The following is a 57,671-nucleotide window of genomic DNA, read 5'->3' as shown; positions in this document are numbered from 1 at the left end:
GGCTCCGCCAGTCGGCAGGGTGGTCCAGTGCCGAGGCCGTGGGCTGGTCGGGGGCCGCCTCCGTGCGTACCGCAGGGGAGGGCTCGGGGGCGGTGCTCTCCCACCCCGAGACGATCTGCTGCCACGCCTGTGTGTCGTGCAGCCGGGACGCCTGGGCGTCGAGCTGGTCGGGGGTGAGGACAGTGATCGCCATAAGTGCGTCATCTCCGTACATTTCGACCTCGGTATGAGGCGAATGTCGGTCGCGCACGGCGATGGCTCTACTGGAATGCGGCGTTCGGGTGTGTCCCGTTCAGAAATGGACCTCAGAAACGGAGCTCGGAAACGGAGCTCGGAAACGGAGCTCGGAAACGAGCGAGCGAGGGGGTGGCCACGTCACGCCCGTGGTCGCCCCCTCCCTCACAAGCCCGGCATCAGTCGTCGGCCTCGGTGGCTTCGTCGGCCGGGAGCACCGGGAGTCCTGCCGAGCGCCAGGCCTGGAAGCCACCGATCAGATCGGTGGACCGGTGCAGCCCGAGCCGGCGGAGCGATGCCACCGCGAGGCTGGAGGCGTACCCCTCGTTGCAGATGACGACCACCGGGAGATCGTGGCTCACCGCCTCGGCGGCCCGGTGGCTGCCCTGCGGATCGAGCCGCCACTCCAGCTCGTTGCGCTCCACGACCAGCGCGCCGGGGATGAGCCCGTCCCGGTCCCGGAGGGCCGCGTACCGGATGTCCACCAGCAGCGCCCCGTCCGTCGCCGCCGCGGCGGCCTCGTCCGGCCCGATCCGCTCGTAACCGGCCCGGACCCGCTCCAGCAGCTCGTCGATCCCGACCCGTTCCGTGGCGCCCACGCCCTCGGCCCCGCCCCGGTCGCCGCCGCTCACTGCCAGTCCTCCGGGCGCTCCGTCTGCTCCAGGCGGAGCACCGCCCCGGTGCGGCTGAACCGGCGGATCAGCGGCAGCGGCGGGTAGTACGCGTGGACGGAGACGGCGTGCACGCTGTCGGACTCGTTGAGCACCTCGTGCACATGGTTCTGTCCGAAGGCCCGCCCCTGACCGGCCGCCAGCTCCCGGGACCGGTCCACCCCGTCGTTCAGCTCCAGGGTCTTCCAGCCGTCGGTGGGCAGCCGCACCGCCAGCGAGTGCTCCTTGAGGGTGCCGGCCGCGGTGGTGAAGGCGCCGACCGAGTCCGCGTGGTCGTGCCAGCCCGTCCCGGACCCCGGCGGCCAGCCGATCAGCCAGGCCTCGCTGCCACCGGGGCCGTCGAGCCGGACCCAGGTGCGGCCCTCCGGATCGAGCGGGAGGGAGGCGATGAGCTCGATGTTCTCCGCCGTGCGGCGTACGAAGTCGAGCAGCTCCGCGACCGACGGACCGGAGGCGGCGGTCCGGGCGGAGCCGACCCGCGCGGAGACAGGCGGACGCGCGGAGTCAGAGGGACCGGAGCCAGCGGGATCGGAGACGGCCGGGGCGTCGGACACGGCCGGAGCGGTGGGGGAAGGTACGGAAGCAGCCGTCGGTACGGCAGGGGAGGGGGAAGACACAGGGACCGTCCTGAGAGTTCGCGCGAGATCCCGGCCGTGCGAAGAGCGGCACGGACCGGCAGAAGAGGGCGATTCAGCAGGACGGACGACACACGCAGCCCGCGTAACGGACGAGGTCCATATGGACCCTCCGCCACAGGCGCACATCGGTGTCGGTCATGATCTGGAGTACACCATGCGCGCCCGTGACGGTCAATTGATCCCGGCGGTCCGGTCGGCGTGGACCCGGTCGTGCGGCTCGCGCACGCGCGCCGCACCCCGCTCCTTCCCGCCCCTCTTCCTGTCTCCGCTCTCCCCGTTGCCGCTTTCCCTGTTGCCGCTCTTCCCGTCCCCGCTCTCCGCCTCCCCGTGCTCCGTGGAGCCGGTTCCGGACTCGGATCCGGCCCGGGGTGCGCTGCCGAGGGCCGCCCGCGCCGCCGCGAGCAGCTCGGCGGGCCGTACGCCGGTGAAGGCGGCCACCAGGTGCCCGTCGGGCCGCACCAGCAGGACGGTGTGGGCCGACGCGCCCGGGTAGCTCTCCGTGACCAGCAGCTCCGCCGCGACCGGCAGCGCCTCCACGGCGTCCACGAGGCGCGGCATGATCCCGGCGGTCAGCCAGTGCCGCCGGTCCCACACCCCGGTCCCGGGCGCCACCAGGATCACCAGCGGATGCCCCTGCCCGAGCCGCTCCCGGAGCCGTACCGCCGTCCCGTCCGGTGCCGTCACCCGTACATCGGTGACCGGCGCACCGGGGGGCGTACCCACCGTCGTGTGCGCCTCGGCGTGCGGTGGTGCGAGGGGTGAGTGCGAGTACGAAGGGGGCGCACCCAGGGCTCCGCGGCCCAGGTGGCCGTCGGCGAGCAGGGTGTCGTGGCCCCGGGCCGCGCCCGGTACCAGCGTCCGCAGCCCCCCGCCGCCCCGCAGTATCGGCAGGGACTGGTCGGCGGCGCGCAGCCGGGCGGCCACCGCGGCCCGGCGTTCGGCCTGGTAGCTGTCGAGCAGCAGGTCGGCGCCGCCGTGGTGCCAGGCGTGGGCGAGCTTCCAGGCCAGGTTCTCGGCGTCCCTGATCCCCTCGTCCAGGCCCTGGGTGCCGAGCGCCCCCAGCAGATGGGCCGCGTCGCCCGCCAGGAAGGCCCGCCGCACCCGTCGGCGCCGGGCGAGGCGGTGGTGCAGCGTGTGGACGCCGGTGTCGAGGAGCTCGTACGGCGGGGTCTCGCCGCACCAGCCGGCCAGGGTGTCCCGGATGCGGGTGATCAGGGCGTCCGGGGTGACCAGCTCGCCGCGCGGCGGCAGCAGCCAGTCCAGCCGCCAGACCCCGTCCGGCAGCGGCCGCGCACAGACCTCTGCGCCCCCGGTGCGCCACGGCGGCTGCCGGTGCAGCACGGCCTCACCCGGCCAGGGCAGTTCGGCCCGCAGCGCGGCGACGGCGTGCCGTTCCACCGCCGTACGGCCGGGGAACCTGATGTCCAGCAGCTTGCGCACGGTCGACCGGGCGCCGTCGCAGCCGACCAGATAGCTGCCGCGCCACCAGGTCGAACCGGGCTCCTTGGTGTGGACCGTGACGCCGTCGGGGTCCTGCTCCAGGGTGTCGACGCGGCTGAGCGGGACCAGCTTCACCAGGGGCGCCGCCGCGACCGCCGCGCGCAGGGCCTCCGCCAGCGCGTGCTGCGGGATGTGAAGGGGCGCCGGGTGGAGCGGGGCGTCCTCGCCACCGAAGCCGCCGAAGCCGCCGGAGTCACCGAAGCGACCGGCGTCACCGAAGCCGCTGGAGTCAGCGAAGCGACCGAAGTCACCGGCGTCACCGGAACCGTCACCGACGCCACCGGAGCCCGTACCCAACGGCACGTCACGGACCAGCTGCTTCCTGCGCATCGAGCGCCACCCGCTCCACCGCAGCCCGTCCTTCTCCAGGTGGGCGGCGCCCAGGCGCTCCACCAGGTCGGCGGTGTCCTCACGCAGCACGACCGTGCGGGCGAGACGTACTTCCTCCGTCCCGGGCCCCTCGTCGAGGAGCACGCTCGGGACGCCCTGGGCGGCGAGGGCCAGCGACAGCGTCAGACCGACGGGTCCGGCGCCGACGACGATCACCGGGTCCACGGCGCGTGTCCTCCGGCCCGTACGGTCATGCGGAACGTGGCAGTGGAAGCCGGGTGCGTGATCACAGAACGTATGCAACCCATTGGGGGTGCTTGCGTCAAGTGACCGAGGCAGCGACGCGTGCGCCGCTGCCTCGAATGCTTCCGCCGGGAAAGACCCGTGGAGGTCAGTCCTTCGTCACTCCGGCCCCACCGGCACCGTCGATCCCGGTGCCTGCGCCCCCTGCGCCCCCCACGCCCGGGCCGAAGGTGCCGGCCGTCGCGTCGATGGTTCCGGGGGCCTGGACGGCCGGCGCCACCGCGATGCCGGTCTTGGCGCGGCGGCCGCGCTTCTCGATCCAGGTCGCCAGCGACGAGAGCAGCAGACACAGCACGATGTAGATCGTGCCGATGACGGCGATCGTCGAGACGTACGGGTACTGCTCGTTCACCAGCGTGTTGGAGGCGATCAGACGCGCGGTCTGGAGCAGCTCCGGGTACAGGATGATGAAGCCGAGCGAGGTGTCCTTGAGGGTCACCACGAGCTGGCTGATGATCGTCGGCAGCATGGACCGGACGGCCTGCGGCATCAGGACGGTGACCATGACCTGGGTCTTGCGCATGCCGAGCGCGTACGCGGCCTCGCTCTGCCCCCGGGGGACGGCGTTGACACCGGCCCGCAGCACCTCGGCCTGGACACAGCCGTTGTAGATCGACAGGCCCGCCGCCAGCGCCCACATCGAGTGGTCGGTGAGGAAGCCGACCCAGATGGCGTAGATCGTGATCAGCAGCGGGAGCGAGCGGAACAGCTCGATGAAGGTGGTCGCCGCCCAGCGGACCGGTTTGTGGTCGGAGAGGCGTCCCACCGCGAGCAGCACACCGAGGACGAGCGAGCCGATCGCGGCCAGACCGAACGCCTTGAGCGTGGCGACGAGCGCGTCGGCGATGTTCTGCCGGATGCCCGCGTAGTTGAAGATGTCCCACATCTCGGGGGCCAGATGGCCCTTGTCGGCCAGCCGCAGCAGGCTGATGCCGATCAGCGCCGCGATGGCGAGGGTGCCGATGACGGCGTAGATCCGGTTGCGGACGAGAGCCTTGGGGCCCGGGGCGTCGTAGAGAACGCTGGCGCTCATCGGGCGACCTCCATGCGACGCTCCAGCAGCCGGAAGAGGCCGCTGATGGTAAACGTGACGACCAGGTAGCCGAGGGCCACCCAGATGAAGACGGGGACGATCGCGTAACCCTTGTCGCTCATCAGCTTCTGCCAGCCGAAGAGCTCGGCGACGCTGAAGGCACCGGCGATCGCGGAGTTCTTGGTGAGCGCGATGAAGATGCTGCTCAGCGGGGCGATGACGGTCCTCGTGGCCTGGGGGAGCACCACGATGCGCAGGGTCTGGGCGAACGTCATGCCGATCGAACGCGCGGCCTCGGCCTGTCCCAGTGGCACGGTGTTGATGCCGGAGCGGACCGCCTCGCAGACGAACGCGGAGGTGTAGAAGCCGAGGGCCAGCGAGCCGAGCACGAAGGGGCTCATCCCCGGGAAGAGGATCTCCGGGACGACGAAGAAGAAGATCAGGAAGAGCAGCGTCAGCGGGGTGTTGCGCATCAGCGTCACCCAGGCGGTGCCGAAGTACCGCAGCGGCGGCACCGGCGAGACCCGGAATCCGGCGATGATCACACCGAGGACCAGGGCGATAACCGAGCTGACGGCGGTGATCGACACGGTTCCTATGAAGCCGTCGCGGAACTCTGGGAAATTGTCGAGCAGTACGTTCATGAGGTCTCCGCGTCGGCGGTCAGCGGCATCAGGGCAGGGGAAGGGGCGCCCCGTACGCCCGCCGCGCCCCTGAGGAGCGGCGGCGGCGTACGGGACGCCTGAGTCACACGCGGTGCGTCAGTGACGGGATGTCGGCCGTGGGACGGCCGACGGCGTCAGTAGCGCTCGAGCGCCGGCGGCTCGACGAAGTCCGAGCCGGACAGGCCCAGCGTCGCCTCGTAGATCTTCTTGTACGTGCCGTCCTTGATCCGGTTCTCCAGCGAGGTGGTGATGGCCTCGCGCAGCACCTTGTCGTCCTTGTCCAGGCCGACACCGTAGGGCTCTTCGGTGAACGGCTTGCCGACGACCTTGAGCTTGCCGGAGTTGGCGGCGGCGTAACCCTTGAGGATCGAGTCGTCCGTGGTGACGGCGTCGACCTGCTTGGTCAGCAACTGCTGCACGCAGTCGGAGTACTTGGCCAGCTCGACGACGCTCGCGCCGTACTCGGGCTTCTTGATCTCCTGGAGCGGCGTGGAACCGACGATCGAGCAGACCTTCTTGCCCTTCACCGAGTCCTTGCCGGTGATCGAGTCGTCGTCCTTGCGCACCAGGAGGTCCGCGCCGGCCTTGTAGTACGGACCGGCGAAGCCGACCTGCTTCTTGCGCTCGTCGTTGATCGTGTACGTGCCGACGTAGTAGTCGACCTGGGCCTTGGAGATGGCCGTCTCGCGGACGCCGGAGTCGACGGTCTTCCACTCGATCTGCTGCTCCGAGAAGCCGAGGTCCGCCGCGATCATCTTGGCGATCTCGATGTCGAAGCCGGAGCGCTCCCTGGTCGACTGGTCCTCGAAGCCGAGGTAGGGCTGGTCGGCCTTGGCACCGATGATCAGCTTGCCGCGCTGCTTCGCGTTCTTGAAGACCGGCGAGTCCAGAGCGACATCCTTGGCGGGGGCGTACTTGGGCAGCGCGGGGGCCTCGGCGCCGTCCTTGGCGCCGCCCGGTTTGTCACCGGCGGAACCCTCCTTGCCGCCACACGCGGTCGCGGTCAGGGCGAGGACGGCGATGGCCGCGACAGCGGCCGACTTGCGGAGCTTCATGTGAGTTTCCTTATGCCGTAGGGCGTTGTCGTCAGTCGTCGGTCGTCGGACGTCAGTGGTGAAGGACCGACGTCAGTGGTGAAGGATCTTCGACAGGAAGTCCTTGGCCCGGTCGCTGCGCGGATTGCTGAAGAACTGCTCGGGCGTGGCCTCTTCGACGATCTTTCCGTCCGCCATGAACACCACGCGGTTGGCGGCCGAACGGGCAAAGCCCATCTCGTGGGTGACGACGATCATCGTCATCCCGTCCCGGGCCAGCTGCTGCATGACTTCGAGAACCTCGTTGATCATCTCCGGGTCGAGAGCCGACGTGGGCTCGTCGAAGAGCATGACCTTCGGGTCCATCGCCAACGCCCGCGCGATCGCGACGCGTTGCTGCTGGCCACCGGAGAGCTGTGCCGGGTACTTGTCGGCCTGCACGCCGACGCCGACCCGGTCGAGCAGGGCCCGGGCCTTCTTCTCGGCGTCCTTCCGGTCGGCCTTGCGGACCTTGGTCTGGCCCAGCACGACGTTCTCCAGCACCGTCTTGTGTGCGAAGAGATTGAACGACTGGAAGACCATGCCCACGTCGGCGCGCAACCGGGCCAGCTCCTTGCCCTCCTGGGGCAGGGGCTTGCCGTCGATCGAGATCGCGCCCGAATCGATCGTCTCCAAGCGGTTGATCGTGCGGCACAGCGTGGACTTCCCGGACCCGGAGGGCCCGATGACGACCACGACCTCGCCACGGGCGATGGTCAGGTCGATGTCCTGGAGCACATGCAGCGCGCCGAAGTGCTTGTTGACGTTGCTCAGTACGACAAGGTCGTCTTCCGCGGGCGCGGCGTCCTCGGCGGCCTTGGTCACTGAAACTCCGCTCATCGGCTTTTTGCTCCGTCCTCCTCGGGTTCCAAGGACACTAATGACGCAGTGCGACCAGCGTCATTACATCTGAGCGGAAATTGAGCATAACGATCCGGCGGCAACCGGACACTCCGCGTGAAGGGGACGCCACGAGGGGTGCTGGGGCGTACCGGGTGCATAACGGAAACCCCGCTGTAACCGGCAGCCTCTTGACTGGCCCACCGGTCATCGGCGTGGATGCCCTGTGCGGGGAAAGAACATGAAGCACCGCTGAACGGAACGTTTCCCCGAGGATCTTCCGTATGAAGCGGGATGAAACACCAGGTATCGCCCCGTGACGCTGTGCAACGGTGGATTGAACGAGATCGGTTACGTGAACGAGTCCGGGAAGCCCGACGGCCCGGGGAGACCCCCACGGCCCGGGGAGACGGAGAGGAGGGCCATGAGACTGCTGCTCGTCGAGGACGACGACCATGTCGCGGCGGCCCTGTCCGCCGTGCTCGCCCGGCACGGGTTCCAGGTCGTGCACGCCCGCAACGGCGAGGAGGCCCTGCGCGCGCTGCTGCCCGCCGAGAAGGAGCCCTTCGGGGTGATCCTCCTCGACCTGGGCCTGCCCGACCAGGACGGCTACGAGGTCTGCGGCAAGATCCGCAAGCGCACCGCGACCCCGGTGATCATGGTGACCGCCCGCGCCGACGTGCGCTCGCGCATCCACGGACTCAACCTCGGCGCCGACGACTACGTCGTGAAGCCCTACGACACCGGCGAACTGCTCGCCCGCATCCACGCGGTGGCCCGGCGCACCACCAGCGGTGAGGACACCGCCCCGACCCCCGTCGCCGGGCTGCGCCTGGGCCCCGTCCACATAGAGCTGCCCACCCGGCGCGTCAGCGTCGACGGCTCCGAAGTCCAGCTCACCCGCAAGGAGTTCGACCTCCTGGCGCTCCTCGCACAGCGCCCCGGCGTGGTCTTCCGCCGCGAACAGATCATCAGCGAGGTCTGGCGCACCAGCTGGGAGGGGACCGGGCGCACGCTGGAGGTGCACGTCGCCTCCCTGCGCTCCAAGCTGCGGCTGCCCGCCCTCATCGAGACCGTGCGGGGCGTCGGCTACCGGCTCGTCCCGCCGTCCGCGTAACGGGCGGGTACGTCCCCGGTGCGCACCCGTCTCCTTCCGCTGCTCATCACCCTGATGGCGGCCGTCCTGCTCACCCTCGGCCTCCCGCTCGCGGTGAGCGTGGCCGCCGCCGAGCAGCAGCGCCTGGTCATCGACCGGATCGACGACACCGCCCGCTTCGCGGCCCTGGCCCAGTCCATCACCGACACCGTCCCGGCCGACGACGAGCGCCGTCAGACGCTCGCCACCGACCTGGAGGTCTACGCCTCCGTGTACGGCATCCGGGCCGGTGTCTTCCACCGCAACGACGATGCCCTGGCCAAGGCTCCGGAGAGCTGGACGCTGCCCGACGCGGGGGAGGGGCGCACGGCCTTCAACGAGGCGCTGCTCGGCCGCCGTTCGCACGATCCCCCGCAGGTCTGGCCCTGGCAGCGGGGCCGTGTCGTCGTCGCCTCGCCCGTCGTGCGCGACGGTGACGTCGTCGCCGTGGTCGTCATCGACTCGCCCACCGACGAGATGCGCTCCCGGATCCTGCGGACCTGGCTGCTGATCGGGCTCGGCGAGGCTCTCGCCATGCTGGTCGCGGTCGGCGCCGCCGTCCGGCTCACCGGCTGGGTGCTGCTGCCGGTACGGGTCCTGGACGCGGCCACCCACGACATCGCCGTCGGCCGGATGCGCTCGCGGGTCGCCGCCGCCGGCGGTCCGCCCGAACTGCGGCGGCTGGCCCGGTCCTTCAACGAGATGGCCGACAACGTCGAGGACGTACTGGAACAGCAGCGCGCCTTCGTCGCCGACGCCTCGCACCAGCTGCGCAACCCGCTCGCCGCGCTGCTGCTGCGCATCGAGCTCCTCGCCCTGGAGCTGCCCGAGGGCAACGAGGAGATCGCCGCCGTACGCACCGAGGGCAAGCGGCTGGCCCGGGTGCTGGACGACCTCCTCGACCTGGCGCTGGCCGAGCACGCCGAGGCGGACCTCCAGCTGATCGACATCGTCCCGCTCACCGCCGAGCGCGTCGCCTCCTGGCGCCCGATGGCGGACGGCAAGGGCGTGCGTCTGATCCACGACGGGGCCCCGGCCGCCACCGCCTGGGCCGACCCCGTCGCGCTCTCCAGCGCGCTGGACGCGGTCATCGACAACGCCCTGAAGTTCACGCCGGCCGGAGAGGACGTACGGGTCACGGTCACCCCGGGAGTCACCGCGACGACCGTGGTGGTCGCCGACCGGGGGCCCGGCCTCACCGAACAGGAGCTGGAACGCGTCGGGGACCGTTTCTGGCGCTCCACCCGCCATCAGAACGTGAGCGGATCGGGCCTGGGGCTCTCCATCTCGCGCGTGCTGCTCGCGGCGGGCGGCGGCTCGATCACGTACGAGAGCCACGAGCCGCACGGCCTGCGGGTCACGGTCTCGGTGCCGCGCGAACTGCGGCACACTCCCTGAGCGTCGCGGCCGCCGTCCTCATGAGGGGACCGGATCAGGGCTAGGCCGAACGGTGGCAGAGCCTGGTCAGGGCTTGACCGAGCGGTAGTAGCGCTTGGCGCCGTCGTGCACGGCCAGCGGGTCCGTGTAGATCGCCGTCCGCAGGTCCACCAGCTGCGCCGCGTGCACCTCGCGGCCGATCCGGTCCCGGCTGTTGATCACGGTCCGGGTGAAGGCCTCGGTCATGGCCGGATCCGTACGGTCCGTGGTGATGAGCAGATTGGCGACGGCGACCGTGGCGACCGACTCGCCCTGCTGGGCGTGGCGATAGGCGTCGGCGGGCATCAGGGCCGACCGGTAGTAGCGGGCGGAACCGCCCTCCGCCTGGAGCTTCTTGATCAGGGAGGCCTCCAGCGGGATCAGCCGGACCGGGTACCGCTCCGACAGCTTCTGCACCGCCCCCGTCGGCAGCCCGCCGGACCAGAAGAAGGCGTCGAGCTCCCTGTCGACCAGCCGGTCCGGCATGGTGTCGATGCCCGCCGACACCGCCGTCACGTCCTGCGAGGGGTCGATGCCCGCGGCCTTCATGAGGCGGTCCGCGACCAGCCGCACCCCGGAGCCTTCCTGGCCGACGCCGACCCGCTTGCCCCGCAGATCGGCCACCTTGCCGATGTCGGAGCCGCGCGGGACGACCAGCTGGACGTAGTCGTCGTACAGCCGCACCATGCCCCGCAGCCGGTGCGCGCCGGGCCTGCCGTCCCGCAGGTAGGTGGCCACGGCGTCGGCGGTGGCGATGGTGAAGTCCGCCTCTCCCGCCGCCACCCGCGCGAGGTTCTGTTGGGACCCCTCGCTGTTGCGGAGCCTTATGGAGACCTCCGGCATGTCCTTGGCAAGGGCGCCTTCCAGCCGTTCCCCGTACCGCTGGTAGACACCGCTCGGCACCCCCGTGGAGAAGGTCAGCGTCCCGCTCGGGGTCCGTTCGCCCAGGGGAAGGAGCCACCACGCGAGCAGCCCGAGCGCGACCGCGAGCACGGCGCCCGTCTGCAGGGCGCGGCGTCGGCCGAATCGGGACGGAGCGTGGCGCATGCGCGCGATCCTGCCAGCTCACCGCGGTCCTGACCAGGCCCGGCCGCGAGGGCGGACCGGGCACGCGAAGGGTGTGTCCGGCAACCGCCTACCCTGGTCACATGAGCAGCGGCAACCGGAGCGAAGAAGCAGTGGACGTCCAGAAGAGCTACGAGGTGCGCACCTACGGGTGCCAGATGAACGTCCACGACTCCGAACGGTTGTCGGGTCTCCTGGAGGACGCCGGTTACGTACGCGCCCCCGAAGGCGCCGACGGCGACGCCGACGTCGTCGTCTTCAACACCTGCGCGGTGCGCGAGAACGCCGACAACAAGCTCTACGGCAACCTCGGCCGGCTCGCCCCGATGAAGACCAAGCGCCCCGGGATGCAGATCGCCGTCGGCGGCTGCCTCGCCCAGAAGGACCGCGACACCATCGTCAAACGTGCCCCCTGGGTGGACGTCGTCTTCGGTACGCACAACATCGGCAAGCTGCCGGTCCTCCTGGAGCGCGCCCGCATCCAGGAGGAGGCGCAGATCGAGATCGCCGAATCCCTGGAGGCCTTCCCCTCCACGCTCCCCACCCGCCGCGAGTCCGCCTACGCCGCGTGGGTCTCCATCTCCGTGGGCTGCAACAACACCTGTACCTTCTGCATCGTCCCGGCGCTGCGCGGCAAGGAGAAGGACCGCCGCACCGGCGACATCCTGGCCGAGATCGAGGCCCTGGTCGGTGAGGGCGTGTCCGAGATCACCCTGCTCGGCCAGAACGTCAACGCGTACGGCTCCGACATCGGCGACCGCGAGGCCTTCTCCAAGCTGCTGCGCGCCTGCGGGAAGATCGAGGGCCTGGAGCGCGTCCGCTTCACCTCGCCGCACCCCCGCGACTTCACCGACGACGTCATCGCCGCCATGGCCGAGACGCCCAACGTGATGCCTCAGCTCCACATGCCGATGCAGTCCGGCTCCGACCGCGTACTGAAGGCGATGCGTCGCTCCTACCGTCAGGAGCGCTTCCTCGGCATCATCGAGAAGGTGCGCGCCGCGATGCCGGACGCCGCCATCTCCACCGACATCATCGTGGGCTTCCCCGGCGAGACCGAGGAGGACTTCGAACAGACGATGCACGCGGTCCGCGAGGCCCGTTTCGCCAACGCGTTCACCTTCCAGTACTCCAAGCGCCCCGGGACCCCGGCCGCCGACATGGACGGGCAGATCCCCAAGGAGGTCGTGCAGGAGCGGTACATGCGGCTGTCCGCCCTCCAGGAGCAGATCTCCTGGGACGAGAACAAGAAGCAGGTCGGCCGCACCCTGGAGGTCATGGTCGCCGAGGGCGAGGGCCGCAAGGACGGCGCCACCCACCGCCTCTCCGGCCGCGCCCCCGACAACCGGCTCGTCCACTTCACCAAGCCCGGCCAGGACGTGCGCCCCGGTGACGTGGTGACCGTGGAGATCACCTACGCCGCCCCGCACCACCTGCTCGCCGAGGGCACCCCGCTCGCGGTACGGGCCACCCGCTCGGGCGACGCCTGGGAGAAGCGCACGACGGCCGCCGCCGCCAAGCCGGCCGGAGTGATGCTCGGCCTCCCCACGATCGGCGCCCCGGCCCCGCTCCCGGCCGCTGCGGCACCGGCCTGCGGGATCGGCTGACCGGTACGTACGGCGGCCGGACAAAGCCCGTACGGTGGTCGGCGCCTCGCGGCGGTCGGACGGCCCGTAGGGGCGGGGGACACCCCCGTACGCCGTTGAAGACCGGCCCGTACGGCGGCGGATCGGCCCGTACGGGGTCGACGCGGCCCGTACGACGGTCGCACCGGCCCGTACGACGGTCGCACCGGCCCGTACGACGGCCGCACCGGCCCGCACGGCGGGCGGCGGCTTCGGCGCCCGGGCGGCCCCGGGCAGCCTCCCTCGGGAACGGCCGCACCGCCCCCGCCCAGTACGCTGACCGGCATGCTTGTCGCCGCCGCCGTGTGCCCCTGTCCGCCGCTCCTGGTGCCCGAGGTCGCCGCCGGGGCCGCGCCCGAACTCGACGCCGCACGGGCCGCGTGCCTCGACGCGGTCGGTGTGCTCGCCGCCTCGCGCCCCGATCTGCTCGTGGTCGTGGGCCCGGCGGACGGCCGGTCCGCGGGGAGCTACCCGGCGGGCGCGCACGGCTCCTTCCGGGGCTTCGGCGTCGGCCTCGACGTCACCCTGGGCCCGGTGGGCCGAGCCGCCCCGGGACCGGCCCTGCCGGACTCCCTCGCCGTCGGAGCGTGGCTGCTGGACCGGGCCCGCTGGGCGGGCGCCCCGGGCGCCCAGGTCGAGGGGCTGGCGGTCGACGAACGCCGTCCCGCCGCCGCGTGCGCACGGGCCGGAGAGGAGCTTGCCGCCCGCGTCGGCCGCGTCGCCCTCCTGGTCATGGGCGACGGCAGCGCCTGCCGCACCCTCAAGGCGCCCGGCTACCTGGACGAGCGCGCCGAGCCCTTCGACGCGCGGGCGACCCGGGCACTGGGCTCGGCGGACCTCGACGCGCTCGACGCACTGGACGAGACCCTCGCGTACGACCTGAAGGCGGCCGGCCGGGCCCCCTGGCAGCTGCTCGGCGGCGCCGCGAGGGGAGCGGGCCTCGGCGGCCGGCTCCTGTACGAGGACGCGCCCTACGGGGTCGGCTACACCGTCGCCACCTGGTCCTGAACGGGCCGACGGCGGCACCGGAGCGTTCCGGTTGCCGCCGTCGGGGCCTGCCGCTGTGACGTGAGGTGAGGTCAGGAAGCGGGCGGGGGCGGCGGAGGCGTGGTGCCGGGCGTGCCCCCGTCCTTCTGCCCCAGCTTGTCCACGGCTTCCTTCGCCTTGCGCGTACCGGAATCGATCTTGTCGCTGTACTTGCCCTTGGTCTTCTCGTCGACCGTGCGCGCGGCCTTGTCGAGACCCTGCTCGATCTTGTCCCCGTGCTGCTGCGCGAGGTCGCCGACCTTTGCCTTGGCCGGTCCCAGCTTGGCCTTCAGGTTGTCCAGGAACCCCATTGGGTCACCTTCCGTGCAGTGAGGACGGTCTGCGGGAGCGTTCTCCCGCCCCCATTGTCCGTCACCTGTCCCGTCCCGCCGACTTCACGCGCCGTACGGTGTTCACGCGGGGCCCTCCTCGGCGCCCCCGCGCGTTCGGGAAGGGCCCGGAGGTTTGAAAGACTGTCCCGGTGACCCCTCCCGCTTCAGCCCCCCGCGTCATCACCGTCGTCGGCCCCACCGCGGCCGGCAAATCCGATCTGGGGGTCTTCCTCGCCCGGAGACTCGGCGGTGAGGTGGTCAACGCCGACTCCATGCAGCTTTACCGGGGGATGGACATCGGAACGGCGAAGATGACCCCCGCCGAGCGCGCGGGCGTCCCGCACCATCTGCTGGACATCTGGGACGTCACCGAGGCCGCCAGCGTCGCCGAGTACCAGCGCCTGGCCCGGCTGGAGATCGACCGGCTGCTGGCCCAGGGCCGTACGCCGATCCTGGTCGGCGGCTCCGGGCTGTACGTCAAGGGCGCCATCGACGCCCTGGAGTTCCCCGGTACGGACCCCGAGGTGCGCGCCCGGCTCGAACAGGAGCTGGCCGAGAGGGGCTCCGGCTTCCTGCACCGGCGCCTCGCCGACGCCGACCCCGACGCCGCCCGCTCCATCCTCGCGAGCAACGGCCGCCGTATCGTCCGCGCCCTCGAAGTCATCGAGATCACCGGCAAGCCCTTCACCGCCAACCTCCCCGGCGACGAGCCGGTCTACGACGCCGTGCAGATCGGCGTCGACGTGGACCGCCCCGAGCTGGACGAACGCATCGCCCTGCGCGTCGACCGGATGTGGGAGGCGGGCCTCGTGGCCGAGGTGCGCGAGCTGGAGGCCGTCGGGCTGCGCGACGGCCTGACCGCCTCCCGGGCCCTCGGCTACCAGCAGATCCTCGCGGCGCTCGCGGGGGAGTGCACCGAGGAGGAGGCGCGCGCCGAGACCGTACGCGCCACCAAGCGCTTCGCGCGCCGGCAGGACTCCTGGTTCCGCCGCGACCCGCGCGTCCGGTGGCTGGGCGGCGGACACCGTGACCGGGAGGAACTCCCGCACCGGGCGCTGACGTTGATCGAACGAGCGGTCACAGCCTGATCACGTGATGGCATCGGGACGCTCCGCCCGTCAATTCGGCGCCCGTGGTCGTGCCATCATCGAGCATCGATCCACCAGTGCAGTCCGAGTTGGGAGGGCGCGTGGCGATGGAGGCCGGCCCTCGCGACACGGAGCAGCACGACGTACCGCCACCGCGGCAGACCGCGGGGCGGCTGAGCCCCGACGGGCCCGACGAGCAGGACGTGGCCCCCGAGGTCGAGGTCGAGCTCAGGCCCGCCCGCAGGATGCGGATCTGGCAGCTCGCGCCCATCGTCATGCTGGCCGCCGTCGGTTCCCTGATGTTCGCCTTCCCGCTCGCCTTCGAGTTCGGTGACGGCGGTGCCGTCGTCGCCATGCTCGGGCTCCTGATCAGCTGCTGCGCGGCCGGCTGGGGCATGATGGCCGCCCGCCGCGTCGGCCACACCTGGCCCGGCCTGCCCGCCCGGGGCTCGGGCGACCGCCTCGACTGGCGCGTGATCGCGCTGTACGTCGCCGTGGGCGTCGGACTCGTCGCCCTCGCCGTCTGGCGCGTGGCCCGCCTGCGCTGACGCCCTCGCCCCGGGCGCGGCGCCCCGTGTCCCGGTCCGGTTTCGCGGGGTGTCGGTGGCGGCTCGTACAGTTGGCCTGTGAGCACTTCGCAGATCGCCTTCCTCAAGGGTCACGGCACCGAGAACGACTTCGTGATCGTCCCCGACCCGGACAACGCCCTCGCGCTGCCCGCCTCCGCCGTCGCCCGGATCTGCGACCGCCGGGCCGGTATCGGAGCGGACGGTCTGCTGCACGTCGTGCGCTCCGCCGCCCACCCCGAGGCCCGGGACATGGCCGCCGAGGCCGAGTGGTTCATGGACTACCGCAACGCGGACGGCTCGATCGCCGAGATGTGCGGCAACGGCGTGCGCGTCTTCGCCCACCACCTCCAGCGCGCGGGCCTCGTCGAGCAGGGCGGTCTCGCCGTCGCCACCCGGGGCGGCGTCAAGCAGGTGCACATCGCCAAGGACGGCGACATCACCGTCTCCATGGGGCGCGCGGTGCTGCCCGGGGAGAGCGCCACGGTCGCCGTCGGGGAGCGCAGCTGGCCCGCCCGCAACGTCAACATGGGCAACCCGCACGCCGTCGCCTTCGTCGAGGACCTGGCCCACGCCGGCGACCTCCTCTCCGCCCCTCCGGTCAGCCCCGTGACGGTCTACCCCGACGGCGTCAACGTCGAGTTCGTCGTCGACCGGGGCCCGCGCCACGTCGCCATGCGCGTCCACGAGCGCGGCTCCGGCGAGACCCGCTCCTGTGGGACCGGTGCCTGTGCGGTGGCCGTCGCCACCGCCCGCCGGGACGGCGCGGACCCGGCGGTGACCGGCCTCCCCGCGACGTACCGGGTGGACCTCCCCGGCGGCACCCTCACCATCACCGAGCACCCGGACGGCGCGGTCGACATGACCGGCCCCGCCGTGATCGTCGCGGAGGGCACCATCGACCCGGCCTGGCTCGAAGCGGCGACCGGCTGACGGCCGCCCGCTGCCCGCCGCCCGCAGAACGGTGACCGGCCGCACGCCGCCCGCCGAACGGCCGATCGACCACCTGCCGACCGCCGCCCGCCGAGCCGTGGGACCGGTCACCCGCCGAGGGGTCACCGGCTCACCGCCGACCGGCTCCCGGTTCGAAACCGTGGTCGGTCCGAGCTTCGCTCGAATGGGTGATCCGTTTTACGCTGGGCGAGAGGCGGACTGCGCCACGTGGTGGGGTCGATAGCATCAACCACCGGCCCGGAGAGGCGTCCGCCTCTCCCCACCGCCGGTCGACGTCGCCGGAGGTGCCCCATGAGTGCAGAGGCCGCCGATCCCGCCGCTGTGCCCCGCAGGCGGAGCCGGCCCAGGATCGATCTGCGCAGACTGGGCCGGGTGGCGCTGCTCGGCCCCGTATCCCGCGACCGGCTGCCCGACGCCATCGGCCATGTCGCCGAGGCGCACCGGGCCCACCATCCCGACGCCGACCTGGGCATCCTCCACCGGGCCTACGTCCTCGCGGAGTCCTCGCACCGGGGCCAGATGCGCAAGAGCGGCGAGCCGTACATCACGCACCCGCTGGCCGTCACCCTGATCCTCGCCGAGCTCGGCGCCGAGACCACCACCCTGACCGCCTCCCTCCTCCACGACACCGTCGAGGACACCGAGGTGACGCTCGATCAGGTGCGGGAGCAGTTCGGCGAAGAGGTCTGCTATCTCGTCGACGGCGTCACCAAACTCGAAAAGGTCGACTACGGCGCCGCCGCCGAACCGGAGACCTTCCGCAAGATGCTCGTCGCCACCGGCAACGACGTCCGGGTCATGTCGATCAAACTGGCCGACCGGCTGCACAACATGCGCACCCTCACCGTGATGCGCCCCGAGAAGCAGGCCCGGATCGCCAAGGTCACCCGGGACGTCCTCATCCCGCTGGCCGAACGGCTCGGCGTCCAGGCGCTCAAGACCGAGCTCGAAGACCTGGTCTTCGCGATCCTCGACCCCGAGGAGTACGAGGACACCCGCGCGCTCATCACCGCCGTCACGGGCGGGAGCGACCCCCTGTCCCCCATCGCCGACAGCGTCCGCGCCACCCTGCGGGAGGCGGGCATCGGCGCCGAAGTCCTCATCAGACCGCGCCACTTCGTCTCCGTGCACCGGGTCCGCAGGAAACGCGGCGAGCTGCGCCCCACCGACTTCGGACGGCTGCTCGTCCTGGTCGGCGAGGACGCCGACTGCTACGCCGTCCTCGGTGAGCTGCACACCTGCTTCACTCCGGTGATCTCCGAGTTCAAGGACTTCATCGCCGCCCCCAAGTTCAACCTGTACCAGTCGCTGCACACCGCCGTCGTCGGCCCAGAGGGCGCCGTCGCCGAAGTCCTCATCCGTACGCACCGGATGCACAAGGTCGCCGAGGCGGGCGTGGTCGCCCTGGGCAACCCGTACGCGCACGACGCCACCGCCCCCGCCCACGACGGGACCACCGCTCAACAGACCACCGAACCCTCCGACGAGCGCGCCGACCCGACCCGGCCCGGCTGGCTTTCCCGGCTGCTGGACTGGCAGGAGTCCGCCACCGACCCGGACACCTTCTGGACCACCCTGCGCGCCGACCTCGCCCAGGACCGCGAGATCACCGTCTTCCGCACCGACGGCCGGACCCTCGGCCTGCCCGCCGGGGCGAGCTGCGTCGACGCCGCCTACGCCCAGCACGGGGAGCGGGCGCACGCCTGCATCGGCGCCCGGGTCAACGGCCGCCTCGCCACCCTCTCCACCGTCCTCAGCGACGGCGACACCGTGCAGCTCCTGCTCGCCCAGGACACCGCGTCCGGCCCGTCCCCCGAGTGGCTGGACCACGCCCGCACCCCTGCCGCCCGGATCGCCATCACCGGCTGGCTCTCCGCCCACCCCGACGACCCGGGACCGGAGGCCGGGGGAGCGGACGGCGGCGACGCCCGTACGGAACCGGCCGCCGAGGGCCCGCACTCCACCGCGCCCGCCCGCACCAGGTCCGGGGGCCGCGCCGCCAACGTCGTCGTCGACGGCCCCCAGAGCCCCGCCCGCCTGGCCGGCTGCTGTACGCCGGTGCCCCCGGACGAGGTCGTCGGCTTCGTCGTCCGGGGCGGCGCCGTCACCGTGCACCGTCAGGAGTGTCCCGCCGTCGCCCGGATGCAGGAGATCGGCCGCGCCCCCGTCGCGGCCCGCTGGCGCGACGAGGACGGCTGGAGCGACACCGCCGCCTGCCGCGTCACCCTCGTCGCCGAGTCCTTCGGACGGCCCCGGCTCCTCGCCGATCTCACCGAGGCGATCGCCACGGCCGACGCGGCCATCGTCTCCGCCACCGTGGAGCCGCCCAGCGAGCAGCGCGTCCGGCACACCTACACCCTCCAGCTCCCCGACGCCGCCGGGCTGCCCGCCCTGATGCGGGCCATGCGCGAGGTCGCCGGGGTCTACGACGTCAGCCGCGCCCAGCATCCGGCCGCCACCGGCTGAGCCCGCCCGGGGAGGCCGCCTCGTTCGGGTGGTGCGGCGCGCGGCACCCCCGGGAGAGGGCCCGGCGCTGATAGCGGTAGTCCATGCCGCTCCTCTCCCGCCGCCTGCGGGCCGCCCTCCTGGCCACCGCGTCGCTCTCCCTCGTCGCCGCCGCTGCCCTGCCCGACCCCGAGCCCCTCGGCATCGGTGACCGGCTCTTCCCCGAGCTGGGCAACCCCGGCTACGACGTCCTCACGTACGACATCGCCTTCACGTACCACGGCAGCAACACCAAGCCCCTGGACGCCGTCACCAAGATCACGGCCCGCACCACCGCCCCGCTGGACCGGATCAACCTCGACTTCGCGCGGGGCACCGTCCAGGCCGTCGAGGTCAACGGACAGGCCGCCGACTTCGGCAGCAAGAACGAGGACCTGATCATCCAGTCGCCCCGCCGCCTCCCCGAAGGCGTACCGCTGAACATCACCGTCCGGCACACCAGCGACCCGGCCGGCACCGCGGGCAACGGCGGCTGGATCCGTACCGCCGACGGCCTCGCCATGGCCAACCAGGCCGACGCCGCTCACCGGGTCTTCCCGAGCAACGACCACCCCTCGGACAAGGCCCACTTCACGTTCCGCATCACCGCCCCGAAGGAGCTGACGGCCGTCGCGAACGGGCTGCCCGCCGGCCACACCCGTAACGGCGCCACGACCACCTGGACGTACCGCACCGAACACCCCATGGCCACCGAGCTCGCCCAGGTCTCCATCGGCCGCTCCGCCGTCCACCACCACACCGGCACCAACGGCCTGCCCCTGCGCGACGTCGTCCCGGCCGCCGACCGCGAGAAGCTGGAGCCCTGGCTGAAGAAGACCCCCGCCCAGCTGGAGTGGATGGAGCGGCGGGTCGGCCGCTACCCCTTCGAGACGTACGGAGTCCTCATCGCCGACAGCCCCATCGGCTTCGCGCTGGAGACCCAGACGATCTCGCTGTTCGGCAAGTACCTCTTCACCGAGCCCGCCTACCCCGAGTGGTACGTCGACTCCGTCATGATCCACGAGCTGGCCCACCAGTGGTTCGGCAACAGCGTCTCGCCCGCATCCTGGTCCGACCTGTGGCTCAACGAGGGGCATGCCAGCTGGTACGAGGCCCTGTACGCCGAGGAGAACGGCGGGGGGACGCTGGAACAGCGGATGCGGAACGCCTACACCCGCTCCGACGAGTGGCGGGCCAACGGCGGCCCGCCGGCGCACCCGGACGGGCCGGAGGAGGGGCAGAAGCTCTCCCTGTTCCGGCCCGTCGTCTACGACGGCAGCGCCCTGGTCCTCTACGCCCTGCGGCAGGAGATCGGCGCGGCCGCCTTCGACCGGCTGCAGCGCGCCTGGGTCCGGATCCACCGGGACGGTACGGCGACGACGGCGGACTTCACCCGGCTGGCGTCCGGCATCTCCGGACGGGACCTGACCACCTTCTTCGAGGGCTGGCTGTACGGGAAGAAGACCCCGGCGATGCCCGGGCACTCCGACTGGCGTACGGCCGAGCCCGCTGCCACCCCCTGAGGGCGGGGGAAAACCCCAGTGACGGGCCCGGCGGGGCCGTGCCACTATCGACACGTCGGCACGGCGAACCGCACCGGATTCCCCGGCGAAAGCCATCGGGAATCATCCGGACAGATCACACGTTGTGACTGACGTAAAGACTTCTATCGACGTAAGGATCCAATGACCTCCTCTTCTTCCCTTCCCCAGGACGCGCAGGACGCGCAGAGCGCCACGGAGAACACCCCCGAGAGCCTCACCGAGAGCCTTCGGGCCGACGCCCTGATGGAAGAGGACGTCGCCTGGAGCCAGGAGATCGACGGAGCGCGCGACGGCGATCAGCTGGACCGCTCCGAGCGGGCCGCCCTGCGGCGCGTCGCCGGTCTCTCCACGGAGCTCGAAGACGTCACCGAGGTCGAGTACCGACAGCTGCGCCTGGAGCGCGTCGTGCTGGTCGGTGTCTGGACCTCGGGGACGGTGCGTGACGCGGAGATCTCCCTCGCGGAGCTCGCCGCACTCGCCGAGACGGCGGGTGCACAGGTGCTGGACGCGGTGTACCAGCGGCGCGACAAGCCCGACCCGGCGACCTACATCGGCTCCGGCAAGGCGCTGGAGCTGCGTGACATCGTCCTCGAATCCGGCGCCGACACCGTCGTCTGCGACGGTGAGCTCAGCCCCGGCCAGCTGATCCACCTGGAAGACGTCGTCAAGGTGAAGGTGGTCGACCGGACCGCCCTCATCCTCGACATCTTCGCCCAGCACGCCAAGTCCCGGGAGGGCAAGGCGCAGGTCTCGCTCGCGCAGATGCAGTACATGCTGCCGAGGCTGCGCGGCTGGGGTCAGTCGCTCTCCCGTCAGATGGGCGGCGGCGGTTCCAGCGGCGGTGGCGGCATGGCCACCCGTGGTCCCGGTGAGACCAAGATCGAGACGGACCGGCGGCGGATCCGCGAGAAGATGGCGAAGATGCGCCGGGAGATCGCGGAGATGAAGACCGGCCGCGAGATCAAGCGGCAGGAGCGCAAGCGCAACAAGGTGCCCTCCGTCGCCATCGCCGGATACACCAACGCGGGCAAGTCCTCACTGCTCAACCGCCTCACCGGAGCCGGTGTCCTGGTGGAGAACGCTCTGTTCGCCACCCTGGACCCGACCGTGCGCCGGGCCGAGACGCCGAGCGGCCGTATCTACACCCTCGCCGACACCGTCGGGTTCGTACGGCATCTGCCGCACCACCTCGTCGAGGCGTTCCGCTCCACCATGGAGGAGGTCGGCGAGTCCGATCTCATCCTGCACGTGGTGGACGGCTCCCACCCGGTGCCGGAGGAGCAGCTCGCCGCGGTGCGCGAGGTGATCCGGGACGTCGGCGCGGTGAACGTGCGCGAGATCGTCGTGATCAACAAGGCGGACGCGGCGGACCCGCTGGTCCTCCAGCGGCTGCTGCGCAACGAGAAGCACGCGATCGCGGTCTCGGCCCGGACCGGCGCCGGAATCGACGAGCTGCTCGCGCTCATCGACGCCGAGCTGCCGCGCCCGTCCGTCGAGATCGAGGTGCTCGTGCCGTACATCCAGGGGGCCCTGGTCTCCCGGGTGCATGCCGAGGGTGAGGTCCTCTCCGAGGAGCACACCGCCGAGGGCACCCTGCTCAAGGCCCAGGTCCATGAGGAGCTGGCGGCGGAGCTGGGGACGTTCGTCCCCGCCACGCACTGATCACCGTACGGCGCAGGCCGTGACCAAGACGCCCGACCGGGTCCGCCCGGCCGGGCGTCACCTGTCTCCAGGGTCTCCGGTGTCTCAGGTGTTTCCGGTGTCTCCGGGCTCCTGACGTCCCGAGGCACCGGAGTCCTCGTACCCCGGCGGTACGAAGCACGCGGTCACGGTCTTGCCGTCCCGCTGCGGATGGTGGTGCCAGCTGTCGGCCAGCGCGTCGACGATGGCCATGCCCCGGCCGCCGAGCGCGCCGGGTCCTGCGTCACGCGGCGCGGGCGGCTGCGGACTGGAGTCGTGGACACTGACGTGCAGGCACGCGCTGTCCCAGGTCAGTATGAGCTGGGCGTCGCTGCGGGCGTGCTTGTGCGCGTTGGTGATGAGCTCGGAGACGGCGATGAGCACCGAGTCCACGGTGTCGGGCGCCTCCTGGGCCCACTCCAGGGATTCGAGGTGCTCGCGCGCCCAGACGCGTCCCGCCCGCACTCCCCGGGAGACGGGGAAGGACCGCGCCCACCCCACCGCCCTCATGGTGGAATCGGTCATCGCCCTGCCTCTCGGTCGTGTCCGCACGGGAATCCGGCGCTCGCTCGCCCTCCGTGTACCCGCCGGAACGCCGAACACCGTCCCGCCAAGGGGCGGAACGGTGTTCGCAGCGGCCGGGCGTGGACGGAAGGGGCTACTGGCCCGCGTACTTCTCGCTGACCGCGCGGTAGACGCCCTCGGCCTCCTTGCCGAGCCGGGGACCGGCCAGCCAGCCCGCCGAGACCGGACCGATCGAGGTGTTCGAGACCAGGGCGGGCTTGCCGTCCCGGCCCGCCGCGACCCAGCCGCCGCCGGAGGAGCCACCGGTCATGGTGCAGCCGATGCGGTACATCGTCGGCTCGTCCTGGCGGACCGACAGACGGCCCGGCCTGTCCTGGCACTGGAGCAGCTTCTGGCCGTCGAACGGCGGCGCGGCCGGGTAACCGGTGGCCGTCAGGGACGCGATCTCCGCTACGGCCGGAGCGTTGAAGTCGACCGGCAGCGCCGAACCGACCGTCTCCTCCAGCGACTTGCCCGTCGAGCCCTTCTCCGGCGTCACATGCAGCACCGCGAAGTCGTACGGGGCACCCTGCCCGCCGGTCGCCGCGCCTTCGGCGATCCACTGCTCCGAGGTCTGGGCCCACTGGCCCCACCACACCCCGTACGGAGCGATCTTCTCCTTGGACGCGGTCTCCAGCTGCGCCGGCGACAGGCCGTCGTTGTTGTACGAGGGGACGAAGGCGATGTTGCGGTACCAGCCGCCCGCCTTGCCCGCGTGCACACAGTGCCCGGCGGTCCACACCATGTTGGACTTGCCGGGGTTGGCCGGGTCCTTCACCACGGTCGCGGAACAGACCATCTTGCCCTGGGGGCCGTCGAAGAGCAGCTTTCCGGACTCCGGCGCGCTGTCGTGGTACGGCGCCGCGACCCCGGCGGCCCGGACCGGGGTCGGCGTCGGGTCCGTCACGCCGTCGTCACCGGAGATGTCGTTGTCGACCGGGTTCTCCGGGGGCTTGTCGGCCTCCCGCATCCGGTCCGGGTCCCAGAGCCCGTCGATGATCGGGTTGACGAAGTCCTTGGCCTCCCGCAGCCACTTGTCCTTGTCCCAGTCCTTCCACTCACCGTCCCGCCACTTCTCCAGGTCGATCCCGCGCTCCTTGAGCCGGTTCTTGAGATCGTCCGGAATCGTGATCTTGCCGTCGGAGGACTGGTCGGCCGAGGCGGTGGGCGTCGCACCGCCCGCGTTGTCCTCCTCCGGACCGCAGGCGGTGGCGGTGAGAGCCAGGACGGCGACGGCCGCCGTCGCGGCGAGCACGCCGGAGGGCATGCGCCGTACGCGCCTGCCGCGGCGTGCGGTGTCGGTCGGGCGAATGGGTCGCATCTGGTGATCCCCCTGGGACTTCGTCACTCGGTACTCCGTGCTGCTTCTCGGACACTTCGGGGCGCGGAGCAGGATCTCCGGCCCTCGGTGCGGCCCCCACTATGCCGGTGCCGAAGGGGACGGTACGCGGCAGGTCCGCGGTTCCGTCGCCGCAAGGATGTTCCGATTTACCCGTGATCCCTTGCGGTCGGCGTCGTTGGTACGTACGGGGGACACCCGGACAGCGTTCACCCCCGCACTCCGTCCGCGCGAAAACGTACCGACGTGCAACGCAACTGTTACCGCTGTTACCGCAGGAGGATCAAGAGCCGTGTCCGTGACCGAACCCGCTCCGGTGGCACCGCCTCCCGCGCACGAGGGCATCCTCCGCCGTCAGTCGCTGCGCGAGTCGGCCGCCCGCACCTATGCGCGGTCCCTGCCGATCGTCCCGGTCAGGGCGCGCGGGCTCACCATCGAGGGCGCGGACGGACGGCGCTATCTGGACTGTCTGTCCGGCGCGGGCACCCTGGCGCTGGGCCACAACCACCCGGTCGTGCTCGAAGCGATCCGGAAGGTCATCGACTCCGGCGCCCCCCTGCACGTGCTCGACCTCGCCACCCCGGTCAAGGACGCCTTCACCACGGAGCTGTTCGCCACCCTGCCGCGCGAGTTCGCGGAGAACGCCCGTATCCAGTTCTGCGGCCCCGCCGGTACGGACGCGGTCGAGGCCGCCTTCAAGCTCGTTCGCGCCGCGACCGGGCGGGACGGCCTGCTGACCTTCACCGGCGCCTACCACGGCATGACCGCCGGAGCGCTGGAGGCCTCCGGCGGTGCCCGGGACGTCCGGGTGACCCGGCTGCCCTTCCCGCAGGACTACCGCTGCCCGTTCGGGATCGGCGGCGAGAGCGGAGCCGCCCTCGCCGCGCGCTGGACGGAACATCTGCTGGACGACGACAAGGGCGGGGTCCCGGCCCCGGCGGGGATGATCCTGGAGCCGGTCCAGGGCGAGGGCGGCGTCAACCCGGCCCCGGACGGCTGGCTGCGCAGGATGCGCGAGATCACCCGTGCCAGGGGCATTCCGCTGATCGCCGACGAGGTGCAGACCGGGGTCGGCAGGACCGGCGCCTTCTGGGCGGTCGAGCACAGCGGCATCGTGCCGGACGTCATGGTCCTCTCCAAGGCGATCGGCGGCTCCCTCCCGCTCGCCGTCATCGTCTACCGCTCTGAGCTGGACCTCTGGCAGCCGGGCGCGCACGCGGGTACGTTTCGTGGCAACCAGCTCGCCATGGCGGCGGGCGCGGCCACCCTCGCGTACGTCCGGGAGAACGGGCTGGCGGAGCGGGCGGCGGCCTTGGGCTCCCGAATGCTCGACAGCCTGCGGAAGTTGCGGGCGGACCATCCGGGGATCGGCGACGTACGGGGGCGCGGACTGATGATCGGCCTGGAGCTGGTGGATCCCGAAGCCGCGCCCCGGCAGGCCGAGGCCGACGACCGTGCCCCGGCCCCGCCGCCGGATCCGGCCCTCGCCCGCGCCGTCCAACAGGAGTGCCTGGACCGCGGCCTCATCGTCGAACTGGGCGGTCGGCACAGCGCCGTGGTCCGCCTGTTGCCCCCTCTCACCCTCACCGACGAGCAGGCGAGCGCCGTCATCGACCGGCTGGCCGACGCGCTGGCGGCCGCGGAGCGTTCGCCGCTCCGTCGCGGCACCGCCGGGCTGACCACCTGATCCCCTGAACCACGCAAGGAAGACCGCCGTGAACCCCACCCCCGCGTCCGAGGCCGACGGCCCCGGCACCCCCCAGCACCGAGGGCAGGACGGACCGGCCGCCCCCGGCACGGTCGAGGCGACGACGACCGTGCCCCGTCAGAAAGCGGTGTACGAAGGCGACTTGAGCACCCCGGCGTACGCCCCCACGGGCCAGGACCCGGCGTACGCCCCCGCCTCCGCGACCACGGCCCGTGCGGACGGGCCCGGCGCTCAGGAGGCCCCGGACGCCCAGGACCCCCTCGCCCAGGACCCGCTCGACCACCCGGACCCGCTGAGGGTCGCCGACGCCGCGGGCACCGAGAGCCTCCTGCGGTGCTGGACCCGGGAGAACGACCTGCCCCGCCCCGACGGCGACACCCTGCGCCTGCCCTTCCCCGCCACCGGCACCGCCCTGCTCGTCCCCGTGCACTACTGGTCCGCCACCGGAGCCCACCGCTTCGGCGCCCCCGTCCTGGAAGGCGCCCCCGAGAAGGCCCCGCCCGCCGACGCCGTCACGGTCGCCGTCCTCATCGGCCGCGAGGCCGACCGCAACGGCTCCGCCGACCTGGTCGCCCGGGTCGCCGACTCCGTACGCCACACCGCGGGCTTCGTCGAACAGCGGCGGCGCAGCCCGGCCGACCCCGTCGACGCCGACCTCTTCCTCAACGCCGAACAGTCCCTCCTGCTCGGCCACCCCCTCCACCCCACCCCCAAGAGCCGCGAAGGGCTCTCCGAGGCGGAGTCCCGGCGCTACTCCCCGGAGCTCCACGGCTCCTTCCCGCTCCACTGGTTCGCCGTGGACCGTACGCTGATCGCCACCGACTCCGCCTGGACCGAGGGCGGCGCCGCGTCGGCGGAGGAGCTCCTCGCCCCGCACCGTGAGGGGCTGAGCCTGCCGCCCGGCACCGCCGCCGTCCCGCTGCACCCCTGGCAGGCCGCCGACCTCCTGAGCCGCCCGCAGATCGCGGCCCTCCGGGCGACCGGCCTGCTGCACGACCTCGGTCCGTACGGCGAGCACTGGCACCCCACCTCGTCCATCCGCACCGTGCACCGCCCCGGCGCCCGCGTGATGCTCAAGCTCTCCCTCGGCGTACGCATCACCAACTCCCGCCGCGAGAACCTCCGCAAGGAACTGCACCGGGGTGTCGAGGTCCACCGCCTCCTGACCACCGGACTGGCCGAGCGCTGGCAGCGGGAGCACCCCGGCTTCGACATCGTCCGCGACCCCGCCTGGCTCGCCGTCGACGACCCCGAGGGCACCCCCGTCACCGGCCTCGACGTGATGCTCCGGCAGAACCCCTTCGGCCCGGGCGACGACGCCGTCTGCATCGCCGGACTCACCGCCCAGCGCCCCCGGCCGGGCCGGCCGGAGATGCGCTCCCGGCTCGCCGAGGCCGTCACCGCGCTGGCCGCCCGGACCGGCCGCCCGCTCGCGGACATCTCCGCCGAGTGGTTCCGCCGCTACCTGGACCGCGTCGTACGCCCCGTCCTCTGGCTCGACGCCCATGCCGGGGTCGCGCTCGAAGCTCACCAGCAGAACACCCTGGTGCTGCTCGACCCGGATGGCTGGCCGGTCGGCGGGCGCTACCGGGACAACCAGGGCTACTACTTCCGCGACTCCCGCCGCGAGGAGCTGGAACGGCGGCTTCCGGGCATCGGCACGGTCAGCGACACCTTCGTCTCGGACCCGGTCACCGACGAGCGGTTCGCCTACTACCTGGGCATCAACAACGTCCTCGGCCTCATCGGCGCGTTCGGCGCCCAGCGCCTCGCCGACGAGCAGGCGCTCCTCGCCGTCCTCCGCCAATTCCTCACGGAGAACGCGGAACTGGGCTCGCCCCTGCCCGCGTATCTCCTTCAGAACCGTCAACTGCGCTGCAAGGCCAACCTGCTGACCCGGCTGCACGGGCTCGACGAGCTGGTCGGGCCGGTCGACACCCAGTCCGTCTACGTCTCCATCGCCAACCCGCTGCACGCCTGAGCGGACCGGCCCCGCAACCGGCCCGGCAACCCGCCCCAGAGAGGAGAGAGCCACCGTGCCACCCGCCGACGCGCCCGCGGACTCCGACGCGGCGCCTCCGGAACCGGCCTCCGGGTCCCGGGGTGCACGCTCAACACCCCGGACCCCGGGCCCCGTCGGCGTACCGCCGGGCAGTGGCACGACCGCCACCCCCGGCCCGGCCTCCGGCAGTGGCACGGAGAACGCCACCGCCGTACCGTCGAACAACTCCACCGAGGACACCCTCGACCTCAAGCTCACCGAGGAACTCCTCGCGCTGATCGCCGAGGATCGCGCCGGGGCGCCGCCCCGGCGCGATCCCGGCTGCGAGCTGCTGGGCGACCCGGCCACCTGGCCCGGCGCCACCACCGAGGCCGGGGTGTTCCACCTGGTCCCGGTGGAGTTGGCGCGCGATCTCACCGTACTCAGCCGCTGGATGAACGACCCCGCCGTCGCCGCCTTCTGGGAGCTGGCCGGGCCCGAATCCGTCACCGCCGACCACCTGAGGCCGCAGCTGGAAGGGGACGGCCGCTCCATCCCCTGCCTCGGCGTGCTCGACGGAACCCCCATGAGCTACTGGGAGATCTACCGCGCCGACCTGGACCCGCTGGCCCGCCACTACCCGGCCCGCCTCCACGACACCGGGATCCACCTCCTCATCGGGGGCGTGAACAACCGGGGGAGGGGCGTGGGCACCATCCTGCTGCGCGCCGTCGCCGACCTCGTCCTGGACAACCTTCCGCGGTGCGGCCGGGTCGTCGCCGAGCCGGATCTGCGCAACACCCCGTCCGTATCGGCATTCCTGAGCGCCGGCTTCCGCTTCTCCGCCGAAGTGGACCTCCCCGACAAACGTGCCGCCCTCATGATCCGCGACCGAACGTACCGTGATCACCTGTGAACATCGCTCCGCACCGTCCACACCGCTCGAACCCCATCGGTTCCACCCGGAGGAGTCCCCGTGCCGACATATCCCGCGAGCCATGATTCTGCCGAGCCCCACCCGCTGATCAGCCCCCCGGAGCTGAACCGGCAGGTCTGGGACCGGGCCGCAGCGCGGCTGCTCGCCAAGATGCTCGGCGAGTTCGCGTACGAGGAGATCATCGAGCCCGAACGCCGGCCCGGGGACGGCCACCTCTACTCCCTGTCGCTCGACGACGGGACGGAGCTCCGCTTCGCGGCCCGCCGGGGCGTCTACGGCAGCTGGCGCGTCGACCCCGACTCCATCGAGACGGCCCACCCGCCCGCGACGCCCCTCTCCAACGGCTCCGCGTCACCCGATCGCGGTTCCTCACCCGACAGCGGTTCCTCGCCCAACGGCGACTCCTCGCCCAACGGCCATCCCTCGCCCAACGGCTCACCCTCGCCCAACGGTTCGCCCCTCCCCGGCAACGCGGCCGACGGGACCCGGCCGTTCCGCGACCCGCTGCGGTTCCTCGCCCGCGCCCGGGGGCTCCTCGGCCTCGACGGTGCCACCCTCGGCCACCTCATCCGCGAGCTCACCCTCACGCTCTCCGCCGACGCCCGGCTCGACCACACCGCCCTCCCCGCGCACGAGCTGGCCGCACTCGACTACGCCGAGCTCGAAGGGCACCAGACCGGCCACCCCTGGCTGGTGGCGAGCAAGGGGCGGCTCGGCTTCTCCGCCGCCGACGCGGCCCGCTTCACCCCCGAGACCCGCAGCCCCCTCCAGCTGCCGTGGATCGCCGTGAGCACCCGCATCGCGCAGTACCGGGGTGTGGGTCGACTCACCACCCCCGAGCACCTGTACGCCGAGGAGCTCGACCCCTCCGTACGCGCCTCGTTCGCCGCCGAACTGCATGCCCGGGGGATCGACCCCGAGAGCTATCTCCTCCTCCCCGTACACCCCTGGCAGTGGGACGAATGGATCGTTCCGCTCTTCGCCCCCGCCATCGCCGACGGGGACATCGTGGCGCTGCACAGCGACGGCGACGCGCGCCTGGCGCAGCAGTCCGTCCGCACCTTCGCCAATGTGGGGCGCCCAGACCGGCACACGGTGAAGCTGCCGCTCTCCATCCTCAACACCCTGGTCTGGCGCGGCCTGCCCACCGAGCGCACTCTCGCCGCCCCCGCCGTCACCGCCTGGGTCCAGGGGCTGTGCGAGGCCGACCCGTTCCTGCGCGACACCTGCCGGGTGATCCTCCTCGGCGAGGTCGCCTCCGTCGCCGTGGAACACCCGCTCTACGACCACCTCCCCGAAGCCCCCTACCAGTACAAGGAAATCCTCGGCGCGATCTGGCGGGAGCCTCTGCCGCCCCGCCTGGCACCGGGCGAACGCGCCCGCACGCTCGCCTCCCTCCTCCATACGGATCCGGCGGGCCGCGCGTTCACCGCCGAACTCGTCGAGCGCTCCGGGCTCGCCCCGGCCGCCTGGCTCACCCGCCTCTTCGCCGCGCTGCTGCCGCCCCTCCTCCACTTCCTCTACCGCTACGGAACGGTCTTCTCCCCGCACGGCGAGAACGCCATCGTCGTCTTCGACGAGAACGACGTGCCCGTCCGGCTCGCGATCAAGGACTTCGTCGACGACGTCAACATCAGCGCCCACCCGCTGCCGGAGCACGACACCATGCCCGAGGAGGTGCGTGCCGTCCTCCTCACCGAGGAGCCTTCCTTCCTCACCCAGTTCATCCACTCCGGACTCTTCGTCGGCGTCTTCCGTTATCTGTCCCCGCTCTGCGAGGAGCAGCTGGGGGTGAGCGAGGACGAGTTCTGGTCACTCGTCCGGGCGGAGATCGTCCGCCACCACGCCCGATTCCCGGAGCTCAAGGAGCGGTTCGAGCTGTTCGACATGGTCACCCCCGAGATCGAACGGCTCTGTCTCAACCGCAACCGGCTGCATGTGGACGGCTACCGCGACCGCTCCAGCCGCCCGCACGCGGCGATCCACGGGACGGTTCCCAATCCGCTGCACCCCACCGCCCGGATCCGGGAGTGATCGCCGTTGTCAGTGGTGCGCCGTAGGGTGGTCGGGCTATGACGAAGCCATCCCTCCCCGAGCTCCTGCACGCCGCCGTCACCGCCGTCGGCGGTACGGAACGGCCCGGCCAGGCCGCCATGGCCGAGGCCGTCGCCGAGGCGGTCGACGACCAATCCCACCTGCTCGTCCAGGCCGGTACCGGCACGGGCAAGTCCCTCGGCTACCTGGTGCCGGCGCTGGCGCACGGGGAGCGGGTCGTCGTGGCCACGGCCACCCTCGCCCTCCAGCGACAGCTGGTGGAGCGGGACCTTCCACGCACGGTGGAGGCCCTGCACCCCCTGCTGCGGCGGCGCCCGCAGTACGCGATGCTCAAGGGCCGGTCGAACTACCTCTGCCTGCACCGGCTCCACGAAGGGGTCCCGCAGGACGAGGAGGAGGGGCTCTTCGACCAGTTCGAGGCGGCGGCGCCCTCCAGCAAGCTCGGCCAGGACCTGCTGCGGATGCGGGACTGGGCGGACGAGACGGAGACGGGGGACCGGGACGACCTCACCCCCGGCGTCTCGGACCGGGCCTGGTCGCAGATCTCGGTCTCCTCGCGTGAGTGCCTGGGCGCGAGCAAGTGCGCGTACGGCGCCGAGTGCTTCGCCGAGGCAGCCCGGGAGCGCGCCAAGCTGGCGGACGTGGTGGTCACCAACCACGCCCTGCTCGCGATCGACGCCATCGAGGGCGCCCCGGTGCTGCCCCCGCACGAGGTGCTGATCGTGGACGAGGCCCATGAGCTGGTCTCCCGGGTCACCGGGGTCGCCACCGGCGAGCTGACCCCGGCCCAGGTCAACCGGGCGGTCCGGCGGGCGGCGAAGCTGGTCAACGAGAAGGCCGCCGACGCGCTCCAGACCGCCGCCGAGGGGTTCGAGCGGGTGATGGAGCTGGCGCTTCCGGGCCGGCTGGAGGAGGTGCCCGAGGACCTCGGGTACGCGCTGATGGCGCTGCGCGACGCGGCCCGTACGGTGATCTCCGCGATCGGGGCCACCCGGGACAAGTCGGTGGAGGACGAGAACGCGGTACGCAAGCAGGCCCTGGCCTCGGTCGAGTCGATCCACGGGGTGGCCGAGCGCATCACCCAGGGCTCGGAGTACGACGTCGTCTGGTACGAGCAGCACGACCGGTTCGGCGCCTCCGTGCGGGTGGCCCCGCTCTCCGTCTCCGGGCTGCTGCGCGAGAAGCTCTTCGCGGAGCGCTCCGTGGTCCTGACCTCGGCCACGCTGAAGCTCGGCGGGGACTTCAACGGGGTGGGGGCGTCCCTGGGGCTCGCCCCCGAGGGCACCGCGGGCGACGACATCCCGCAGTGGAAGGGGCTGGACGTCGGCTCCCCGTTCGACTACCCGAAGCAGGGCATCCTCTATGTCGCCCGCCATCTGAACACCCCGGGGCGCGAGGGCTCGCGTACGGACATGCTGGACGAGCTGGCGGAGCTGGTGGAGGCGGCGGGCGGCCGCACGCTGGGGCTGTTCTCCTCCATGCGGGGGGCCAAGGCGGCGGCCGAGGAGCTGCGGGGACGGCTGGACAAGCCGATCCTGCTCCAGGGCGAGGAGACCCTCGGCGAGCTGATCAAGAACTTCGCCGCCGATCCGGAGACCTGCCTCTTCGGTACGCTCTCGCTCTGGCAGGGCGTCGACGTGCCGGGGCCGAGCTGCCAGCTGGTGGTGATGGACCGGATTCCGTTCCCCCGGCCCGACGACCCGCTGATGAGCGCACGGCAGAAGGCGGTCGAGGAGGCCGGCGGCAATGGCTTCATGGCGGTGGCCGCGACCCACTCCGCGCTGCTGATGGCCCAGGGCGCGGGCCGCCTCGTCCGGGCCACGGGCGACAAGGGCGTCGTCGCCGTACTGGACCCGCGGCTCGCCAAGGCGCGGTACGGCAGCTATCTGCGCGCCTCCCTGCCGGACTTCTGGTACACCACGGACCCCAACCAGGCACGCCGCTCGCTCGCCGCGATCGACGCCCTGGCCAAGGCGGACGGCAAGTAGGCCACCACGACGGAGCCCCGGGAGTGCCGTAAGGCATCCCGGGGCTCCGTCGTATCCGTCGTGTACGTGAGGCCGACGACCGGCGCTCTTCACACCCGCCGCAGCACCGCCACCACCTTGCCGAGGATCGTCGCCTCGTCACCGGGGATCGGCTGGTACGCGGCGTTGTGCGGCAGCAGCCACACATGTCCGTCCTCGCGGCGGAAGCGCTTCACCGTCGCCTCGCCGTCCAGCATCGCGGCGACGATGTCCCCGTTCTCCGCGACGGGCTGGCGGCGGACGGTGACCCAGTCGCCGTCACAGATCGCCGCCTCGATCATCGAGTCGCCGACGACCTTCAGGACGAACAGCTCGCCGTCACCGACGAGCTGGCGCGGCAGCGGGAAGACGTCCTCGACGGACTCCTCGGCCAGGATCGGCCCACCGGCGGCGATCCGGCCCACCAGGGGAACGTAGGAGGCGGCGGGCTTCCCCGTCGTGTCCGTCGGCTGGGTGCTGGGCTGGTCGGAGCCGCGCACCTCGTAGGCGCGGGGCCGGTGCGGGTCCCTGCGGAGGAACCCCTTGCGCTCCAGGGCCATCAGCTGATGGGCGACGGACGAGGTGCTGGACAGGCCCACCGCCTGACCGATCTCCCGCATGGAGGGCGGGTACCCCCGGCGCTGCACCGAGTCGCGGATGACCTCGATGACCCGCCGCTGCCGGTCCGTGAGCCCCGAGCTGTCCGCCCTGATCCCTGGGGGCCTGCCGGGCAAGGAACGCCCGGGTCGGGTGGGCTCGGGCCCGTCGCTGTTCGTGACTGAGTCATTCATGGCATGCACCGGCTCAAGTCGGCTCTGGGAGCGGTGGTCCCGGGCGGTGATGGTGGCACTGTCTGCGGTGGTGGTCACGTCGGCCCCTCTCGAATGTTCTCCCTAGCTGGACAACGGTAGTAGCTTTCGAAAGGTTGCGCCAAACACACGTTCGAGTGAAAAACGAATAAAGGGCTGCCGCGATGCATCCCGCAGGTGTATGGGCACGGGGCGGCGGGTGTGTACGGGTGCGGGGCGACGGGTGCGTACGGGGTCGCGCGGGGCCCTCGCCGCGGCTGCGCCCCAGTCTTCCATCCACTCCTGGCCCCCGGGAGCCCCGGCGGTTCGCGGGCCGCGCGTTTCCCGTACCCTCTTTCCTGGCCCGCGCTGCCCCCGGGCACTCCCGGGGTGCGACACGCGGTGGGGCCGAATTCGCGACTCAACCCTAGATCTAGTGGTTGGATCGTCCCGGCCACCCAGAAGTTGTGGTCCTGGGTTCGTTCGGCCCATGGCCATCGCCTATGCTGGGGACTGCCTCCCAGGAGCCCGCAAGGGTTGACCGGAGAGGCTATTCAGTCGTGCTGTGAAGGAGGGTTGGGAGCCATGCACTGCCCCTTCTGCAGGCACCCCGACAGCAGAGTCGTCGACAGTCGCACCACCGACGACGGGACGTCGATCCGTCGCCGCCGTCAGTGCCCCGACTGCTCCCGCCGCTTCACCACGGTGGAGACCTGCTCGCTGATGGTCGTCAAACGCAGCGGCGTGACCGAACCCTTCAGCCGTACCAAGGTCATCTCCGGCGTCCGCAAGGCATGCCAGGGCCGGCCCGTCACCGAGGACGCCCTCGCCAAACTCGGCCAGCGGGTCGAGGAGGCGGTGCGCGCCACCGGCAGCGCCGAGCTGACCACCCATGACGTGGGTCTGGCCATACTCGGCCCCCTGCAGGAGCTCGACCTCGTCGCGTACCTGCGCTTCGCGTCCGTCTACCGGGCGTTCAATTCTTTGGAAGACTTCGAGGCCGCCATCGTGGAACTGCGCGCGCAGCGGCCTTCCGCAGAGGACTGCGGGAGCGGAGAGACCCTGGAGGTCCCCGCCCCTGCCATTGCCGCCGACTGAGCGGTACGCGCCCGTCGCCGGTCCGGCAGTACGTCTGCCGACCGGTGACCGGGCGATTCGATACCTGTTCCCGTGGGCCGAGCGCGGTCCCCGGGACAACGGACACAACACTGTGCCTGGGAAGAACTGGGCACTTCAGGGCGTTTTTGCCCACATATGGGAGGCGGCATGACAGAGACGGCGAGCGGCCCGGCACGAGGTTCCCGCATGAAGGGCACCAAGGCGAGCAAGGGTCTGCGTATCGAGCGCATCCACACCACCCCCGGCGTGCATCCGTACGACGAGGTGGCGTGGGAGCGCCGTGACGTCGTCATGACCAACTGGCGCGACGGCTCGATCAACTTCGAGCAGCGTGGCGTCGAGTTCCCCGACTTCTGGTCGGTGAACGCGGTCAACATCGTCACCAGCAAGTACTTCCGCGGTGCGGTCGGCACTCCGCAGCGCGAGACCGGCCTCAAGCAGCTGATCGACCGGATCGTGAAGACGTACCGGAAGGCCGGCGAGGACAACGGCTACTTCGCCTCTCCCGCGGATGCCGAGATCTTCGAGCACGAGCTCGCGTACGCCCTCCTGCACCAGGTCTTCAGCTTCAACTCCCCGGTCTGGTTCAACGTCGGCACGCCCCAGCCGCAGCAGGTCTCGGCCTGCTTCATCCTGGCCGTCGACGACTCCATGGAGTCGATCCTCGACTGGTACAAGGAAGAGGGCATGATCTTCAAGGGCGGCTCCGGCGCCGGCCTGAACCTCTCCCGTATCCGCTCCTCCAAGGAGCTCCTCTCCTCCGGCGGCAACGCCTCGGGCCCGGTCTCCTTCATGCGCGGCGCCGACGCCTCCGCCGGAACCATCAAGTCCGGTGGTGCCACCCGCCGTGCGGCCAAGATGGTCATCCTCGACGTCGACCACCCCGACATCGAGGCCTTCATCGAGACCAAGGTGAAGGAGGAGGAGAAGATCCGCGCCCTGCGTGACGCGGGCTTCGACATGGACCTGGGCGGCGACGACATCACGTCCGTCCAGTACCAGAACGCCAACAACTCGGTCCGGGTGAACGACGAGTTCATGAAGGCCGTCGAGTCGGGCTCCAAGTTCGGGCTGCGCGCCCGGATGACCGGCGACGTCATCGAAGAGGTCGAGGCCAAGTCCCTCTTCCGCAAGATGGCCGAGGCCGCCTGGGCCTGCGCCGACCCCGGCATCCAGTACGACGACACCATCAACGCCTGGCACACCTGCCCGGAGTCCGGCCGGATCAACGGCTCGAACCCGTGCAGCGAGTACATGCACCTGGACAACACCTCGTGCAACCTCGCCTCGCTCAACCTGATGAAGTTCCTCAAGGACGACGGCCTGGGCAACCAGTCCTTCGAGTCCGAGCGCTTCTCCAAGGTCGTCGAGCTGGTCATCACCGCGATGGACATCTCGATCTGCTTCGCGGACTTCCCGACGCAGAAGATCGGCGAGAACACCCGCGCCTACCGTCAGCTGGGCATCGGCTACGCCAACCTCGGCGCCCTCCTGATGGCGACCGGTCACGCGTACGACAGCGACGGCGGCCGCGCCCTGGCCGGTGCCATCACCTCGCTGATGACCGGCACCTCGTACAGGCGCTCCGCCGAACTGGCCGCGGTCGTCGGCCCGTACGACGGCTACGCCCGCAACGCCGAGCCGCACCAGCGCGTCATGAAGCAGCACGCCGACGCCAACGCCAAGGCGATCCACGTCGACGACCTGGACTCCCCGGTCTGGGCCGCCGCGACGGAGGCCTGGCAGGACGTGATCCGGCTCGGCGCGAAGAACGGTTTCCGCAACGCGCAGGCCTCGGTCATCGCGCCCACCGGCACCATCGGTCTCGCGATGTCCTGCGACACCACAGGACTGGAGCCCGACCTCGCCCTGGTCAAGTTCAAGAAGCTGGTCGGCGGCGGCTCGATGCAGATCGTCAACGGCACGGTGCCGCAGGCCCTGCGCCGCCTGGGCTACCAGCCGGAGCAGATCGAGGCGATCGTCGCCCACATCGCCGAGAACGGCAACGTGATCGACGCCCCGGGCCTGAAGACCGAGCACTACGAGGTCTTCGACTGCGCGATGGGCGAGCGGTCCATCTCCGCGATGGGTCACGTCCGGATGATGGCGGCCATCCAGCCGTGGATCTCCGGCGCGCTCTCCAAGACGGTCAACCTTCCCGAGAGCGCCACCGTCGAAGACGTCGAAGAGGTCTACTTCGAGGCCTGGAAGATGGGCGTCAAGGCGCTCGCGATCTACCGCGACAACTGCAAGGTCGGCCAGCCCCTCTCCGCCAAGACCAAGGACAAGGAGAAGGAAGAGGTCGCAGCCAAGGCCGAGGAGACCATCCGTACGGCGGTCGAGAAGGTCGTCGAGTACCGCCCGGTCCGCAAGCGCCTCCCCAAGGGCCGTCCCGGCATCACCACCTCCTTCACGGTGGGCGGCGCCGAGGGCTACATGACCGCCAACTCCTACCCGGACGACGGTCTCGGTGAGGTCTTCCTGAAGATGTCCAAGCAGGGCTCGACCCTCGCGGGCATGATGGACGCCTTCTCGATCGCGGTCTCGGTCGGTCTGCAGTACGGCGTCCCGCTGGAGACGTACGTCTCGAAGTTCACCAACATGCGCTTCGAGCCGGCCGGTATGACGGACGACCCGGACGTGCGGATGGCGCAGTCGATCGTCGACTACATCTTCCGCCGCCTGGCGCTCGACTTCCTGCCCTTCGAGACCCGCTCCGCCCTCGGCATCCACTCCGCCGAGGAGCGTCAGCGCCACCTCGACACCGGTTCGTACGAGCCGTCCTTCGAGGCGGACGGCGTGGACTCCGAGAGCCTGGCCCAGTCGGCTCCGGTGCAGCCCGAGCCCCTGAAGGCGGTGGCGGCTCCCCGCGGGTCGGAGAAGCCGGCCCCGACGACGGCCCACACCTCGGCCGAGCTGGTCGAGATGCAGCTCGGCATCAGCGCGGACGCCCCGCTCTGCTTCTCCTGCGGTACGAAGATGCAGCGCGCCGGCTCCTGCTACATCTGCGAGGGCTGCGGCTCGACCAGCGGCTGCAGCTGAGCAGTGACCTAAGGGCAGTGATCTGAGGAGGGGCGTTGGCCATGAGGCCAGCGCCCCTCCCTTTCCCTTCGGTCCTCCCACACCCAGGCGGGGTTGGCCGGAACTGGTCGCTGCCGTTCAGGTCCCGGAGTCGCGGCTTCCCATCACCGCGGCGAACGCGTCGGGGTCGGCGTCGAAGCCCCGTACATCCGCGCGGAACACCCACTGCCCCGAGCCCGTACGGGAGAACTCCCCGACGACCGCCGCCGTCGACCGGGCCACGCTCGCGAAATCGTCCTCTAGCAGGCTCGTGTAGCCCTCCCGGATCTGCACCCCGGTGCTCTCGACGTCGCCGAAGGTCCTGCGGCCCTCGCGCTGCTGGATGGCGACACCGACGACCACCCGGCCGTACCTGTCCGCCAGCCGGCCCAGCTCGATCGTCATGACCTCGTCGTAGCCGAACCCCTGGCCCGTCCTGCTGTCCCGGTCCAGCGTGATGGTGCCGTCCGGCGAGCGGCTGTCGAAGTGAACGAGGTACGCGGGGCTGCCGTACGGCTCCTCCGCCGGGTAGGTCGCCGCGATGATGTCCAGGTCGATGTCGGGTTCACCGTGCGGGCTGGGGTCCCATTTGATCCGTACTTCGACCTTCTCGATGTCCTTGTTCGGAGTGCTCACCGGACTTCCCCTCCTGGCCGACGGCCCGTGGGCCGTTCTCATCACCCGATCATGTCCGGAACGGGCCGCGCAGCCAACTGCCCCTGGGGCCAGCGACCGAGGCCAACGGCGGATTCGGGCCATGTGCCGACCCGTGTACCGGCCCATGTATCGACGCGGTCTCCAGCGGGAGGGGGGGATCACGCTGCGAGCGGGACGACGAGGTTCGGGTGGTCCGCGTACGACCGTGACCGGCGCCACGCTCCGCCCCGTACGATGGCGCGGTGCTGGTGAAGTGGATTCGCTGCTCCGTGGTGGACCGTCATGGTTTCGAGCGGGGACAGCGAGAGTGGGCGGGGCTGCGCGGCGAGCCGGGGTTCAGGGGGCAGAGCGGTGGGTGGAGCCGAACGCGCCCCGATGTCGCCCATGTCTTCGCGTTCTGGGACAACCGGGTCTTCTACGACTCGTTCATGGCCCGCGGACACGACCGGCTCGCGGCCGGACAGGCGGGCAAGTTCCGCGATATGCAGGTCATGCTCTTCGAGCGCCGGTTCGACGTGAAGACGGGTTTTGAGCCCGACTTCACGGAGGCGGACGTGGTCAGGGTGGCCCACAGCACCGTCCACGAGGACCGGGCCGAGCACTTCGTGCTGATGCAGAAGCAGGTGTGGAACCCGGCGATGGCCGGTTCCCCCGGCATGGTGCGCGGCGTCTTCGGGGAGGCGCCCGGCAACGAGTTCCTGGTGCTCTCCATGTGGAGGTCGAGCGCCGAGCGGGGCAAGTACCGCGCCGACGGGGCGGAGCGCCTGGTGGCCCGCGCGCAGACCGAGACGGATGTGGCCGCGCTGACGGGTGACGTCGTCGAGCTGGAACCCTCCTGGACGGTCTGAGGCGGGGGATCCTCCTGGACCGTTCGAGAGCGGTCAACAGAGGACCTGGACCATTCGGGAGCAGTCAACAAAGGACCTGGACCGTTCGGGAGCAGTCAACAGAGGATCACGATCGTTCGGGAGCCGTTAACAGAGGATCACGCGGAATCCTCGGGCACCACCTAGGGTCGGGTACATGGCACGACCGCAGCGCATTGTCCTCGTCCGCCACGGCGAGTCCGAGGGCAACGCCGACGACACGGTGTACGAGCGGGAGCCCGACCACGCGCTCCGGCTCACCGCGACGGGGCTGCGGCAGGCGGAGGAGACCGGGGCGCTCCTGCGCGAGCAGTTCGCCGGGGAACGGGTGAGCGTCTACATCTCCCCCTACCGCCGCACCCACGAGACGTTCCGCGCCTTCGGCCTCGACCCCGGCCTGGTCCGGGTCCGCGAGGAGCCCCGGCTGCGCGAGCAGGACTGGGGCAACTGGCAGGACCGGGACGACGTACGCCTCCAGAAGGCCTACCGGGACGCGTACGGGCACTTCTTCTACCGCTTCGCCCAGGGGGAGTCCGGCGCCGACGTCTACGACCGGGTGGGCGCCTTCCTGGAGAGCCTGCACCGGAGCTTCGAGGACCCCGGCCACCCGGAGAACGTCCTGCTCATCACCCACGGGCTGACGATGCGCCTCTTCTGCATGCGCTGGTTCCACTGGTCGGTGGCCGAGTTCGAATCGCTCTCCAACCCCGGCAACGGCGAGACGCGGACCCTTCTCCTCGGCGAGAACGGCCGCTACACCCTGGACCGGCCCTTCCAGAGCTGGCGCACCCCTGAGCCGTACGGCCGCACCGGATAGAGTGGCAGGGCGATGACCGTTGATTCTGCTTCCGAGCGGCGCTTCGAACGCGCCCTGGCCAGCCTGCGTGGCCTGTCCGTGGGAGACGCCCTGGGCTCCCAGTTCTTCGTCCCGGTCAACTACCCGCTGCTCAAACAGCGCGCCCTGCCGCCCGGCCCCTGGCAGTGGACCGACGACACCGAGATGGCCTCCTCGGTCCTGGCCGTGCTCGCCGCCCACGGCCGGATCGACCAGGACGCGCTCGCCCGCTCCTTCGCCGAGCGTCACGACTTCGACCGGGGCTACGGCCCCGCCGTGAACCGGCTGCTCCGCCTGGTGCGGGAAGGCGGTGACTGGCGCGAGCTGGCTTCCGGGCTCTTCAACGGACAGGGCTCGTGGGGCAATGGCTCGGCCATGCGGATCGCCCCGCTCGGTGCCTGGTACGCGGACGACCCGGAGCAGGCCACGCACCAGGCCGAGATCTCCTCGTACACCACGCATCAGCACCGTGAGGCCGTCGTCGGCGCGATGGCCGTCGCGGCCGCCGCCTCGCTCGCCGCGGCCCCGGGCGGGCCGCCGACGCCCGAGGAACTTCTCGACGGCGTGATCGCGCTCGTGCCCCGCAGCGCGGTCGGTGCGGGGCTGCGCCGGGCCCGCGACATGCTGGACTACCAGGACGCCGGGACGGTCGCCGCGGTTCTCGGCAACGGTCGGCGGACCAGCGCCCACGACACCGTGCCGTTCGCCCTCTGGTCGGCGGCCCGGAGCCTCGGCGACTTCGCGGAGGCCTTCTGGCTGACGGCCCAGGCGGGCGGCGACGTGGACACGACCTGCGCCATCGTCGGTGGTGTCGTCGCCGCCGGTACGGCCGGGGCGCCGCCCGCCGACTGGCTGGCGCAGACGGAAGAGCCTCCCGGCTGGCTGATCACCCCGGCGCACCACTGACCGTACCGTCGCCGGACGGCCTGGCCGGGTCGACGCTCTGTCACGGTCCTGCCACAGCCTCACTCTGCGTGTTCGCGAACGCCGGTTCAGGACTACGCTTTCGGCCACGCGGCCCCTGTTCGATCTTTACGGATCGGGCTCTGCGGGCGCGCGCCGAATGAGATACCGGGACACCGCGCCGCCCGAGGCCGTGCGTGGGGCCCGGTGGGGGAGGGGGCCCGATGTCCGAACAACCGCCTGAGCCGTCCGAGTCGCCTGAGCCGTCCGAGCTGCCCCAGTCGCCTGAGCCGCCCCAGCCGTCCGAGCCGTCCAAGGCATCGGGTCGGTCGGCCGACGCTTCACCGGTCCCGGTTCCGTCGGCCGACGCCTCACCGGCTCCGGAATCACCGACCTCGGAATCACCGGCTGCGGCCCCACCGCCCCTGGCCACCGGCACCGCTACCCCGCCCTCCCCGGCCACCGTGACCGTCCCTTCGACCGCCCCCCACCCACCGGCCCCGGCCCCCCAGCCCGGCCCCCACACGACCCCAGGCGCCGAGCCCCCGGCCGTACCCGCCTACCTCCACGCCCAGCGGCAGCGGCCCCAGGGAGGGCCCTCGCCCTGGCAGCAGGGGCAGTCCTGGCAGCCTCCGGTCAAGCGCCCCGGCGTGACGGCCCGGCTCCGGCCCGCCGCACCGGCCCTGGTCCGGCCCGCCGTCCTCTGGGCGGTCCTGGCCACCGCCGTGCTCAGCGCGCTCCTGCTGGGCGACGGCCTCGGCGTGAACCTCCTGATCGTCGCGGTGCCCGCCGCGCTGGCCGCCGCCTTCGCCGCGCGCGCCGCCGGTCGTAAGCTCCGGCCCTGGACCGCCACCTGGGCCGTCGGCGGCCTCGCCCTGCTCGCGGTGCCCGCGCTCCGGGACGCGGGCTGGCCCACCTTCCTGGCCGTCGTATCGGCCTTCGCACTCGGCTCGCTCGCACTGCACGGCAGCCGGAGCTGGCCGGGCGTCCTGGCCGGTTCCCTGGGCACCTTCGCCTCGGTCGTACCGGGCATCCGTTGGGGGTGGCGCGGGGTACGCGAACGGGCCGACGACTCCCGGGGGCGCTGGGGCGCCGTCCTGCGCACCACGGCGGTGGCCCTCGGGCTCCTCGTGGTGTTCGGGGCGCTCTTCGCCAGCGCCGACGCCGCCTTCGCCGACCTGCTGGGGCGGCTCACCCCCGACGTGTCGCTCGCCGAAGGCCCGTGGCGTCTCTTCCTCTTCCTGCTCGGACTCACCGGCGCGCTGGCCGCCGCCCACACCGCCGCCGCCCCCGTCCGCTGGGACGGGCTCACCGTGAAGGCGGGCAAGCCCCGGGGACGTACGGAATGGGCCCTTCCGCTCATCGTCCTCAACCTGCTCTTCGCCGCGTTCATCGCCCTCCAGCTCGTCGTCCTCCTCGGCGGCTACGAGAAGGTGCGGGAGGCGACCGGGCTCGACCACGCCGAGTACGCCCGCCAGGGCTTCTGGCAGCTCCTCTGGGCCACCCTGCTCACCCTCCTCGTGATCGCCCTGGCCCTGCGCTGGGCGCCGCGCGGTGGCAGCGGGGACCGGACACTGGTGCGCGCCGTGCTGGGCACCCTCTGCGTGCTCACCCTCGTCGTGGTCGCCTCCGCGCTGCGCCGCATGGACCTGTACGTCGAGGAGTACGGGCTGACCCGGCTCCGGATCTCCGTGGCCGCGATGGAGCTCTGGCTCGGCGTCGTCTTCGTCCTGATCCTGGCCGCCGGGCTCTTCGGCGCCCGGTTCCTGCCCCGCGCGATCGCCGTCAGCGCCGGGGCCGCCGTCCTGGCCTTCGGGCTCGTCTCACCGGACGCGGTGGTCGCCGAGCAGAACGTCCGGCGCTTCGAGGCCCGCGGCTCGATCGACATCTCCTACGTCAAGGACCTCTCCGCCGACGCCGTACCGGCCCTGGACAAGCTGCCGGAACCGCAGCGCTCCTGTGCGCTCCGGGTCGTCCAGTACGAGCTGCGCACCTCCGACTCCCCCTGGTACGCGACTAGCTGGGGCCAGGTGCGCGCCGAGGAGATTCTCCGCAAGCGCCCCGTGACCGCCGACCGCCGCACCTGCTACGGACTGGGCACCAACGGCGTACGGGAGGGCGGCCGCGGCGACTACGAGCAGGACCACGACGACTACGACCCGTACTGATCCCACGTCCGTACCTGCACTGACCCCACGCCCGCGGCCCGTACCGGTCCCACGTCCGTCGGCCGAATCTCGGTGTGCACGGTGCCCCGGGGTGTTGCTGCCGTTGCTCTCGGCGTACGCTGGCTGGCGCCATGCCGTACGAACCACCCACGCACACCGTCGAGCGCTCGCTCCGGGCCACCACCGGTGCCAGGACCGTTGCTGGTGTAGACGAGGTCGGACGCGGTGCGTGGGCTGGACCGGTCACCGTGTGTGCCGCGGTCACCGGTCTGCGCCGACCGCCCGAAGGCCTCACCGATTCCAAGCTGTTGACGCCCCGGCGGCGCGCCGAGCTCGCCCCTGTGCTGGAGAGCTGGGTCACCGCCCACGCCCTGGGTCACGCCTCCCCGCAGGAGATCGACGACCTCGGCATGACCGCCGCGCTCCGGCTCGCCGCCGTACGGGCCCTGGAGGGGCTTCCGGTCCGGCCCGACGCGGTGATCCTCGACGGCAAGCACGACTACCTCGGCGCCCCTTGGAAGGTCCGTACGGTCATCAAGGGTGACCAGTCCTGCATCGCCGTGGCGGCCGCATCGGTCATCGCCAAGGTGCACAGGGACCGGATGATGGCCGAACTGGGCGGGCAGTCCGAGGAGTACACCGACTTCGCCTTCGGTGCCAACGCGGGGTACCCCTCGCCCGTGCACCGGGCCGCACTGGAGGAGCGGGGCCCCACGCCCCAGCACCGCCTCTCCTGGGCGTATCTGGACGCGCTGCCCCGGTGGCAGCACCTGAAGAAGGTCCGTTTTTCCGCCGAGGCGGCCGCACTGGAAAGCGGGGGCCAGCTCGGCTTCGAATTCTGATCGCGCGCAGGCGCGCCTCCAGCGACGCCGACCGACCACGTCGGCCCATGACAGACCACCTTCCTGCCTCTCCTCTCATCCTTCAGGAGCCTCAGATTCACGAGAGTGCCCAGGGTCCCCGCGTCACTCCGGCCGCCGGCCGTACCGCGCCGACCCCCCGTCCCGTACCAGGTCCGCGTTCCGCGGCCACGCCGCGCCCGGGCCGTCCGGGCCCCGGCCCCGCGCGCCCCACGCCTCCGGCACAGCGCGCACACCCCGCTCCGGCCCCCGCGCCCGCGGCGCCCAAGAGCGCCCAGGGGCGGCCGGAGAATCGTTCCGAGCCGCAGCTCCAGCTGATCCCGGCCCCGGCCGGCGGAGCCCTCGACGCGGCCGAGGAAGCGGTCGACCTGCTGCTGGAGTCCGGCCGGGCGCCGGGCGACATCCTGGTGCTCACCACCGGCGAGCAGCACCCGTGGGCCGCGCACGAGCTGTCGTTCGGCGAGGCCGCGTACTGGGCCCAGCACGACGCGGGCGACGACGTCTTCTTCGCGGACGCCTCGGCGGTCGACCGGACGAAGCCCCGGCCCGTGGTGGTCGTGGCGGTCAACGGCGATGCCGATGGCACCGTCGCCCGTGCGCTGCCCGTCGCGCGTGACCGTGCCGCCGGGCTGTTGATCGTCTGCGGCGACCCGCAGACGATCAACTCCGCGCTGGGCGCGGGCGTCTGAGACCGTACGGCCTGAAGCGCCGGCCATCCGCCCGGGTGGCCGGCGCTCCCGGCCGATGTCCTGCGCGGCTACGGTCGGTGTTCTGCGCGGCTGTTCAGGGCCGCCCGGTCACCGGGCGGCGGCCGAGCGGCGCAGTGCACCCGCCGCCCCGCCACCGGTCCGCAGCAGCGCGGGCTGGGGTTCGGCGACGGTGTCGGCCAGCGCGGCCGGCTCCGACAGCGAACTGGGCCGCCGCCCGCCCCGGCCCTCGCCGAGCACCTGCCAGCCCCCGCCGGTCAGCGTGATGTACGCACCGCACCGGAGCCCGTGCAGGGTGCAGGCGTCCCGCAGGCCCCACATCCACGCACCGTCCTCCTCGGTCCACCGCTCGTCGCCCTCGCGGCAGTAGAGAAGTACAGCTGTACGCACCGGAGTACGGCGGCGCAGATCGTGCGGGATCACGCGCCGCAGCTGGGACAGCAGCGCGTTGCGGAAGTCCCAGCCGTCCGCCGCCACCGTGTCCCGGCGGGTGAACGAGGCGCTGGCCGTGAGGCGTTCCTCGTGATCGAGGACCGCGACCACGGCGGTGGTCGGCTGCGGCCGGTGCCGTGAGTGCAGCCCGCTGACGACCTCCCGCGGGCTGCGCAGCAGAGGTATGCCCGCCGAGGCCCACTCGGCGGGTTCGAGTATCCGGGCAAGGCGGTTGACGGAGTCCGCGGAACCCGGCGGGGTCGAGAACGCCGATGGAGAAGTGGCGGGGGACGGGGCGAATCCGAAGGTCATGGTCCTCCCTTCGCTACGCGCCCATGGTGTGGGCAGGGTCGAGTGAGGGCGCGCCGCGGCACAGCCCTTCCGGGCCCGACGGGGAACTGTGCGGGAAGCAGTCCCAATTCTTCCTGGCGTATCGGCAGGCGGCAACGAGCAATTGGCGCCGCTGACGGGTATCGGCCGGAATGCTACTGATATCCCTGCCCAGCCCCGGCCGGATGACGCCTCCTGTCACCCCTGAACCGCGAGGACCAGCGGACACACCCCCTTGGCTCCGGCGCGCCGCAGCAGGCGCGCGGCGACGGCCAGTGTCCAGCCGGTGTCGGAGAGGTCGTCGACGAGCAGGACCGGGCCGTCGGCGGACCGCACCGCCTGGGCCAGCTCCGGCTCGACGACGAGGGCCTCGTGCAGGGCCCGCACCCGCTGTGCGCTGTTGGTCTGCGACACCGTCAGATCCTCGCTGCCGGGCGCGTACGTCACCGTCCCGAGCAGGGGCATCCGGCCGATCTCGGCGATGCGGTGCCCCAGCGACCCCACCAGGAGCGGTCGGCGGCGCGAGGCGACGGTGACCACACCGACCGGCCGGGGAGCGGCGTCGGGTGCGCCGGAGGCCCAGCCGCCGGGCCCCTTGGCCCAGTCGGCGAGAACGGTGACCACGGCGTCCGTGACATCGTCCGGAACTGATCCATCCGGTGCCTGCGCCGCCAGCATGGGGCGCAGCCGGTTGCCCCAGCCGATGTCGGAGAGCCGGCCCAGCGCCCGTCCGGTGGAGGCGAGTTCACCGGCGGGGATACGTCCCTTGAGGTCGACGCCCACGGCGGACAGGCCGGTGGGCCACATCTTGCGGGGGTCCACCTCCACCCCCGGCCGGCCCAGCTCGCTGCGGGCGCCGTCCAGCGCCGCGGTGGAGACCTTGTCGTCGAAGCGGGCGCCCGCGCAGTTGTCGCAGCGCCCGCAGGCGGTGGCCTCCTCGTCGTCGAGCCGCAGCCGCAGGAACTCCATCCGGCATGCCGTCGTGGTGGCGTAGTCCCGCATGGCCTGCTGTTCGGCGGCCCGCTGCCGGGCGACCCAGGCGTAGCGCTCGGAGTCGTAGACCCAGGGCTCTCCGGTGGAGATCCAGCCGCCCTTGACCCGCTTCACGGCACCGTCGACGTCCAGCACTTTGAGCATCGTCTCCAAGCGGGTCCGCCGCAGATCGACCAGGGGCTCCAGGGCGGGCAGGGACAGCGTGCGCTCCGAGCGGGCCAGGACGTCCAGGGTGCGGCGGACCTGCTCCTCGGGCGGGAAGGCGACCGAGTCGAAGTACTGCCAGATCGCCTCGTCCTCCTTGCCGGGGAGCAGCAGCACCTCGGCGTGCTCGACCCCGCGCCCCGCACGTCCGACCTGCTGGTAGTACGCGATGGGGGAGGCGGGCGAACCCAGGTGCACCACGAAGCCGAGGTCGGGCTTGTCGAACCCCATGCCCAGCGCGGAGGTGGCGACCAGCGCCTTGACCCGGTTGGCCAGCAGGTCGTCCTCCGCCTGTTGCCGGTCCGCGTTCTCGGTCCGCCCGGTGTAGGACGCGACCGGGTGACCGTTCTGCCGGAGGTAGGCCGTGACCTCCTCGGCCGCCGCGACCGTCAGCGTGTAGATGATGCCGGAGCCGGGAAGCTCGCCGAGGTGGTCGCCCAGCCAGGCCAGCCGGTGTGCCGCGTTGGGCAGTTGGAGCACGCTCAGGCTCAGGCTCTCCCGGTCCAGCGGGCCGCGCAGGACCAGCGCGTCCGTGCCCGCGCCCGTGCCGAGCTGTTCCGCGACGTCCGCCGTCACGCGCGCGTTCGCCGTGGCGGTGGTGGCCAGCACCGGCACACCTGCGGGGAGATCGGCGAGCATGGTCCGCAACCGCCGGTAGTCCGGCCGGAAGTCGTGCCCCCAGTCGGAGATGCAGTGCGCCTCGTCGACCACGAGAAGCCCTGTCGCGGCGGCGAGCCGGGGCAGCACCTGGTCCCGGAAATCGGGATTGTTCAGCCGCTCGGGGGAGACGAGGAGGACGTCGACCTCACCGGCCGCCACCTCGTCCTGGACGCTCTCCCACTCCTCCGTGTTGGAGGAGTTGATCGTGCGGGCGCTGATGCCCGCCCGCGCGGCCGCCGCGACCTGGTTGCGCATCAGCGCCAGCAGCGGCGAGACGATCACGGTCGGGCCGGCGCCCTGCGCGCGCAGCAGCGAGGTCGCCACGAAGTAGACGGCGGACTTGCCCCACCCGGTGCGCTGCACGACCAGCGCTCTGCGCTTGTCGGCGACGAGCGCTTCGATCGCCAGCCACTGGTCCTCGCGCAGCCGGGCCTCACCCGAGGCATCCCCGACGAGACGGGCGAGGACGGTGTCGGCCGAAGCCCTGAGCGCTGCACGATCTGCGTTGGTCATCCCCCCATGCAACCCGATGGCGACCACAAACCGCGAACGGCGGGGCGAGCCTGTGGATAACGTTATCCACAGGGGTCGCGGGATGCGGCGGATCGCGGGACCGTCGAGCCATGAACAAGCACCAGGAATCCACCGGCCCGGCCGACGGTCAGCAGATCACCCTGCGGGGTCCCGCCGAACTCGCCGATGCCCTCCCGTATCTGATGGGTTTCCATCCCAACGACAGCGTCGTGATGGTGGCCCTGCACGGCGGCCGGGGCCGGTTCGGCGGCCGACTGCGGCTCGGAATCCCGCAGGCGCCCGGCGAATGGGGGCCCGTCGCTGATCAGCTGGCCGAGAGCCTGATCTCGGGGAGCGAGCGCCGGGACGGACGGCCCGACGCGATCGTGATCTTCCTCTGCCAGGACTCACCGGACGGCGTGAGCGGCCGCCTGACCATGGAGCGGCTGCGGCCGTTCGCCCAGAGCCTGCGCACGGCGTGCGGGGCGCTCGACGTGCCCGTGCTCGAAGCGCTCTGCATCTCGGACGGCCGCTACTGGTCCTACTGCTGCCCCGACAGCCGGTGCTGCCCGGCCCAGGGAAAACCCCTGGCCATGCCCGGTACGACGGTGATGGCCGCAGCAGCCGCCTACGCGGGAATCCAGGTACGGGGGACGCTGCGCGACATGGAGGCGCGGCTCGCTCCCTGGCAGAAGCCGGACGAGGCGTCCGCACAGATGCAGGCGCTGGACCGGGTAGCGCCGTCGCTGGTGCCCCGGATCCTGGACGAACGGACGAAGGCCGAGGTGGCCGAGGAGACCCTTGAGCTCGCACACGCCCTCATGGGCCGCCTCGGGCGGATGCGGCCCGCTCCGGAAGCCGTCGCCGACTTCGGGGACGACCAGATGATCAGCGAGGACGAGGCCGCCGCCGTCATCCTCGGCCTCCAGGACCGGGAGACCCGTGACAAGGCCGCGGCCTGGATGGAGGGCCCCGACGGCCACACCGCGCTGCGGCTGTGGCGCACGCTCGCCCGGCGCTGCGTCGGACCGTACGGGGAGCACGCGGCGGCTCCGCTGACCCTCGCGGGCTGGGTCGCCTGGTCCATCGGTGACGAGCCCGGCGCCCGGGTCGCTCTGGCCCTGGCGCTCCGCGCCGACCCGGAGTACACGTTCGCGCAGTTGCTGCACCGGGCGTGCAACGAAGGGCTGGACCCGGAGACGCTGCGCCGCTGCCTGCGGGGTGACGGTGACGGTGACGGGGGGCAGGGAGAGGCGGAGGCGGAGGCAGAGGCCGGGTGCACGGACGCCGCCGGGGGCGCCGGGGCTGCGGGGGACGGCACGGCCGCCACCAGGGCGCCCGCCCTTCGTGTCCGCCGAGTCCGGTCGTTGCCCAACCGGGAGCGGAGGGGGAGCGGGCGCCGGGTGATGCCCGCCGGGCGGAGGACACCGACGCCGGGCGCCACCGCCCGGCCAGGGACGGCCCCTGCCGGGCAGCGGACACGGGACCCCCGGCGGTACGGCCGCCGGGACACCGGTTCCCGCCGCTGAGGGCCGTGACGGACGGGCCCAGGCCGTATGCGAGGCGGCCTCCCGGGGCGGCCCGCGCCGTGGGCGACGACGACGTCCGTACGGTGGCGGGCCCGCCACCACCGAGGGACCCCGTGAGGTGGCGGGGCCGCCGTCATCGCAGGACCCCGGGCCGGGAGGTTCCACCGGCACCGCGCCCCCGTCGCCGGGGCCCGGGATGGGCTGATGGTGCACGGTGGCGCCGGGGCCCGGGATGGGCTGATGGTGTGCGGCGATTCCGGTGTCCCGGGATCCCGGGACGTGCTCATCTCGCGCGACGACCCTGCACCCCCGGGACGGGCCGACGGCCCGCGCCCGTCCACCGGGTGGCACCGAGAGGCTCGGGCTGCCTGCCCCGCTCAGGCTCGGGCTGGCTACCCGACCCGCGCGGCTCGCACCGTCCGGCCCGTGCGGCCGGTTCCGGCCGTACTGTCGGGGATTTCGCTGATCGCGGGAGCACCGAAGGGAGTGTTTATCGTCAGGCAGACGACTATGATCGCGACATGCCGCCCTACGACCCGTCGACCTTCCCGCCGTTCGCCGTCACCGTGGACCTGGTCGTGCTCACGGTGCGCCGTCACGCGCTCTGCGCGCTGGTCGTCCGCCGTGGAGAGACCCCGTTCCAGGGCCGGTGGGCGCTGCCCGGTGGTTTTGTCCGGGCCGACGAGGATCTCGGGTCCGCGGCAGCGCGTGAGCTCGTCGAGGAGACGGGGCTGTGCGCCCACGACCCGGCGAAGCCCGCCGTGGGCAACGGCGCGCACCTGGAACAGCTGGCCACCTACGGGGACCCGGCGCGCGACCCCCGGATGCGGGTCGTCAGCGTCGCCCACCTCGCCCTCGCGCCGGATCTGCCCGCACCCCGTGCGGGCGGGGACGCCAACAGCGCGCGCTGGGCGCCCGTCGACGATCTGCTGCGCCCCGGCACCGGGCGGGAGGACGAGCAGACGACGCCGCTCGCCTTCGACCACGCGCGGATCCTCGCCGACGGAGTGGAGCGCGCCCGCTCCAAGATCGAGTACTCCTCGCTGGCCACGGCGTTCTGCCCGCCGGAGTTCACCGTCGGAGAGCTGCGCCGGGTGTACGAAGCGGTGTGGGGCGTCGTCCTCGACCCCCGTAACTTCCACCGCAAGGTCACGGGCACCCCCGGTTTCCTGGTGCCGTCCGGTGGCACGACCACCCGGCAGGGCGGCCGCCCCGCGCAACTGTTCCGGGCGGGCGCCGCCACGGTGCTCAACCCGCCGATGCTGCGCCCGGAGGTCTGAGCCGCAGGGCCCTGGTCGGCCCTGCGGAACACCCGTCGGCCCACCCCTGCACCAAAAGTCGGAAATGTCGCGTTATGTTGCTGCGGTACCCATCTGCCGCCGAGCGGTCTCACCGTCCGTGAGAGAACGCGAGAGAAGCGATGCTCCAGGCCATCGGACTCACCAGCACTCCCCGCCGCAACGCTCCGCCCGCCGTGGACGACCTGACCTTCGAGGCCCCGTCCGGCCGCGTCACGGCCCTGCTGGGCGCCCCCGGCTCGGGCAAGACCGCGGCCCTGCGTCTGATGCTCGAACTCGATTCGGGGCGTGGTGTCGCGTACTTCCGCGGCAGGCCGCTGCACCGCATCCCCCACCCCGCGCGCGAAGTGGGCGTGCTCCTCGGCGACGTACCGGGACATCCCTCCCGTACGGCCCGTGGCCAGCTCCGGATGCTCTGCGCGGCCGCCGGAACGCCCGCCGCCCGGGCCGACGAGATGCTCGAAGTCGTCGGCCTCGCCGGACTCGGGGACCAGCGCCTCGGCACCCTGTCGGTGGGGATGGACCGTCGGCTCGGCCTCGCCTCCGCGCTGCTCGGAGACCCGCACACCCTCGTCCTGGACGAACCCGCCGAGGGGCTCTCCCCGCGTGAGAACAGTTGGCTGTACGGGCTGCTGCGCGCCCACGCGGCGCAGGGCGGAACGGTTCTGTACGCCACCGCCGACCCCAAGGAGGCCGCACGCACGGCCGACCGGGTCGTCACCGTCGACGGCGGACGCCTCGTCGCGGACCAGGACGTCGCCGACTTCGCCCGCACCCGGCTCCGCCCCCGGGTCGCCGTCCGGACGCCCCACGCCGCCCGGCTCGCCGCGATGGTCAGCCGGGAGGCGCGGGCCGCGCGGCGGTCCGTCGAGGTGGTCCCCGAATCCGGCGGTCTGCTGACCGTGTACGGCTCCACCTGCGCCGAGGTCGGCGACACCGCGTTCCGGCACGGCGTTCCGGTCCACCAACTCGCCGACGAGATCGGCGACACCGGACCCGCCGCCCCGCCGGAGAGCGGGGGCGGGGCGCGGCAGCCCTCCGCCGTGGCCCTCTCCGAACTGCCACCGCCGATCCGGGCCCGCCCCGCACGCGGGCCGCTGCGCCCCCTCCGGTACGAGCTGCGGCGCTCCCTCGGCGTCCGGACGACGACCATGATCATGGCGTCCGTACTGCTGGTCTCCGCCGCGCTCTCCGTCCTGCTGGCCCGCACCGGCGGCACGCCCCTGCCGCGTACGCTCGCCGCCTGGCCCGAGCTGCTGCCGCTGCCCCCGGCCGCCCTGGGCGCGGGCATCCTGGGCGCCCTCTCCTTCGGGGACGAGTTCCGCTACCCGGCCCTCGCCGCCGGGCGCGGGACCGTTCCCCGGCGGATCGGCCTGCTGGTGGCCAAGCTGACCGTGACCGCGGGTTTCGCCCTTCTGCTGGCCCTCCTCGCCGTCGTCGGCGGCGCGCAGGGCCTCCGGCTCTTCTACGGGCCGGAGTTGATCACCGTTCCGGCCAATGCCGTCGTGCTCGGCGCGAGTTGGGCGGCGCTCACGGTGGGCTGCGCCTGGGCGGGGCTGCTGGCGGCCGGCGTCTTCCGGGTGGCCGGGGCGGGGATCGCCGCCGTACTGGCCGTTCCGGTGGTGGTGGTTCCGCTGGTGCAGAAGGTGTTCGAGGCCCCGTCCGCGCGTTCGGTCACCGGACTCCCGGGCCGACTGCGCGAACTGGCCTGGTGGCAGCTCCCGCAGGAGGCGGACCGCTGGGTCCTCGCCGTCGCGCGGGTGGTGGCACAGCCGGTGGGGGCCGCGCTGGCCCTGTCGTTGTCGGCCCTGATCTGTGCGTATCTGTTCACCAGCCTTCGCGGAAGGGTGCGTTGGTGATCGCTGCGGGTCGGCGTCGCGGGGAGGAGCCCGTAACTCCCTAAGAAATGCCAGGTTTATACGTATATGGCGTCAATTGCGGAGCGGGCGCCGATCACCCTTTCGTGTGCTTTTCAGCAAAGACCTCAAGGGGTGGGCGAGCCGCGCCGACAAAGGATGCGTGAGTACCCTTGCGCACACCATGATGACCGCCGCCCGCTCCGCCGATTCCGGCCTGGCCGGCCCGGGTGAACTCGATCGCTATCCCTACACCGAGGCGCCGGCCGGAGAGCGCGCCGCGGCCCGGGCCTGGGGCGGCTCCGATTCGGAGCTGGGGCGGGCGAGCCGACGGGGAGCAGCCAGCCGCGGGCGCGGCCTGCACGGCCAACTCGTCCAACAGCTGGGCCAGATGATCGTCTCCGGCGATCTCGGCGCGGACCGTCCCCTCGTGCCCGAGGAGATCGGCCAGCGGTTCGAGGTCTCCCGTACCGTCGTACGCGAGTCCCTGCGCGTCCTCGAAGCCAAGGGGCTGGTCAGTGCGCGCCCCAACGTGGGCACCCGGGTCCGTCCGGTCAGCGACTGGAACCTGCTGGACCCCGACATCATCGAGTGGCGGGCCTTCGGCCCGCAGCGCGACGACCAGCGCCGTGAGCTGGCCGAGCTCCGCTGGACCATCGAGCCGCTGGCCGCCCGCCTCGCGGCCGGGCACGGCCGCGAGGATCTCCAGCAGCGCCTCGGCGACATGCTGGAGATCATGGGACACGCGATGGGTCAGGGGGACGCGATCACCTTCTCCCGCGCCGACGCGGAGTTCCACGCCCTCCTCATCCAGGCCGCGGGCAACCGGATGCTCGAACACCTTTCCGGCATCGTCTCGGCCGCCCTGCACGTCTCCGGCGGCCCGGTCACCGGCTGTGACCGCCCCGGCGAGACCTCGCTCGCCCACCACGCACGCATCGTCGAAGCCCTCGCCTCGGGCGACTCCACCGGGGCCGAGGCGGCCATGCGCCAACTGCTCGTGGTCCACCCCGACGTGGAGCGTGTGGTTCCCGCCCCGCGCGAGCACTGACCGCCTCCACCGCGCGCGAGCGTTGACCGGTCCACGCCGGGGAGTCCAGGCCCTGTGCCGCCGGAGCGATCGGGTCCGGCGGCACAATTGTGGTGAGATGCCCGCCCCGGCACGGTTCGTCGCGAATGGGGTGTGACTCGGGCCACGTGGATTGGGCGTAACACTCCTCGAAGCAGCGCGATGACTTAAGAGGTGACCGCCGCGGAAGGAATACAGCAGCCCTTGGGTGCGCTGTTCAGTTCTGAGGCCAAACCCGCGCCGTCGGCGACATCCCCAGTCGACGGTCGTCGGTTCCAGCCCTCTCCAGGGCGGGGCCGGAAGCCGTTTCCATCGTTCCGAGAGGTTGTTCGTGTCGGCCAGCACATCCCGTACGCTCCCGCCGGAGATCGCCGAGTCCGAGTCTGTGATGGCGCTCATCGAGCGGGGAAAGGCTGATGGGCAGATCGCCGGCGATGACGTGCGTCGGGCCTTCGAGGCTGACCAGATTCCGCCAACCCAGTGGAAGAATGTTCTGCGCAGCCTCAACCAGATCCTCGAGGAAGAGGGTGTGACGCTGATGGTCAGTGCCGCGGAGTCGCCGAAGCGCGCCCGCAAGAGCGTCGCAGCGAAGAGCCCGGTCAAGCGCACCGCCACCAAGACTGTCGCGGCGAAGACCACCGTGACGAGGACCGTCGCGGCCCCCGCCGCCCCGGCGGCCGAGAGCGCGGGCGCGGTGGCCGACGACGCCGCCGCGGCCGCCCCCGCGAAGAAGGCGGCAGCCAAGAAGACGGCTGCCAAGAAGACCGCCGTGAAGAAGACGGCGGCCAAGAAGACAGCGGCGAAGAAGTCCGGCAAGCAGGACGACGAGCTGCTCGACGGTGACGAGGCCGTCGAAGAGGTCAAGGCAGGCAAGGGCGAGGAAGAGGAGGGCGAGGGCGAGAACAAGGGCTTCGTCCTCTCCGACGACGACGAGGACGACGCACCCGCGCAGCAGGTCGCCGTCGCCGGCGCCACCGCCGACCCGGTCAAGGACTACCTGAAGCAGATCGGCAAGGTTCCCCTCCTCAACGCCGAGCAGGAGGTCGAGCTCGCCAAGCGCATCGAGGCGGGTCTCTTCGCCGAGGACAAGCTCGCCAACGCCGACAAGCTCGCGCCGAAGCTCAAGCGCGAGCTGGAGATCATCGCCGAGGACGGCCGACGGGCCAAGAACCACCTCCTGGAGGCCAACCTCCGTCTGGTGGTCTCCCTGGCCAAGCGCTACACCGGTCGCGGCATGCTCTTCCTGGACCTGATCCAGGAGGGCAACCTCGGTCTGATCCGCGCGGTCGAGAAGTTCGACTACACCAAGGGCTACAAGTTCTCCACGTACGCCACCTGGTGGATCCGTCAGGCGATCACCCGCGCCATGGCCGACCAGGCCCGCACCATCCGTATCCCGGTGCACATGGTCGAGGTCATCAACAAGCTCGCGCGCGTACAGCGCCAGATGCTCCAGGACCTGGGCCGTGAGCCCACCCCGGAGGAGCTGGCCAAGGAGCTCGACATGACCCCTGAGAAGGTCATCGAGGTCCAGAAGTACGGCCGTGAGCCGATCTCGCTGCACACCCCGCTCGGCGAGGACGGCGACAGCGAGTTCGGTGACCTGATCGAGGACTCCGAGGCCGTCGTCCCGGCGGACGCGGTCAGCTTCACGCTCCTCCAGGAGCAGCTGCACTCGGTGCTTGACACGCTCTCCGAGCGTGAGGCCGGCGTGGTCTCGATGCGCTTCGGCCTCACCGACGGCCAGCCGAAGACCCTGGACGAGATCGGAAAGGTCTACGGCGTGACGCGTGAGCGCATCCGTCAGATCGAGTCGAAGACGATGTCGAAGCTCCGTCACCCGTCGCGTTCGCAGGTCCTGCGCGACTACCTGGACTAGCGTCTTCCGTTTGGATCAGGCCGGATCAGGGGCCGGACCCCGCGAGCCCGGCATGATCCAAACGAGAGGCCCTGGAACACAGGGCGGAAGATTCACCGCCGGAGGGCCCGGATCCCCAGGGATCCGGGCCCTCCGGCGTGTCCGCGGGTGCGCAGGGGGACGGGCTGGATCACGCTGGGTGAAACGTTTCCACCTCAGTGTCAGGAGCCTTCATGCCCCGTCCCGTCGTCCGTGCCCTGACCGGGGTCCTCGCCCTGACCGCCGCGGCCGCCGTCCTGCCGCTCGCCTCGCCGCCCCCGGCGGTGGCGGACAGCATCGTCGTCGGTGGCCGGCCCGCCCCCGTGGCGGACAGCCCCTGGGTGGTGGCGCTGTCGAGCCGCGACCGGTTCGGAGGGGCGCGCGCGGGCCAGTTCTGCGGCGGAGTCGCCGTGGCGCCCACGAAGATCCTGACGGTCGCCCACTGTCTGGGTGAAGAGGCGCTCGGCGGCCCCGTCAGCCGGGTCCGGGATCTGCGGGTCATCGCCGGGAGGGACCGGCTGAGTGACCGGACCGGCCAGGAGATTCCCGTACGGGGGGTCTGGATCAACCCGGCGTACGACTCCGCCACCAACGCCGGCGACCTCGCGGTGCTGACCCTGGCCCAGCCCCTGCCGGCGGGCAGCGTCATCCCGATGGCCCGGGCCGGGGACGAGGCGTACCGGGCGGGCACGGGCGCGGCGGTCTACGGGTGGGGGGACACGACCGGAGCCGGTACGTACGCCTCCGTGCTGCGCTCCGCCCGGGTCCAGGTCCTGCCGGACAGCGAGTGCGCCCGGGCCTACCCGGGCGGCCGGGAGGGCGCGTACGACGCCTCAGGGATGCTCTGTGCGGGCGATCCGGCCGGTGGGCGGGACGCGTGCCAGGGCGACAGCGGCGGGCCGCTGGTGGCCCGTGGGCGGCTCATCGGCCTGGTGTCCTGGGGGAGCGGCTGCGGGCGTGCGGGCAGCCCTGGGGTGTACACCCGGGTCTCGGCCGCCGTGAAGTGGGCCGAGGGCCGCATCTGAGCGGCTGAGAGCGGGGGGCGGAGCAGACCCGCGACGACGAGAACGGGCGGCACCCCCTGCTGGGGGTGCCGCCCGTCGGCCGGTCCTGGACCGGCCCCTGGCTCGTCGTGGATGCGAGGTGTCAGTGTTGTTCCTCGTCGGCAGCAGTCGCCTGCACGGCGGTGAGCCGATCCGTCTCATCCTGTATTTCCGCGGCGATCTTCTTGAGTTCCGGCTCGAACTTGCGCCCGTGGTGGGCGCAGAAGAGCAGTTCACCGCCGCTGATCAGGACGACGCGCAGATAGGCCTGGGCGCCGCAACGGTCACAGCGGTCTGCTGCGGTCAGCGGGCTCGCGGGGGTCAGAACAGTAGTCACGTCGCCTCTTCTCTAGCTCGACGAGCTGTCGTACCAGGGTCAACATCCAACCAGGCCGAAAACGTTCCCGCTCGTGGCTTTTCTTCGAAACTTCTTCTCGGGATGGCTGTCAGTTGCCGGTTGGCGGCGAATGTGCCGTATGCGGAGCGCTACGGTTTCGCATTGCTTGTCTTGGGGGTCGGTCCCGCCGGCCGGCTTGCCGGTTTGTTCATGAGGACGTGCCCGGAGCCTAAATGGTTCATGCCTCGAAGGGAACGTGATGTGCACGTCACTCCGACGGTTGATCGAACATCCATGCGAGCCCGGATGAAGCTCGACTAGCATGAGGATTCCCCGAGGGTGGCGTTACAACCGCTCTACCAGGCCTCTGTAGGCTCTCAGCGGCAACTGACGCCGACCGTGATACCCACCAAGGGCCCAGATGAAATTCAGCGAGGAGCGAACCGCGTGACCGCCGAAACGTCCGTGCCGTCCACCGCGATGCTGACCGCAGCAGGCGGCGACCGGGACAGCTCCAACTACACCGCGCGGCACCTTCTCGTCCTCGAAGGACTTGAGGCGGTCCGCAAGCGCCCCGGGATGTACATCGGGTCCACCGACAGCCGCGGGCTCATGCACTGCCTCTGGGAGATCATCGACAACTCCGTCGACGAGGCCCTGGGCGGTCACTGCGACCAGATCGAGGTCATCCTCCACGACGACTCCTCCGTGGAGGTCCGGGACAACGGCCGAGGCATCCCCGTGGACGTCGAGCC

48 protein-coding genes (2 of these 48 only partly in view) are annotated in these 57,671 nt (G+C 71.8%); 30 read left to right on the top strand and 18 right to left on the bottom strand.

All coding sequences use genetic code 11. From position 1 onward, the window contains the following. The 9 genes from ACFW9Z_RS22835 to ACFW9Z_RS22795 form a co-directional block, all read right to left on the bottom strand. A protein-coding gene (locus ACFW9Z_RS22835; RefSeq protein ID WP_384643842.1) for a hypothetical protein crosses the window boundary here: on the bottom strand, positions 1-193 show its beginning. It extends 458 nt beyond the left edge of the window; only the first 193 of its 651 coding nucleotides appear in the window; it begins with the start codon at positions 191-193; its stop codon lies off the left edge, out of view. A 220-nt stretch (positions 194-413) separates the two neighbouring features. After that, positions 414-866: a rhodanese-like domain-containing protein gene (locus tag ACFW9Z_RS22830; RefSeq protein WP_384643841.1), complete on the bottom strand. Its 453-nt coding sequence runs from the start codon at positions 864-866 to the stop codon at positions 414-416. Next, positions 863-1,522 (bottom strand): cysteine dioxygenase, encoded by a 660-nt coding sequence (locus ACFW9Z_RS22825; protein WP_384643839.1) that lies wholly within the window; start codon positions 1,520-1,522, stop codon positions 863-865. The genes ACFW9Z_RS22830 and ACFW9Z_RS22825 overlap by 4 nt, the downstream gene beginning before the upstream one ends. Before the next feature lie 73 nt (positions 1,523-1,595). Beyond that, positions 1,596-1,682 (bottom strand): putative leader peptide, encoded by an 87-nt coding sequence (locus ACFW9Z_RS22820; protein WP_311605579.1) that lies wholly within the window; start codon positions 1,680-1,682, stop codon positions 1,596-1,598. Between the two features lie 32 nt (positions 1,683-1,714). Continuing rightward, positions 1,715-3,598: an FAD-dependent monooxygenase gene (locus tag ACFW9Z_RS22815; RefSeq protein ID WP_384643837.1), complete on the bottom strand. Its 1,884-nt coding sequence runs from the start codon at positions 3,596-3,598 to the stop codon at positions 1,715-1,717. Positions 3,599-3,764: 166 nt separating this feature from the next. Next, positions 3,765-4,709 carry an amino acid ABC transporter permease gene (locus tag ACFW9Z_RS22810; RefSeq protein WP_384643835.1) on the bottom strand — a complete coding sequence of 315 codons (945 nt, stop codon included), beginning with the start codon at positions 4,707-4,709 and terminating at the stop codon, positions 3,765-3,767. Further along, positions 4,706-5,353 carry an amino acid ABC transporter permease gene (locus ACFW9Z_RS22805; protein ID WP_384643833.1) on the bottom strand — a complete coding sequence of 216 codons (648 nt, stop codon included), beginning with the start codon at positions 5,351-5,353 and terminating at the stop codon, positions 4,706-4,708. Before ACFW9Z_RS22805 ends, ACFW9Z_RS22810 begins: the two co-directional genes overlap by 4 nt. 155 nt (positions 5,354-5,508) lie before the next feature. Then, complete coding sequence (locus tag ACFW9Z_RS22800) at positions 5,509-6,429, bottom strand: glutamate ABC transporter substrate-binding protein (protein WP_384643831.1); 921 nt, start codon at positions 6,427-6,429, stop codon at positions 5,509-5,511. A gap of 72 nt (positions 6,430-6,501) precedes the next feature. Then, entirely contained in the window at positions 6,502-7,287 is a 786-nt protein-coding gene (locus ACFW9Z_RS22795) for an amino acid ABC transporter ATP-binding protein (RefSeq protein WP_384643829.1), read from the bottom strand. Positions 7,288-7,711: 424 nt separating this feature from the next. On the opposite strand from ACFW9Z_RS22795, the gene ACFW9Z_RS22790 reads away from it, so the two are divergent. Together ACFW9Z_RS22790 and ACFW9Z_RS22785 are read left to right on the top strand one after the other, a co-directional pair. Then, positions 7,712-8,404 (top strand): response regulator transcription factor, encoded by a 693-nt coding sequence (locus tag ACFW9Z_RS22790; protein ID WP_384643827.1) that lies wholly within the window; start codon positions 7,712-7,714, stop codon positions 8,402-8,404. Positions 8,405-8,422: 18 nt separating this feature from the next. After that, positions 8,423-9,820 (top strand): ATP-binding protein, encoded by a 1,398-nt coding sequence (locus ACFW9Z_RS22785; RefSeq protein ID WP_384643825.1) that lies wholly within the window; start codon positions 8,423-8,425, stop codon positions 9,818-9,820. Positions 9,821-9,886: 66 nt separating this feature from the next. Here ACFW9Z_RS22785 and ACFW9Z_RS22780 read toward each other — a convergent pair whose 3' ends face one another. Beyond that, on the bottom strand, positions 9,887-10,885 hold the full coding sequence (locus ACFW9Z_RS22780) for a TAXI family TRAP transporter solute-binding subunit (RefSeq protein WP_384643823.1): 999 nt from the start codon (positions 10,883-10,885) through the stop codon (positions 9,887-9,889). Between the two features lie 101 nt (positions 10,886-10,986). On the opposite strand from ACFW9Z_RS22780, the gene miaB reads away from it, so the two are divergent. Both miaB and ACFW9Z_RS22770 read left to right on the top strand, forming a co-directional pair. Further along, positions 10,987-12,510, top strand: coding sequence for a tRNA (N6-isopentenyl adenosine(37)-C2)-methylthiotransferase MiaB (gene miaB, locus ACFW9Z_RS22775; protein WP_384643822.1), 1,524 nt, complete (start codon positions 10,987-10,989; stop codon positions 12,508-12,510). A 303-nt stretch (positions 12,511-12,813) separates the two neighbouring features. After that, complete coding sequence (locus tag ACFW9Z_RS22770) at positions 12,814-13,536, top strand: class III extradiol dioxygenase subunit B-like domain-containing protein (RefSeq protein WP_384643820.1); 723 nt, start codon at positions 12,814-12,816, stop codon at positions 13,534-13,536. 71 nt (positions 13,537-13,607) lie between these two features. Here the strand turns inward: ACFW9Z_RS22770 and ACFW9Z_RS22765 are convergent, their stop codons facing one another. Continuing rightward, a complete protein-coding gene (locus ACFW9Z_RS22765) occupies positions 13,608-13,865 on the bottom strand; it encodes an antitoxin (RefSeq protein WP_384643818.1) in 258 nt (85 codons plus the stop codon). A 170-nt stretch (positions 13,866-14,035) separates the two neighbouring features. Between ACFW9Z_RS22765 and miaA the strand changes: the two genes are divergently transcribed. From miaA to hflX, 6 genes are all read left to right on the top strand, one after another. Further along, positions 14,036-14,974 carry a tRNA (adenosine(37)-N6)-dimethylallyltransferase MiaA gene (miaA, locus tag ACFW9Z_RS22760; RefSeq protein WP_384643816.1) on the top strand — a complete coding sequence of 313 codons (939 nt, stop codon included), beginning with the start codon at positions 14,036-14,038 and terminating at the stop codon, positions 14,972-14,974. A 107-nt stretch (positions 14,975-15,081) separates the two neighbouring features. Continuing rightward, entirely contained in the window at positions 15,082-15,522 is a 441-nt protein-coding gene (locus ACFW9Z_RS22755) for a hypothetical protein (protein ID WP_384643877.1), read from the top strand. A 78-nt stretch (positions 15,523-15,600) separates the two neighbouring features. Further along, positions 15,601-16,473 (top strand): diaminopimelate epimerase, encoded by an 873-nt coding sequence (gene dapF / locus ACFW9Z_RS22750; RefSeq protein WP_384643815.1) that lies wholly within the window; start codon positions 15,601-15,603, stop codon positions 16,471-16,473. Between the two features lie 312 nt (positions 16,474-16,785). Then, the gene (locus ACFW9Z_RS22745; RefSeq protein WP_384643813.1) at positions 16,786-18,960 is read left to right on the top strand and encodes a RelA/SpoT family protein; all 2,175 of its coding nucleotides are present in this window, start codon (positions 16,786-16,788) and stop codon (positions 18,958-18,960) included. Positions 18,961-19,043: 83 nt separating this feature from the next. Beyond that, a complete protein-coding gene (locus tag ACFW9Z_RS22740) occupies positions 19,044-20,501 on the top strand; it encodes a M1 family metallopeptidase (protein ID WP_384643811.1) in 1,458 nt (485 codons plus the stop codon). Positions 20,502-20,663: 162 nt separating this feature from the next. Continuing rightward, on the top strand, positions 20,664-22,184 hold the full coding sequence (hflX, locus tag ACFW9Z_RS22735; RefSeq protein ID WP_384643809.1) for a GTPase HflX: 1,521 nt from the start codon (positions 20,664-20,666) through the stop codon (positions 22,182-22,184). A gap of 84 nt (positions 22,185-22,268) precedes the next feature. Here the strand turns inward: hflX and ACFW9Z_RS22730 are convergent, their stop codons facing one another. Then, complete coding sequence (locus tag ACFW9Z_RS22730) at positions 22,269-22,727, bottom strand: ATP-binding protein (protein WP_384643807.1); 459 nt, start codon at positions 22,725-22,727, stop codon at positions 22,269-22,271. Positions 22,728-22,860: 133 nt separating this feature from the next. Further along, on the bottom strand, positions 22,861-24,033 hold the full coding sequence (locus tag ACFW9Z_RS22725; protein WP_384643875.1) for a trypsin-like serine peptidase: 1,173 nt from the start codon (positions 24,031-24,033) through the stop codon (positions 22,861-22,863). A 364-nt stretch (positions 24,034-24,397) separates the two neighbouring features. Here ACFW9Z_RS22725 and ACFW9Z_RS22720 point away from each other — a divergent pair, with 364 nt between their 5' ends. From ACFW9Z_RS22720 to ACFW9Z_RS22700, 5 genes are read left to right on the top strand one after another with little or no spacing between them, the layout of a single operon-like run. After that, complete coding sequence (locus ACFW9Z_RS22720) at positions 24,398-25,792, top strand: diaminobutyrate--2-oxoglutarate transaminase family protein (protein WP_384643805.1); 1,395 nt, start codon at positions 24,398-24,400, stop codon at positions 25,790-25,792. 28 nt (positions 25,793-25,820) lie between these two features. Further along, a complete protein-coding gene (locus ACFW9Z_RS22715; RefSeq protein ID WP_384643803.1) occupies positions 25,821-27,794 on the top strand; it encodes an IucA/IucC family protein in 1,974 nt (657 codons plus the stop codon). 55 nt (positions 27,795-27,849) lie between these two features. After that, positions 27,850-28,710 (top strand): GNAT family N-acetyltransferase, encoded by an 861-nt coding sequence (locus ACFW9Z_RS22710; protein ID WP_384643802.1) that lies wholly within the window; start codon positions 27,850-27,852, stop codon positions 28,708-28,710. Positions 28,711-28,770: 60 nt separating this feature from the next. Next, positions 28,771-30,765: an IucA/IucC family protein gene (locus ACFW9Z_RS22705; protein WP_384643800.1), complete on the top strand. Its 1,995-nt coding sequence runs from the start codon at positions 28,771-28,773 to the stop codon at positions 30,763-30,765. A gap of 38 nt (positions 30,766-30,803) precedes the next feature. Next, positions 30,804-32,774, top strand: a complete 1,971-nt coding sequence (locus ACFW9Z_RS22700) for an ATP-dependent DNA helicase (protein WP_384643798.1) — start codon at positions 30,804-30,806, stop codon at positions 32,772-32,774. Positions 32,775-32,863: 89 nt separating this feature from the next. Here the strand turns inward: ACFW9Z_RS22700 and lexA are convergent, their stop codons facing one another. Further along, positions 32,864-33,661 (bottom strand): transcriptional repressor LexA, encoded by a 798-nt coding sequence (gene lexA, locus ACFW9Z_RS22695; RefSeq protein ID WP_384643796.1) that lies wholly within the window; start codon positions 33,659-33,661, stop codon positions 32,864-32,866. A gap of 504 nt (positions 33,662-34,165) precedes the next feature. On the opposite strand from lexA, the gene nrdR reads away from it, so the two are divergent. Both nrdR and ACFW9Z_RS22685 read left to right on the top strand, forming a co-directional pair. Then, positions 34,166-34,678 (top strand): transcriptional regulator NrdR, encoded by a 513-nt coding sequence (gene nrdR / locus ACFW9Z_RS22690; protein WP_384643794.1) that lies wholly within the window; start codon positions 34,166-34,168, stop codon positions 34,676-34,678. Positions 34,679-34,846: 168 nt separating this feature from the next. Next, complete coding sequence (locus ACFW9Z_RS22685) at positions 34,847-37,741, top strand: vitamin B12-dependent ribonucleotide reductase (protein WP_384643793.1); 2,895 nt, start codon at positions 34,847-34,849, stop codon at positions 37,739-37,741. Positions 37,742-37,858: 117 nt separating this feature from the next. On the opposite strand, the gene ACFW9Z_RS22680 is transcribed toward ACFW9Z_RS22685, so the two are convergent. Beyond that, entirely contained in the window at positions 37,859-38,395 is a 537-nt protein-coding gene (locus ACFW9Z_RS22680; protein ID WP_384643791.1) for a TerD family protein, read from the bottom strand. 263 nt (positions 38,396-38,658) lie between these two features. Here ACFW9Z_RS22680 and ACFW9Z_RS22675 point away from each other — a divergent pair, with 263 nt between their 5' ends. The 6 genes from ACFW9Z_RS22675 to ACFW9Z_RS22650 all read left to right on the top strand — a co-directional run bounded on the left by ACFW9Z_RS22675 (position 38,659) and on the right by ACFW9Z_RS22650 (position 44,737). Continuing rightward, a complete protein-coding gene (locus ACFW9Z_RS22675) occupies positions 38,659-39,264 on the top strand; it encodes a YdbC family protein (RefSeq protein ID WP_384643789.1) in 606 nt (201 codons plus the stop codon). 175 nt (positions 39,265-39,439) lie between these two features. After that, the gene (locus ACFW9Z_RS22670; protein ID WP_384643787.1) at positions 39,440-40,099 is read left to right on the top strand and encodes a histidine phosphatase family protein; all 660 of its coding nucleotides are present in this window, start codon (positions 39,440-39,442) and stop codon (positions 40,097-40,099) included. Between the two features lie 12 nt (positions 40,100-40,111). Continuing rightward, positions 40,112-41,023 (top strand): ADP-ribosylglycohydrolase family protein, encoded by a 912-nt coding sequence (locus tag ACFW9Z_RS22665; RefSeq protein WP_384643785.1) that lies wholly within the window; start codon positions 40,112-40,114, stop codon positions 41,021-41,023. Between the two features lie 221 nt (positions 41,024-41,244). Further along, on the top strand, positions 41,245-43,188 hold the full coding sequence (locus ACFW9Z_RS22660; RefSeq protein ID WP_384643783.1) for a DUF4153 domain-containing protein: 1,944 nt from the start codon (positions 41,245-41,247) through the stop codon (positions 43,186-43,188). 131 nt (positions 43,189-43,319) lie between these two features. After that, positions 43,320-44,030 (top strand): ribonuclease HII, encoded by a 711-nt coding sequence (locus tag ACFW9Z_RS22655; RefSeq protein ID WP_384643781.1) that lies wholly within the window; start codon positions 43,320-43,322, stop codon positions 44,028-44,030. A 47-nt stretch (positions 44,031-44,077) separates the two neighbouring features. Next, positions 44,078-44,737, top strand: coding sequence for a hypothetical protein (locus ACFW9Z_RS22650; protein ID WP_384643780.1), 660 nt, complete (start codon positions 44,078-44,080; stop codon positions 44,735-44,737). Positions 44,738-44,845: 108 nt separating this feature from the next. Here ACFW9Z_RS22650 and ACFW9Z_RS22645 read toward each other — a convergent pair whose 3' ends face one another. Both ACFW9Z_RS22645 and ACFW9Z_RS22640 read right to left on the bottom strand, forming a co-directional pair. Then, on the bottom strand, positions 44,846-45,499 hold the full coding sequence (locus tag ACFW9Z_RS22645; RefSeq protein WP_384643778.1) for a hypothetical protein: 654 nt from the start codon (positions 45,497-45,499) through the stop codon (positions 44,846-44,848). 216 nt (positions 45,500-45,715) lie between these two features. Then, positions 45,716-47,887, bottom strand: a complete 2,172-nt coding sequence (locus ACFW9Z_RS22640; protein WP_384643776.1) for a RecQ family ATP-dependent DNA helicase — start codon at positions 47,885-47,887, stop codon at positions 45,716-45,718. A gap of 110 nt (positions 47,888-47,997) precedes the next feature. On the opposite strand from ACFW9Z_RS22640, the gene ACFW9Z_RS22635 reads away from it, so the two are divergent. The 6 genes from ACFW9Z_RS22635 (at position 47,998) to ACFW9Z_RS22610 (ending at position 56,561) form a co-directional block, all read left to right on the top strand. Further along, a complete protein-coding gene (locus tag ACFW9Z_RS22635; protein WP_384643774.1) occupies positions 47,998-49,416 on the top strand; it encodes a DUF4192 domain-containing protein in 1,419 nt (472 codons plus the stop codon). 521 nt (positions 49,417-49,937) lie between these two features. After that, positions 49,938-50,696, top strand: coding sequence for an NUDIX domain-containing protein (locus ACFW9Z_RS22630; RefSeq protein WP_384643773.1), 759 nt, complete (start codon positions 49,938-49,940; stop codon positions 50,694-50,696). Positions 50,697-50,836: 140 nt separating this feature from the next. Next, the gene (locus ACFW9Z_RS22625; protein ID WP_384643771.1) at positions 50,837-52,573 is read left to right on the top strand and encodes an ATP-binding cassette domain-containing protein; all 1,737 of its coding nucleotides are present in this window, start codon (positions 50,837-50,839) and stop codon (positions 52,571-52,573) included. A gap of 160 nt (positions 52,574-52,733) precedes the next feature. Continuing rightward, entirely contained in the window at positions 52,734-53,621 is an 888-nt protein-coding gene (locus tag ACFW9Z_RS22620; RefSeq protein ID WP_384643769.1) for a FadR/GntR family transcriptional regulator, read from the top strand. A gap of 349 nt (positions 53,622-53,970) precedes the next feature. Further along, positions 53,971-55,518: an RNA polymerase sigma factor gene (locus ACFW9Z_RS22615; protein ID WP_384643767.1), complete on the top strand. Its 1,548-nt coding sequence runs from the start codon at positions 53,971-53,973 to the stop codon at positions 55,516-55,518. Between the two features lie 212 nt (positions 55,519-55,730). After that, positions 55,731-56,561: a serine protease gene (locus ACFW9Z_RS22610; protein ID WP_384643766.1), complete on the top strand. Its 831-nt coding sequence runs from the start codon at positions 55,731-55,733 to the stop codon at positions 56,559-56,561. Between the two features lie 121 nt (positions 56,562-56,682). On the opposite strand, the gene ACFW9Z_RS22605 is transcribed toward ACFW9Z_RS22610, so the two are convergent. Beyond that, positions 56,683-56,916, bottom strand: a complete 234-nt coding sequence (locus ACFW9Z_RS22605; protein ID WP_073803639.1) for a hypothetical protein — start codon at positions 56,914-56,916, stop codon at positions 56,683-56,685. 447 nt (positions 56,917-57,363) lie between these two features. Between ACFW9Z_RS22605 and ACFW9Z_RS22600 the strand changes: the two genes are divergently transcribed. Next, positions 57,364-57,671: the 5' end (the start) of a type IIA DNA topoisomerase subunit B gene (locus tag ACFW9Z_RS22600; RefSeq protein ID WP_384643765.1), read on the top strand. 1,819 nt of this gene lie beyond the right edge of the window; only the first 308 of its 2,127 coding nucleotides appear in the window; the start codon lies at positions 57,364-57,366; its stop codon lies off the right edge, out of view.

It is taken from the genome of Streptomyces sp. NPDC059452, from assembly GCF_042750035.1.
Lineage (GTDB): Bacteria > Actinomycetota > Actinomycetes > Streptomycetales > Streptomycetaceae > Streptomyces.
The sequence above is the reverse complement of the archived record's forward strand: the minus strand, read 5'-3'. Positions and strand labels throughout refer to the sequence as shown.

Excerpts from the sequence above, each read along its gene's own strand:
- ACFW9Z_RS22730 (WP_384643807.1), bottom strand. The coding sequence starts at position 22,727 with ATGACCGATTCCACCATGAGGGCGGTGGGGTGGGCGCGGTCCTTCCCC.
- ACFW9Z_RS22610 (WP_384643766.1), top strand. The coding sequence starts at position 55,731 with ATGCCCCGTCCCGTCGTCCGTGCCCTGACCGGGGTCCTCGCCCTGACC.
- ACFW9Z_RS22660 (WP_384643783.1), top strand. The coding sequence starts at position 41,245 with ATGTCCGAACAACCGCCTGAGCCGTCCGAGTCGCCTGAGCCGTCCGAG.
- ACFW9Z_RS22820 (WP_311605579.1), bottom strand. The coding sequence starts at position 1,682 with ATGACCGACACCGATGTGCGCCTGTGGCGGAGGGTCCATATGGACCTC.
- ACFW9Z_RS22665 (WP_384643785.1), top strand. The coding sequence starts at position 40,112 with ATGACCGTTGATTCTGCTTCCGAGCGGCGCTTCGAACGCGCCCTGGCC.
- ACFW9Z_RS22810 (WP_384643835.1), bottom strand. The coding sequence starts at position 4,709 with ATGAGCGCCAGCGTTCTCTACGACGCCCCGGGCCCCAAGGCTCTCGTC.
- ACFW9Z_RS22780 (WP_384643823.1), bottom strand. The coding sequence starts at position 10,885 with ATGCGCCACGCTCCGTCCCGATTCGGCCGACGCCGCGCCCTGCAGACG.
- ACFW9Z_RS22655 (WP_384643781.1), top strand. The coding sequence starts at position 43,320 with ATGCCGTACGAACCACCCACGCACACCGTCGAGCGCTCGCTCCGGGCC.
- ACFW9Z_RS22800 (WP_384643831.1), bottom strand. The coding sequence starts at position 6,429 with ATGAAGCTCCGCAAGTCGGCCGCTGTCGCGGCCATCGCCGTCCTCGCC.
- ACFW9Z_RS22670 (WP_384643787.1), top strand. The coding sequence starts at position 39,440 with ATGGCACGACCGCAGCGCATTGTCCTCGTCCGCCACGGCGAGTCCGAG.
- ACFW9Z_RS22755 (WP_384643877.1), top strand. The coding sequence starts at position 15,082 with ATGGAGGCCGGCCCTCGCGACACGGAGCAGCACGACGTACCGCCACCG.
- ACFW9Z_RS22765 (WP_384643818.1), bottom strand. The coding sequence starts at position 13,865 with ATGGGGTTCCTGGACAACCTGAAGGCCAAGCTGGGACCGGCCAAGGCA.
- ACFW9Z_RS22635 (WP_384643774.1), top strand. The coding sequence starts at position 47,998 with ATGAACAAGCACCAGGAATCCACCGGCCCGGCCGACGGTCAGCAGATC.
- ACFW9Z_RS22770 (WP_384643820.1), top strand. The coding sequence starts at position 12,814 with ATGCTTGTCGCCGCCGCCGTGTGCCCCTGTCCGCCGCTCCTGGTGCCC.
- ACFW9Z_RS22805 (WP_384643833.1), bottom strand. The coding sequence starts at position 5,353 with ATGAACGTACTGCTCGACAATTTCCCAGAGTTCCGCGACGGCTTCATA.
- ACFW9Z_RS22700 (WP_384643798.1), top strand. The coding sequence starts at position 30,804 with ATGACGAAGCCATCCCTCCCCGAGCTCCTGCACGCCGCCGTCACCGCC.
- hflX (WP_384643809.1), top strand. The coding sequence starts at position 20,664 with ATGACCTCCTCTTCTTCCCTTCCCCAGGACGCGCAGGACGCGCAGAGC.
- ACFW9Z_RS22790 (WP_384643827.1), top strand. The coding sequence starts at position 7,712 with ATGAGACTGCTGCTCGTCGAGGACGACGACCATGTCGCGGCGGCCCTG.
- miaB (WP_384643822.1), top strand. The coding sequence starts at position 10,987 with ATGAGCAGCGGCAACCGGAGCGAAGAAGCAGTGGACGTCCAGAAGAGC.
- ACFW9Z_RS22685 (WP_384643793.1), top strand. The coding sequence starts at position 34,847 with ATGACAGAGACGGCGAGCGGCCCGGCACGAGGTTCCCGCATGAAGGGC.
- ACFW9Z_RS22795 (WP_384643829.1), bottom strand. The coding sequence starts at position 7,287 with ATGAGCGGAGTTTCAGTGACCAAGGCCGCCGAGGACGCCGCGCCCGCG.
- ACFW9Z_RS22640 (WP_384643776.1), bottom strand. The coding sequence starts at position 47,887 with ATGACCAACGCAGATCGTGCAGCGCTCAGGGCTTCGGCCGACACCGTC.
- ACFW9Z_RS22650 (WP_384643780.1), top strand. The coding sequence starts at position 44,078 with ATGACAGACCACCTTCCTGCCTCTCCTCTCATCCTTCAGGAGCCTCAG.
- ACFW9Z_RS22725 (WP_384643875.1), bottom strand. The coding sequence starts at position 24,033 with ATGCCCTCCGGCGTGCTCGCCGCGACGGCGGCCGTCGCCGTCCTGGCT.
- ACFW9Z_RS22645 (WP_384643778.1), bottom strand. The coding sequence starts at position 45,499 with ATGACCTTCGGATTCGCCCCGTCCCCCGCCACTTCTCCATCGGCGTTC.
- ACFW9Z_RS22745 (WP_384643813.1), top strand. The coding sequence starts at position 16,786 with ATGAGTGCAGAGGCCGCCGATCCCGCCGCTGTGCCCCGCAGGCGGAGC.
- ACFW9Z_RS22630 (WP_384643773.1), top strand. The coding sequence starts at position 49,938 with ATGCCGCCCTACGACCCGTCGACCTTCCCGCCGTTCGCCGTCACCGTG.
- ACFW9Z_RS22625 (WP_384643771.1), top strand. The coding sequence starts at position 50,837 with ATGCTCCAGGCCATCGGACTCACCAGCACTCCCCGCCGCAACGCTCCG.
- nrdR (WP_384643794.1), top strand. The coding sequence starts at position 34,166 with ATGCACTGCCCCTTCTGCAGGCACCCCGACAGCAGAGTCGTCGACAGT.
- ACFW9Z_RS22740 (WP_384643811.1), top strand. The coding sequence starts at position 19,044 with ATGCCGCTCCTCTCCCGCCGCCTGCGGGCCGCCCTCCTGGCCACCGCG.